The sequence below is a fragment of the Ochrobactrum sp. SSR genome, assembly GCF_030067775.1.
In the GTDB taxonomy this organism is placed as follows: domain Bacteria; phylum Pseudomonadota; class Alphaproteobacteria; order Rhizobiales; family Rhizobiaceae; genus Brucella; species Brucella teleogrylli.
In genome coordinates, this window is record NZ_CP125969.1 from 916472 (window position 1) to 973635 (window position 57164).

Below are 57164 nucleotides of genomic sequence, written 5' to 3' on the forward strand. Positions count from 1 at the left end.
TTTCCAGAAGCTCGCGCTGCGCTGCCGCCTCGCGTTCGAGTGCGCGCAACTCGACTTCCTGATCGCCTGCCTGCGCGGCTTGCGACTGCACGCGGTTCAGTTCGCGGGTCAGCTCGTCTTCACGCAGCTTTGCCGTCGTGACATCGTTTTCAAGACTGGCAAGCAGCTTGCGCCCTTCCGCCTTGGTCTGGCGATCAAGGTCGGCCAATTGCGAGCGCAGCGCCTTGATGCGCGGATGGCCATCAAGAAGCGTCGTCGACAAATCGGCAATCTGGGCGTTAAGTTCGATGCGGCGCTCGGCGAGCCGCTGCATCATGCCGGAAGCAACAACTTCGGGCAGCGTATCGACCGGTGTGCCTGCAGAAAGCGCCTTGCGAACACTTGCCGCCCTCGCTTCCGCCGTGGCGCGATCAGAGCGCACACGCGTCAGGTCCGTCGAAACTTCGGAAAGCTGCTGCGATGCAATCGTATTGTTGGTCTGCCCGGTCAATAATCCACGCGAGGCGCGGTAATCGGCGACTTTTTTCTCGGCATCGCGTACACGTGTGCGCAGGTCTTCGATTTCCGGCGCAAGCCAGTTAGTCGCATCGTCATTCGATTGCAGCTTCGCCGCGCTCTGTAGCGCGATATATTCTTCCGCGACTGTATTGGCGATTTGTGCAGCCAACTGAGGATTAGCAGAGGTGTACTGCACTGCGATAACGCGCGAGCCCGTGATATTATACACTTGCAGGTGCTTACGCAGTCGCTGCAGAACCCGCTCATCGGGAGAGAGTTTCTCCGGATCGGCTATCATGCCGAGAAGAATCAGAATCCGGCTGTAAGGCCTTACTTCAATTGAAGTAAATGCCTCATTGTTCGGCAAATCCAACTTGTCGGAAACACGTCTCATGAGATCGTTAGACGTCAGAATCTCGATCTGGCTCTTCACGCCTTCCGGGTCCAGCACCGGGCGCTCGGCAGGATTATCTCCATTGGGCCGCGTGAAGACGGACTCGCGGGTTTCGATAATGATGCGGGTTTCTGCGCGGTAATCCGGCGTCAAAAGCAGACAAATGATCCACGCCAGCGCCGCCATGAGAAGAGCGCCACCAACAATCAAAAGCCAGTTACGGCGCAAGCTTCCAAAAAGCGCGCCTATATCGATGTCTGCGTCTTTCAACGACGAATCGACTTCCGCCATTTCGTTACTCCGCGGGCGCCCGCCGATCATTGACAATCGTCATTCCATCCAGGCCGCATACCCATTTCCGGCCGGAAAAGTAAACGCTTAAGGTAACCATAGAGTTAAGCACTCGACTTTCTGCGTTCTTCATGGGGCATCGCTGACAAAACCACGCAGGATCGTTTTCTATATATTTCAAAGTGCTTAAATGCTCTCGTTACTCTGTCGCCCTCTTCTGGAAAGTTTTTTGACCATCGCCGCACATCTTTACCAGCCATTAACCCTAATCAATCGATAACGCAGTGACAGGAATTCATCTGATCGCGCTTCGGCACCGGTCAGTTTCCATAAATGCGGGTGATGCTTTTCGGGGATACCGAGGCGAGACATGATGGCGAAGACAATTCACAACAAGCGCACAGGCCGTGCTTTGCTCACGGCGCTCGGTCTTGCGGCGATGACGCTGTCATCCGCCTGCACGAGCTACCGCCCCGCACCGCCGGCTTTTCACGAAGCGCTGAACCAGCCCTATATGCTGGATGCGGGCGACCGCGTGCGCATCACCGTTTTCGAACAGGCAAGCCTGACCAACACCTATAGCGTGGATCAGGCAGGCTACGTGGCTTTCCCGCTTGTCGGCAGCATTCCAGCGCGCGGCAAGACCGCAAAGCAGCTTGAAGGCCTGATCGCATCGAAACTGCGCGGCGGTTATCTGCGCGACCCGGATGTCAGCGTGGAAATCGACCGCTATCGCCCGATCTTCGTCATGGGCGAAGTGGGCGCGGCCGGGCAATATTCCTATGTGCCGGGCATGACGGTGCAAAAAGCCATTGCAGCCGCAGGCGGTTTCAGCCCGCGCGCCAATCAGGAGAATGCCGATATCACCCGCCAGTTCAATGGCAAGGTGCTGACAGGCCGGGTTCTGATCTCCGATCCGATCCTGCCCGGCGATACGATTTATGTCCGCGAACGTCTGTTCTGATGGCGATTGATGGCTGATGACAACACCGTTTCCCCTCTGCGTATCGTCCACTGCTTTCGCGAGCCCACTGGCGGATTATTCCGCCATGTCCGCGATCTGGTCGGCGTACAGGCGGAAAAAGGTCACCTTGTCGGGCTCGTCTGCGACGCAACAACAGGCGGTCCTAGAGAGGACGCGCTTCTAGAAGAATTGCGGCCCAAGCTTGCGCTTGGCCTGCATCGAATTGCCATGCAACGCCATATTGGTATCGGCGACGCAGCGGCGGCGTTCAAAGCATACCGCGTTGTCAAGACATTGCGGCCGGACATTTTGCATGGGCATGGCGCCAAAGGCGGCGTCTATGCCCGGTTGTTCGGCTCTGTTCTACGGGTTTTTAGGTCTCGCGTAGCCCGTATCTATTCACCGCATGGCGGAAGCCTGCATTTCGACCAGAAGACACGCCGCGGCGGCGCTGTCTTTCTGGTCGAGCGACTTCTCGCCCCGATGACCGATGCGGTCATGTTCGTTTCCAACTTCGAGAAGCGAACCTATGAGGAAAAGGTCGGACGGCCTTATGGCCTCCATGCGGTGGTCTATAACGGCCTGGCCGATGACGAATTCATTCCCGTTCCCGACGCGCCCGATGCCAGCGACCTTCTGTTCGTCGGCACGATGCGCGATCTGAAAGGCCCGGATATCCTGATCCGCGCCATCGCAGAGCTGCGTGATCAACACGACCTGCCGCTCAGCGCCACCATGGTCGGCGATGGCGCTGAAAAGCCGACCTTTACGGCGCTTGCAAGCGAACTTGCCCTTGGCGCACAAATTCGGTTTCTGCCCGGCATGGCGGCGCGCGATGCATTTGCCCTTGGTCGCCTGATGGTGGTTCCTTCCCGTGCGGAGGCTTTTCCCTATATCGTGCTGGAAGCGCTCGCTGCCGGAAAAACCGTCATCGCCAGCCGCGTCGGCGGTATTCCAGAGATATTCGGCCCCGCATCTCCCGCCCTGTTCGAGCCGACCGTGGAAGCGCTGGTCGCCAAAATCCTTGAACTCAGAGCCGACAACGGCGATTTCGATGTGCAAATGCCCGAAAATTCACGACTTCGTGAACGTTTCAGCGTGCAGTCCATGGCTCATTCTATAGAATTGATTTACCGTGAAACACATTCTTGAGTATTCAGCAGGTCCGATACCTGCGTGTTTCAGAGATTTCTTAGGAATCTGACGGTACACATCCTCCTGTAAACTGATAAGCGAGACATTATCGTGCGGGACAATGATGCTTTTTCTCCATTCGGACGCAAGGCGATTGAAGCCAGCGCCAAGCAGGATTCGAAGCCGCAAGAACCGGTGGGACTCAGCCCTCTGGCGCGCAGCATAGCCGCGCAATATCAGCGGGACACGTTTTCGCCGCTCATGCTCAGCGGCGTCGTGCGTCTGGTTGAGTTCGGCCTCATCTTCCTGATGGGCATATTAAGCCTTGGCTATTATGTCGGGCTTCAAAGCGATTATCTGCTCTATTACCCGCTGATCGTCATCGCTGGCGGCGTGCTTTATGTCGCTCTGATGGAAATCAATGACGGCTATCAGGTCAACATCCTCAGAAGTCCCACCCACCATTTGCGGCGGCTGATCATCAGTTGGGCGGCAACGCTCGGCACGCTTGCACTGGTTGGCTTTCTCTTCAAGGTCTCGGCGCATTTCTCGCGCGGCTGGTTCCTCATCTGGGCCGTCAGCACCATCGCCGTCATTCTGATATCCCGCCTTTTCATTGCCTGGAAAATCCGCCGCTGGGCACGCAATGGCACTATGGAACGCCGCGCCGTGATCGTTGGCGGCGGCCCCAATGCCGAAGCGCTGATCCGCTCTCTTGAGCAGCAGCCCGATAACGATATCCGTATTTGCGGTATTTTCGACGACCGCGACGACAAGCGCTCGCCGCCCGTGGTCGCCGGTTATCCCAAGCTCGGCAATATCAACGAACTGATCGAATTTGCGCGCATCGCGCATATCGATCTGCTGATCGTGTCGCTGCCGATCAGCGCGGAAGCGCGTGTCCTCGCCCTTCTCAAGAAGCTCTGGGTGCTGCCCGTCGATATTCGTCTGTCCGCGCTTAACAATCACCTGCGCTTCCGTCCGCGCTCCTATTCCTATGTCGGCTCAGTGCCGATGCTGGATATTTTCGACAAGCCGATCAACGACTGGGATTCGGTCGCCAAGCGTATTTTCGACATCGCCTTCAGTCTCGTTGGCATTGTGGTGCTGTCGCCGATCATGATTGGCGCCGCCATCGCCATCAAGCTCGACAGCAAGGGGCCGGTTTTCTTCAAGCAGAAGCGCCATGGCTTCAACAATGAAGTCATCAACGTCTGGAAGTTCCGCTCGATGTATACCGAGCAGTGTGACCCGACGGCGCGCAATGCGGTGACGAAGAACGATCCGCGCGTTACCCGCGTCGGACGCTTCATCCGCAAGACATCAATCGACGAACTGCCGCAGTTCTTCAACGTCGTCGCCGGATCGCTATCGCTGGTCGGTCCGCGCCCCCATGCCGTGGCAGCGCATTCCAACAATCTTCTCTATAATGAAGTGGTCGATGGCTATTTCGCACGCCACCGCGTCAAGCCGGGCGTGACCGGCTGGGCCCAGATCAATGGCTGGCGCGGCGAGATCGACAATGAAGAGAAGATCATGATGCGCACTGAATACGACCTTTATTACATCGAAAACTGGTCGCTCTGGTTCGATCTCAAGATTCTTTTCCTGACACCCGTTCGCCTTCTCAACACGGAAAACGCTTATTGAGCCAGGCAGCGTCCATAGTTGCGCCGATGCGCAATTCAGCGCCCCCTGAGGGCGCGACGGCGCATCAACGCCGGGCGCTGAACCGCCTGATCGTCAACTTCGCAGTTGGGTTGGGCGTGTTTCTGCTGGGTTTCGTGCTGAGCGAACCTGCGCCTTATGAAGTTTATATGGCGGGGCTGATTGCTATTGCGCTGCTGTTCGGACTTCGCCTGAGCCGAACTAACCTCGTTCTGCTGGCTATCCTCGCGGCCTTCAACTTTGGCGGGGTCCTGTCGACCTTGCAGATGGCCGACCTCAAAAACGCGCCGCTTTATATCGCCGTTTCGCTGTTCCTCGCCTTCACTTCGGTTTTCTTTGCCGCAATGATCGAGATGGATTACCGGCGGCTGCAAACGATCTTCAAGGCCTATCTGTTTGTCGGCCTGATCGCCGCCTTTCTCGGTATTGCGGGCTATCTCAGTCTATTCCCCGGTGCCGATCTCTTCACGCGCTACGGGCGTGCCAAAGGCGCGTTTCAGGACCCGAATGTGTTCGGCCCGTTTCTCATTCTGCCGTTGAGTTGGACGGTCTACCGTATCCTCACCGGACGTGCGCGCGACATGCTGGTCTATCTGCCTGCTGCCGCCATCCTGACGCTCGGCGTGTTGTTCTCGTTTTCGCGCGCAGCCTGGGCGATGGTGCCCCTCGCCTGCATGGTGATTCTGCTTACGCTCTATCTGCAAGCAAACAATAACCGCTTTCGCCTGCGCCTCCTCGTGCTGTCCTTGCTGGCGGTTGCCGCTGTGGTGATCGGGCTGCTGATCCTCATCGAAATCCCCGGCATCGGCGATTTCTTTCTGCAGCGCGCCCAACTCGAACAAAGCTATGACGCCGATCGTATGGGGCGCTTTGCCCGCCACTGGTATGGCATGGTGCTTGCCACCCAGCATCCGCTCGGCATCGGCCCGCTGGAGTTCGGTCCGATGTTCGGCGAAGACACGCATAACAACTGGCTCAAAGCCGCGCTCGATTATGGCTGGGTCGGCTTTGTGGCCTTCGTCACGCTGACATTCATGACGCTTGGCATCGGCTTTCGCCAGCTTTTCCGCAACAGGCCGTGGCAGCCTTATCTGCTCTGCGCTTATGCGACCTATCTGGGGCATGTGCTGATCGGCAATGTTATCGACACCGATCATTGGCGGCATTTCTATCTGCTGTTCGGGATCATCTGGGGTTGCGCCGGGCTTGAATATAAATACCGGCGTCAAAATTCCCGGCCCGTCGTCCGCCAGCCAGCACAAGCATAGGAGCCCGCTTGCAGTTCATCATCTATGCCGCCGCCGCAATCTGCGAAATCGCCGGTTGTTTTGCTTTCTGGGCGTGGCTGAAACTCGATAAATCGCCGCTCTGGCTCATTCCCGGCATGGCATCGCTGGCGCTCTTCGCCTACTGCCTGACACTGATCGAGAGCGATACGGCGGGCCGCGCCTATGCGGCCTATGGCGGCATCTACATTGTCGCCTCCATTTTATGGATATGGATTGCCGAAGGCGCAAAGCCGGACCGTTGGGATATGACCGGCGCATGCGTGGCTCTGGCAGGCACCTGCATCATCCTGTTCGCCCCGCGAACATAAGCGATACTGGTAGTTTTCCAGATATCAATTGTGCGCATTTTGCCTTTTTGCCACTTTTAGGGCTTGCGGAAAATACCTTTGCATTCTAAGGCTTTCCCCGGCTCGGAGCGTAGCGCAGCCCGGTAGCGCACTTGACTGGGGGTCAAGGGGTCGTGGGTTCGAATCCCGCCGCTCCGACCATTTTCTTCCCCATATTGTTTTTTCTGAACAATCTCCGCTTTGCGGAGAGCGACAAACCGGTTTAACTCCACCATAAATCATGCGGAGGAGTTCGAGCTTGAAAAACGTCCTGATAACCGGCGGTAGCCGTGGCATTGGCAGAGCAACGGCATTGCGTTGCGCCGCGGACGGTTGGTCCATCGCCCTCAATTACGCCGGAAACACCTCGGCAGCAGCGGAAACTACCGACGGTCTGAAACGTGCAGGCGCCAAAGCCATTGCGCTGCAAGGCGATATTTCACACGAAGAAGACGTTATTTCCATTTACGACCGCGCGGAACAGGAATTGGGCAAGCTGCAAGGCGTTGTTTTGAATGCCGGTATCGTCGCGCAGACCATGCCGCTCGCGGAGATGAGCGCGGAACGTCTGCGCACCATGTTCGATGTCAATGTCTACGGCACCTATCTCTGCGCACGTGAAGCAGCGCGCCGCGTTCAACCGGGCGGTTCCATCGTCATCGTTTCCTCGATGGCGGCAAAGCTCGGCTCACCGTTCGAATATGTGGATTATGCAGGTGCCAAGGGCGCGCTCGACACGTTGACCATCGGCCTGTCGCGGGAGCTCGCGCCGAAAGGCATCCGGGTCAATGCGGTTCGCCCCGGTTTGATCGAAACGGAAATCCACGCGAGCGGCGGCAATCCCGACCGGGCCAAAACGCTCGGTGCCGGAACCCCGATGGGACGCGCAGGAAAAGCCGAGGAAGTCGCGGAAGCAATCTATTGGTTGCTCAACGACGCCCCCGGCTACACGACCGGCTCGTTCATCGAGGTCGCAGGTGGGCGCTAAAACCTACGCAGGCCTTTTTGATCGTGGCTCGTCAGTCATGTGGACCTGATTGAGTTATAATCGCGCCATGACACATGACCCTCTCAAACCAAGTGGGTTTGGCATCGCAGTCAACTGCATAACATTGATCTGGATCACTAGTCATCCAGCACGCAAAAGCGCTGGAACTACTGACGAGAAATGTGGCTATGGTGCCGGCTAAAATGAGTCTTTTCATGGCAATTTCCTTTAGCAAAACAGGCGTCATTAGACGCCTGTTCAGAGAATTGCGCATGTCCAAACCTGACTTCCCTTGAACTTGCTCACTTGTCGCCGGGGCGCTGACCGGAATTACATGTCCCGCAGTTGATACGACTCTGGAACATAGCGATAGCCCGCGCCGTCCTTCTCCAGATAAGCCACTGCCGGGAAAGGCATATGATATCCGATGAAAGGCAGGCGCTCGGTCGCCAGCATGTCGAAGACGCGCCTGCGCGTCGCGACGGCGGTCTCCTTGTCCACATCGAAAGCGACATGCCAATCGGGCCGTTGCAAGGTGATGACAAAATGATTGGCCGTGTCGGAGATCAGCATCAGCTGCTTACCACCGGATTCGACGCGAAATATCAGATGGCCGGGCGTGTGACCGAAAGCTGCCAAGGCGTGAATGCCCGGGACGACTTCGCTGTTGTCTTCCAGAAAGGTGATCTTCTCGGCCAGCGGTTTCACATTCTTGCTGACAAGCTCGGCACCACCCTTCATCGGACTATCCAGTCGTGCGGGGTCGGTCCAGAAATCGAACTCCTTTTGTCCGGCTGCATAACGGGCATTGGCGAAGGCAGGCTTACCGTCTTCCATAAGGCCGCCAATGTGGTCGCCATGAAAATGGCTGAGCACGACGAGCGAAACGTCAGAGGCCTTATAGCCTGATGCTTCCAGCGCACTGACAAGTTTGCCCTGCCCGTTTGCGCGCGCACCGGCACCCATGCCCGTGTCGAATAGGACGAGGTCCTTGCCAGTGTTGATCAGCACCGGCGTAAAGCTGTTCACAAATCGGTCAGCAGGCAGCATGTTCGTTTCAAGCAGCGCAGCGACTTCCTTCGGGTCCTGATTGATCGCGTAGGTTTTCTCTGGTGCCTCGCCTGCCCGACGTCCATCGGACAGTGTGGTGATTTCAAATTCACCGAGCTGGAAGCGATGGAAACCTGGATTTTCAACTTGCGACGGTTTTTGCACGTTTGAACTGCCCGTTTCGGCTGCTGCTTGGGCAAGGGCCACCGGCGAAAGCGCCATCCCCGCACCGGCAGCAGATGCTGCAACAATGAAATTACGTCTTGAGATGGTCATTGATCGATCTCCTGGCATAATTGTGAGTAAGAATGACAGGATAAACGAAAACAACAGCCGATCCACGACAGAAGCAATCAAGTTAATGTTGGCAGCAATTTCGTCATGCATCTTGCCACAGCACCAGCGAGACACTATCTATCTGGCGCGCGGGACGACCCGCGCCACTGTTTGCATAGGGGACGGCCCCATAGGAGCATCCTATGTTACGGCCAATCGAACCAAACAGCATCAAGCACATCGTCAGGTCTAGAAACACTGGCGGCCAATTGGCCAGCCTTGGCGGTTCGCACGTTTTTTTGCTTGGGACACCAACCACACCGGGACTTTGAGAAACTGATTCATCGAAACAGTTTAAGTCTTTGATTTTACCCATTTCCAAAAATGGAGCATACAAATGGCATGGGTCTATCTGGCTATCGCCGGCATTCTTGAGGTCGTCTGGGCATTCTTCATGAAAAAGTCGGAAGGCTTCTCTCTTCTGACACCCAGCATCATCACACTGGTCACGATGATCGGCAGCTTCCTGCTGCTTTCCATCGCCATGCGCAGCCTGCCGCTCGGCACGGCCTATGCGATCTGGACCGGCATCGGCGCAGTTGGCGCTTTCGTAGTCGGCATCTTCATTCTCGGGGAAACCGCAAGTTTCTTCCGCGTTGCAAGCGTTATGCTCATTCTCGCGGGCATCATCGGCCTGAAACTCTCGTCCAGCTGACGATATAAAAAAGGGAGGCCACGGCCTCCCTTTTGTCGATCCTAGCGAACCTGATCCAGCAATCGCTTGCACTCCAGAAGATCGAAAAGCGCTTCCTGCAAGAGCGAGCGGTTGTCCTTCGACGGTCGCTTACCGTCCGCGCCAATGGGGCCGTCATCCTCGCCTTTCAGCAAGCCGAACAACTTGCGTGACGGCTGCGGCGCCTTGATGCCACTCGGCAAGGCCATTTCATTGTCGGCAGCTTCTTCCGCTGCACGCTTGTCAGCCGCAGCCTGCTTCTGGCGCGAGATGACTTCAATGGCCTGCACATCGCCATTGCCCAGAGCAATGATAAACTGCGGATTGTTTTCGCGCAGCAGACGCTGCACGCCCTTGATCGTATAGCCTTGATCGTAGAGCAGATGGCGAATGCCCTTGAGCAGTTCGACATCGATTGGACGATAATAGCGGCGACCGCCGCCACGCTTCATCGGCTTGATCTGTGTAAAGCGCGTTTCCCAGAAACGCAGCACATGCTGGGGAAGATCAAGATCCTCCGCAACCTCACTGATCGTCCTGAATGCATCAGGGCTCTTGTCCATCCACCTGCCCTTTCCAGCAGCAACGGCCCGCTCACCGAGCGATCCGTATAGGCTTTGAAATCCACTTGCGGTCCGCACGATACACGGACAGTGACAATAAGGCGGAATGCCACCAGTTTTCAAAAACCGTGGCCTACTTATACTGTCCGAACGCCGATTGAAACCCGAGGCGTTTCACGCTGAAACTCTTTCCGAAAAGCCTGTGCGCTCCCGGATTCGAATATTAGCGAAATGATTCGTTCCACTATCTCCATTATATAATATCAGAGCTTTATGCGCATCCCTTCACATGGATGACGCTCAACAGCCAGCTTCTGACAGAGGAACAGCGGGGGCACATGGGGCGAGACGGCACCGCCTTCCGGCGAAGCAGGCCCTGTTCCGCGATGTGAGATGGATCAAGACGGCAGCGCAAAAGCAATCATCGTCTTGCCCCAGAACGCGCAAGCCGCCGCTTTTGCCACCTGATCTGGAAAAACAAATGCCGCCCGAAGGAACTGGGGCGGCATCGATCTGGATTATTTGCTCTTGGTTTCGCGCTTCTGATGTTCCTGCAGAATGCGCTGCTTGAGAACATTGGAAGCCTTGAAGGTCATCACGCGTCGCGGAAGAATTGGTACTTCTTCGCCGGTCTTCGGATTGCGACCGATACGTTCGTTCTTGTCGCGGACCTGAAAAGTGGCAAATGACGACAGCTTCACTGTTTCGCCATTGACGATTGCGTCACAGACCTCATCGAGAATCATCTCGACCAAAGCCGCCGACTCCGTTCTGGAAAGACCGACCTTACGGTAAACAGCCTCTGCCAGATCAGCCCGCGTGACCGTTTTACCTCCCATAACCGAACCCACCTGGTTAGCGTTTGAACAGATAATATCCTTACGTGACAGGACGTTACACAAATAAAAGCGGCTCGGTCAAGCCGCGAGTTCCCTCGCGGTGGATCAATTTTGTTGCTTTTCTTTTCCGATCCGATTCCGAACGTGACCCGACGCGCCTGTTTTGCGGCGATTGGCTTACCAGCGCAGCAAAACCGCACCCCAGGTAAATCCGCCGCCCATGGCTTCGAGAAGAACCAGATCGCCCTTCTTGATCCTGCCGTCGGCAACGGCTGTGGCCAGCGCCAGCGGCACCGATGCAGCCGAGGTGTTGCCGTGGCGGTCAACGGTGATGACGACCTTGCTCTCGGCGATATTCAGCTTCTTGGCCGAAGCATCGATGATGCGCTTATTGGCCTGATGCGGCACAAACCAGTCGATATCGTCTGCCGTAAGGCCCGTTTCCGCGAAGGAAGCTTCGATAACGTCGGTGATCATGCCGACAGCGTGCTTGAAGACCTCACGGCCTTCCATGCGCAGGTGGCCGACGGTCTGCGTCGTCGAAGGGCCGCCATCCACATAGAGCTTTTCCTTGTGGTTGCCGTCCGAGCGCAGATTTGCAGCCAGAACGCCACGGTCCGAGGTCAGGCCCTTGCCTTCGGCAGCTTCCAGCACAACAGCGCCAGCGCCATCACCAAACAGAACGCAGGTTGTGCGGTCGGTCCAGTCGAGAATGCGCGAGAAGGTTTCCGCACCAATGACCAAAACGCGCTCGGCCATGCCGCCGCGAATATAAAGGTCGGCGGTGGTGATCGCATAGATGAAGCCGCTGCAAACGGCCTGCATATCGAAAGCGAAACCGGAGGTAATGCCAAGCTCACGCTGGATTTCTACCGCACTCGCCGGGAACGTGTTGTTCGGCGTCGATGTGGCGACCAGCACAAGGTCGATATCGGATGGCTGCAGGCCTGCATTTTCGATGGCCGCGCGCGCGGCGGCTGCACCCAGCGAAACCGTGGTTTCGCCCTCACCCGCGATATGGCGTTGGCGAATGCCCGTGCGCTGCACGATCCATTCGTCCGAGGTCTCTATGACACCCTCAAAATCGGTGTTCTTCATGACCCGCTTCGGCAATGCCGAACCGATACCCCGCACGACAGATCGTATCATTTTTTATTCCTGTCCTCATAAGCGAACGGAACGGGGCTATTGCCCGCACCGTCGAAATCCGCGCCCGTTCAGGGCAAATAATTACCTGGCCGCTTCGCCGCCTTCACTGGACGAAACATGCGGGTGACTGTGGTGAAAATGCGCCAGATCGGCTTCAATTTTCTGCAAAAGACGATTGCGCACCATGTCGTAGCCCACTTCGACTGCCGAGCAGAAGCCTTCGGCGCTCGCGCCGCCATGGCTCTTGATGACAATGCCGCTCAAGCCGAGGAACACGCCGCCATTGACCTTGTTCGGGTCCATCTTTTCGCGAAGGCGATCAAAAGCGCCCTTGGCAAAGACATAGCCGATCTTGGCCAGCAAAGTGCGGCTCATGGCCTGACGGAGCAATGTCGCCATCTGACGCGCCGTGCCTTCAGCGGCCTTCAGAGCGATATTGCCGGTGAAGCCTTCGGTCACCACGACATCGACGCTACCTTTGCCAATGTCGTTGCCTTCCACGAAGCCGGAATATTGCAGACCATCCAGCGGCGTATCGCGCAGGATCTGCCCGGCTTCCTTGATTTCATCGAGGCCCTTGACCTCTTCCGTGCCCACATTCAGCAGGCCGACCGTCGGCTTGCGCACTTCAAACAGCGCCCGCGCCATGCCAGCGCCCATGACGGCGTAATCGACCAGCTGACGCGCATCGGCCCCAATCGTCGCGCCGACATCCAGCACGATGCTTTCACCGCGTAGCGTCGGCCAGATGCCTGCAAGCGCCGGACGTTCGACATCCGACATCATGCGCAGGCAGAATTTCGACATGGCCATGAGTGCACCGGTATTGCCCGCGGAAACGCAGGCATCGGCTTCACCCGTCTTCACCGCTTCAATGGCCTTCCACATCGTGGACTTGCCGCGCCCGTTGCGCAGCGCCTGGCTTGGCTTGTCGTCCATACCGATGGCGACTTCGCAGGCACGAAACTCGGATGCGGCCTGCAACTTCGGAAAGCGCGCCAGCACCGGTTCAACCTGTCCGGCCAGACCGAAAAAGATAAAACGCATGTCGGGGTGGCGCTCAAGCGCCTTTGCCGCGCCGGGGACGACCACTTCAGGACCGAAATCACCGCCCATCGCGTCAATCGATATTTTTACCACTCTTGATTATTCCTGTTCGATCCCTGCTCCCGGGCCGCGCTCGGGGCGCGACAGGGCTTTCGGCGAAAATAGTGGTTTTGCGTTACCGTACAACAATATTCTGTCAAACGCGGCGCAAATCACCGTCAATTACGACTTGTCGCGCCATTCCGACAGCTTTGCAAAGGGCGAAACAGGCTTGTCACCCTCATCACCGGCATCGCCAAAGACCTGAGGTTCTGCTTCGTCAGGCAAACCGGGTTTGCGCGGATAAGGATCGATAGCCAGTTCGAAGAACTCTTCGGCAACCGCGCCCACATCAATCCGGTCGCCGACAAAGGTTTCCGGGCTATCGGCACCGTCTGCATCCAGCATCATTTCACCGCTTTCGTCGAGTTGAACCCGGGCCAGACGCGAATTTTCCGGCACGAAGATCGTATCGACTTCTTCCGCGATCACATTGGTCAGCGGCTCCAGCGTGGTGACACAAGCCTGCACGATTTCCGCATCGATGCGACCGCGCACACGAATGCCGTCTTTTTTCCACGGCGTCAGCAGAAATTCAGCCGAGAACGCGTTCACCGCCTCAAGCGCATGGCTGGCGGCAAGCGCGGCGCGTTCTTTCTCATCGGTGCCGATTGTCACTGTCACGCCCTTCTGGGGAAGGTGCAGAACCGGAACGGGATAGGTCAGCGCCGGCTTGTCAGTCATTTTGTTTTGCCTCTTCAGTATTATCATGCGTCAGCGCGAGCGCTGGATCTTCGGCATCCATAAAGGAAATCTCGCCAGCCACCAGAGTGCTGTCGTCGATTGCGCGCAACCGGTCGCGACAACGCAGAACATATTCGCCTAAATGGCGAGCTTGTGGCCAAAATTCCAGATCAGGCCGAATATTTCGCGTCAGCGCGGCTGCTAGCGCTTCCGCATCGTCGGTGTCTAGCGCCGCGCCGTAGGTGGCGACCCGGCCATAAAACATGCGGGCAAGTTTTTTCATGCGTTTTGGAACACCCTGATCGCCGATTCCCAACTCGCGCAGCGAGTGGTCGACATCCTTGAAAAACTCGTCGGCCACCTCCTGGGCAAGCGCCATCAGAGCCGGATTGTCGCCGCGCATCCGGTGCAGTGTCAGGAAAATATGCACCGACAACATCTCATACCGGCCAAGTGGCGTATCCGGCACATGAAATTGTGCATAAAACCGTTTTTGCCGCGCCGCTGCCACGATCGCCTCGTAAACGCGAAGCACGATAGCCTCATTGGCCTTCGATTTGCGGCGGAAAAGTTGGAGAATCATCCCTGTACGACCGTTCCAGTTGCATATAGAAGCAAGGTGGTTTACCGAAGTTCTCCCGACGGCGAAAGTGCCGCGCTGATAATAGAATTATGGAGAGGTCTTTGTTGCAGCGGATTTTCTCAACTGTGCGTTCCGGCGCATCAACAGGCGCACGCAAGCAGCGTGCTCTTCTGGTTGGTACGGCAATTCTGTTTTCGGCCGCCCTCGCCGGATGCAACACCGCGTCCACGCTGAACCCGTCCGAGACGCTGACGGAAGGCTATGTGCTGGATCAGCAGGCGCTTGATTCGGTGCCGGTCGGCTCCAGCCGCGAGCAGGTGCTGCTGGCGCTTGGCACGCCGTCGACCACCGCGACCTTCGACAACGAAGTGTTCTATTACATTTCGCAGAAGCGCCATCGCATGGCTCAGTTCATGAAGCCGAAGCTGGTTGATCGCCAGATTCTTGCAATCTATTTCGACAAGGACGGCAAGGTTCAGAATATCGCCAATTACGGCATGCAGGACGGCAAGCTGTTCGATTTCGTATCGCGCACCACGCCAACCGGCGGCAAGGACCAGACCTTCTTGGGCCAGGTTATCCAGGGCGTTTCCAAAGCTCCGACCTCCGTGCCCGGAGCGGGAGCAGGCGGACCGGGCGGCAGCTGATCGCCGCAATATCTTATCCAAAGGAAAACCCGCCTCTCGGCGGGTTTTCTGTTTTCAGGATTTGAAAACGGATCAAGCCATATGCGCCAGCACTGCAAGCAGCAGAAGCGCCACGATATTGGTGATCTTGATCGCCGGATTGACCGCGGGACCGGCAGTATCCTTGTACGGATCGCCAACCGTATCGCCCGTCACCGACGCTTTATGCGCTTCCGAACCCTTGAGGTGCTTCACGCCATCGGCGTCGGTAAAGCCGTCTTCGAAGCTCTTCTTGGCATTGTCCCATGCACCCCCACCGGAGGTCATGGAAATGGCCACGAACAGCCCATTGACGATGACGCCGAGCAGCGACGCGCCAAGCGCTGCGAAGGCCGCCGCCTTGGAGCCCGAAATCATCAGCACGCCGAAATAGACGACGAGCGGCGCCAGCACCGGCAGAAGCGACGGAATGATCATTTCGCGGATTGCCGCTTTGGTCAGAAGATCGACCGCGCGGGCATAATCCGGGCGTTCCTTGCCGGTCATAATGCCCGGCTTTTCCTTGAACTGGCGACGAACCTCCTGCACCACGGCCCCGCCTGCGCGACCCACAGCCGTCATGGCCATACCGCCGAACAGATAAGGGATAAGGCCGCCGAAGATCAGACCTGCCACCACATAGGGGTTGGACAGATCGAACGAAACCGGCCCCATATCCGCAAAGTACGGATAGGTCTGGCCGTTGGCAGCGAAGTAAGCAAGGTCGTTGGAATAGGCTGCGAACAGCACCAGAGCGCCCAAGCCCGCCGAGCCGATGGCATAGCCCTTGGTCACAGCCTTGGTCGTGTTGCCGACCGCATCCAGCGCATCAGTGGACTTGCGCACTTCCGGGTCGAGACCGGCCATTTCCGCAATACCACCAGCGTTGTCAGTCACCGGTCCGAAGGCATCGAGCGCCACGATCATCCCGGCAATGCCCAGCATGGCCGTGACCGCAATAGCCGTGCCGAAGAGACCGGCAAGCTGATAGGTGCTGATGATGCCGCCAACGATCACGATGGCAGGCAAGGCGGTTGATTCCAGCGAAACGGCAAGGCCCTGTATGACATTGGTGCCATGCCCCGTCACCGAAGCCTGCGCGATCGAATTGACGGGACGCTTGTTGGTGCCTGTATAATATTCGGTAATCACCACGATCAGCCCCGTCACGATGAGACCGATCAGCCCGCAGATGAAGAGATTGGTGCCGGTGATGCTCTTTCCGGCCACAGTGCCGATTTCGCCCCAGCCAATCGTCAGCGTGTTGGCCACACCAAGCCCGATGATGGACAAGAGGCCCGTCACGATCAGGCCTTTATAGAGCGCGCCCATGATGGAGCCGTTGACGCCAAGCTTGACGAAGAACGTGCCTGCTATCGAGGTGATCACGCAGGCTCCGCAGATCATCAGCGGATAGAGCATGACGCTCGACAACACGTCCGAACCATTGAAGAAGATCGCGCCCAGAACCATGGTGGCGACCACGGTAACGGCGTAGGTCTCGAACAGATCGGCCGCCATACCGGCGCAATCGCCGACATTATCGCCGACATTATCGGCGATGGTTGCCGGATTGCGCGGATCATCTTCCGGAATACCGGCTTCCACCTTGCCGACGAGATCGCCGCCGACATCCGCACCCTTGGTGAAGATGCCGCCGCCGAGACGCGCGAAGATCGAAATCAGCGACGCGCCAAAGCCGAGCGCCACCAGTGCATCGATAACCGTGCGGTCGGCAGGTGCATAGCCCAGCCAGACAGTGAGAATGAAATAATAGACGGAGACACCAAGCAGCGCGAGACCGGCCACCAGAAGGCCGGTAACGGCACCGGACTTGAAAGCCATTTCAAGCCCGCCTGCTAGAACTCAAGGAAGCGGCCTGTGCTGTGCGCACATTGGCGCGCACTGAAACATGCATCCCGATAAAGCCTGTGACGCCTGACAGGATTGCGCCGATCAGAAAGCCGATAGCGGCGCTCAACGACAGCAAATACCATGCGGCGAGGAACACGACGACGCCGACAATCGCAATCGTGGAATATTGTCGTGTGAGATAGGCCGACGCACCCTCGCGGATGGCGCCAGCGATTTCCTGCATACGCGGTGTTCCCTGATCTGCCGCCAGGATCGAACGGATCGACCAGAAGGCGAAAAGAACGGAAACCACGCCGCAGGCAATAACGAGAAGTAAAACTGCCACTCCCATTTGCATAAAGGCCAACTCCTATTGAGTTTGCGCCGGCTACCGTCAGCTTGACCTCAGATAACATCCGATTACTCGGCAATTAACGGCAGGCATATGCGCATGAAGGCCCGAAAACCCCTCCCCGGGCCGATTAGAGCGGCATGGAAAGTGCTTGAAGCCACCACTTCGTACCGGGCTTCAACGGTATAGTTTCATCAGGAACTTAACGCCTTGAAATCAAATAATTACAAAGTTCCCTTGCAGTCGAGCATTCTCAATGCCGCATGACCAACATGCGAAACGGTTTAACAAACGTCAAGACGTTCTTTGCCAGCATACAATGAAAGAAGGGCTGTGATTTCTCACAGCCCTTCTTGCTTTTATCAATCTCTAAAACCGCTCTTAGTGGCGCGGCTTGGTCCCACGGCTTTCACCGCGAATAACGAAGGCAAGGCGGTCGAGCACGGCATTGACGAGCTTCGGCTCGTCTTCGGTGTAGAAAGCCTTGGCGATATCGACATATTCCGAGACAATCACGGCGGTCGGCACATCGTTGCGCGAGGTCAGCTCCCATGCACCGGCGCGAAGGATCGCGCGCAGCGTGGAATCGAGACGCGACAGCGGCCAGTCCTCGGTCAATGCCTGATGGATCATCGGATCAAGCTTGAGCTGGCTGTCGACAACACCGGCGACGATGGCGCGGAACCATTGCGGATCGGCATCGAGATATTGCGTACCATCCACTTCCTTGCCGAGGCGGAAGGCTTCGTATTCTGCGACCACTTCCATCACGCCCGTACCGGCAACGTCCATCTGGTAGAGCGCCTGCACGGCTGCAAGCCGGGCAACGCCACGCTTGTTCGCCGTACGCGGCAGGTTTGGTGTCGGGCGACCTTCTGCGGAAGAACTCATAATATTCACGCTCCGAACTTCTTGCGCAGATCAATCATGGTCAGTGCGGCGCGGGCAGCAAAACCGCCCTTGTCCTTGTCTTCACGACGCGCGCGCACCCATGCCTGTTCGTCATTCTCGACGGTCAGAATGCCGTTGCCGATGGCAAGGCTTTCTTCAACGGCCAAATCGGTCAGCGCACGGCAGGATCTCGTTTGCAACGATGTCGAAATGATAGGTCTCACCACGGATCACCGTGCCCAGCGCGACATAACCGTCATATTCGGTGCCGTCATTGTCGGCACCATCGAGGGCAAAGGAAATGGTGGCCGGAATTTCCAGCGCGCCCGGTACGGTCACGACGTCATAGGTGGCGCCCGCATCGTCCAGAGCCGCCTTTGCGCCATCAAGAAGGGCATCGGCAAGATCGTCGTAGAAACGTGCTTCAACAATAAGCAAATGCGGCGCGCGCGCCTCGTGATCGGACATGAGAAACTCCATGACAAATTTTGCGGACCGCAAGACCTGCGGTCAACGCTTAAATCGGGATATGCTTTTACAGCCTGGAATTTTAGGCTGTAAGCCTATTTCCGATATTGCGCAAGCCTTGCCGCATAGCGTGCGAGCTGGTCGATCTCGATATTCACCTTGTCACCCGCTTTTCGCTGACCCCAGGTTGTCACTTCCAGCGAATGGCGGATGAGCAAAACGTCAAATTCATTACCGTTCACACCGTTGACCGTCAGCGACGTGCCATCGAGCGCGACCGAACCCTTCTGGGCGATGAATGGCGCAAGTTCTTCCGGCGCACGCAGGGTGAAGCGCACCGCGTCGCCCTCATCCTTGCGTGCAACGATTTCCGCCTGTCCATCGACATGGCCGGAAACCAGATGCCCGCCCATTTCGTCGCCAAGCTTCAGCGAGCGTTCCAGATTGATATTGGTTCCATTTTCCCACGTGGAGATGGTGGTCAGGCGCAGGGCTTCTTCCCATGCTTCCACTTCAAACCAGCGGGCATTGGTGCCCTTTTCCGGCAGCGCAACGACGGTCAGGCAAACACCGGAACACGCAATCGATGCGCCAAGCTCGATGGTTTCGGGATCGTAGACGGTCTCGATACGCAGCAACACGCCTTCATTCAGCGGCTTGATCCGGTCAACCTTGCCGATATCGGTAATAATGCCTGTAAACATCAAGACTTCCTTACATATTCCGCATAAGCATCGTCACCGAAACGCGCCTGCCTGAGAATTTTGAATTCTTCTGCGATATGGGTTTCAAGACCGGGGACGGCAACCCCATCGGCAGCACCAATTTCAATCGGTGAGCGGAAGGTAATCAGGCGGTCAACCAGCTTTTCTTCCAGAAAGCTCTTGGCCACACCCGCGCCGCCTTCCACGAGAACGGAACCAATACCCTGCGCGGCAAGGTCGTCCATCAATTCCGGCAAGGCAATCCGGCAATCATGCGCCTCGGTCGCCAGAATGCGGCACCCCGCCGCCTTCAGTTCGTACCGCCGTTCCGGCGATGCATCGTCTGCACAGGCAATCCAAAGCGGCTGCGCATCCGCCGACTGAACCAGCTTCGAAGCCAATGGCAACCGCAAACCACCGTCGAGCACGACGCGGATGGGCGAGCGCTGTTCAAGCCCCGGCAGGCGGCAGTTCAAAACCGGATCGTCTGCAAGCGCCGTTTCGATACCAATAAGGATAACATCAGTTTGCGACCGTAAGATGTGGGATTGGGCGCGCGACACCTGGCCGGTAATCGGCACCTGCCCCTCGCCCTTTTTTCCGATCATGCCATCTGCGGAAAGTGCAAGTTTCAGAATCACTTCCGGGCGTTTCCTGGAAGAACGATTCAGGTAGCCAGCGAGATCGTCGGCTGCCTTTTCGGCGAGGATGCCCGGCTCCACTTCAATGCCCGCTTCGCGCAGGATGGCAAAACCCTTGCCGCTGACCCGATCATCCGGATCGGTGGCCGCGACGACAACGCGGGCCACACCGGCACGCACCAGCGCTTCAGCGCAAGGCGGCGTGCGACCATGATGGGCGCATGGTTCCAGCGTCACATAGGCCGTTGCGCCTCGCGCCGCCTCGCCTGCATCGGCAAGCGCCTGCGGCTCGGAATGCGGCCTGCCGCCCAGTGCGGTCACGCCGCGTCCGACGATGACGCCATCCTTGACGATCAGTGTGCCGACGGATGGATTGGTGCCCGTCAGCCCCTTGTGACGACGGGCATAACGGATTGTCGCTTCCATGAAGCGGATATCGTCCGAAGTTACGTCGGAATGCGGAAATTCCAGTGCAGTCATGCCTATCTATCCAGATCGTCCTCGGTATCGGGAGCTGCCAGTTCATCGATCACATTATGGAAATCGACGGCCTTGCTGAAATTGCGATAGACCGATGCAAACCGGATATAGGCAATATCATCCACACCCTTCAGCGCATCCATCGCCAGACGACCGATCTCGTCGGATGTCACCTCCGCCTCCCCCGAGCTTTCAAGCTGGCGAACAATTCCGGAAATCGCACGTTCGATACGCTCGCTGTCGACTTCGCGCTTGCGCAGCGCCACTTCGATGGAGCGGGTCAGCTTGTCACGATCGAAAGGCACACGGCGTCCGCTTTTCTTCACGACCATCAGGTCGCGAAGCTGGACACGTTCGAATGTGGTGAAGCGCCCGCCGCAAACCGAGCAGACACGACGCCGGCGAATGACCGCACCATCCTCCGCAGGACGGGAATCCTTCACTTGCGTATCTTCAGATTGGCAATAGGGACAACGCATGGAACTCTTTCACTCACTCTTCGAAGACTGATTCCTACAGATCATAGCTGATCTGCGCCAATCAACCTACCGAATGCGACACACCGGGTATGACGGGCAAAAAAGCCCCGCTCAACAGGGTTGAACGGGGCTTTTGAAATTCAGGCGATCAGGTTTACCCCTGATAGCCATACATCGGGAAACGGTCGGTCAAAGCAACGACCTTATCCTTCACAGCCTGTTCGACGGCGGCATTGCCTTCATCGGAATTAGCGACCTTCAAACCGTCGAGAACTTCGGCAATCAGCGAGCCGATTTCCTTGAATTCGGTTACGCCGAAACCGCGCGTGGTGCCGGCTGGCGTGCCGAGGCGAACGCCGGAGGTGACGAACGGCTTTTCAGGGTCAAACGGAATGCCGTTCTTGTTGCAGGTGATGTTGGCGCGACCGAGAGCGGCTTCCGCACGCTTGCCGGTTGCGTTCTTAGGACGCAGATCGACCAGCATCAGATGGTTATCGGTGCCGCCGGAAACGATATCGAGGCCATGCGACTTCAGTTCTTCCGAAAGTGCGCGCGCATTGTCGACGACGTTCTTGGCATAGAGCTTGAATTCTGGCTTCAGCGCTTCACCGAAGGCAACAGCCTTACCGGCGATAACATGCATAAGCGGACCGCCCTGAAGACCGGGGAACACAGCGGAGTTGATCTTCTTGGCAATGTCCGCATCGTTGGTCAGAATCATGCCGCCACGCGGGCCGCGCAGAGACTTGTGCGTCGTCGTCGTGCAGACATGGGCATGCGGGATCGGCGACGGATGCTGGCCACCGGCAACCAGACCGGCAATATGCGCCATATCGACCATGAGATAAGCGCCAACCTCATCGGCGATCTCGCGGAAACGCTTCCAGTCCCAGATGCGCGAATAAGCGGTGCCGCCAGCGAGAATCAACTTCGGCTTGTTTTCGCGGGCAAGGCGAGCCACTTCGTCCATGTCGAGCAGATGGTCGTCCTGACGGACGCCATAGGACACGACATTGAACCACTTGCCAGACATGTTGACCGGCGAACCATGCGTCAGGTGACCACCCGAATTGAGATCGAGACCCATGAAGGTGTCGCCCGGCTGCAGCAGAGCCAGGAACACGGCCTGATTCATCTGGCTACCGGAATTCGGCTGAACATTGGCGAATTCGCAGCCGAAGAGCTTCTTGGCGCGTTCGATTGCCAGTTCTTCCACCACGTCCACATACTGGCAACCACCATAATAGCGCTTGCCCGGATATCCTTCGGCATATTTGTTGGTGAGAATGGAGCCCTGCGCTTCGAGAACAGCCCGCGAAACGATGTTTTCCGAGGCGATCAGCTCGATTTCATGGCGCTGACGACCGAGTTCGTTGCGAATTGCACCGAAAATTTCGGAATCGATGTCCTCGAGGCTTGCATTGAAGAAAGCGTCGGAAAACGCATTCTTGGCGGCGGCGTTGGCTTGAGACATTTTCACACCCTCCGGGTCAGCCGGTAAAAGCTATTGGATGAGGCGCATTATCACACTTGAATGCCCAAGGCCAATGGCCGCAAAGCGAAAAGCATGTTCCAAAATGCGGCAAACCGATTTGATATCGGTTTAACAACTAAAAAAGCCGCCCCGAATATTCGAGGCGGCTCTTTTTTCAGTCGGAAATATCGAAAAATCAGGTGTCTGTACCAAGCGCCAGCGAGGCTGCGCCGTCCATCTTGTAAATGTCGTCGCGGAACTGCACGACACCATCACCCGTCGACCAGGCCGAAATGTACACGAAGTGCAGCGGCACGGGATCAGCAACCTGAATAGGCGTGTTGTTGCCCGTACGGATCGTTTCTTCGATGTTCTGGCGATCCCAGCCAGCGGTGTTCTTCAAGAGCCAGACGTCCAGATCGCGAACATTCTGCACGCGCACGCAGCCCGACGAGTCGAAACGCATGAGCTTGTTGAAATAGCTCTTCTGCGGCGTGTCGTGCATGTAGACGGCATACTGGTTGTGGAAGTTGATCTTGGTCGAGGACATGGCGTTGATCTTGCCCGGGTCCTGACGGAACATCAGCTTCACGGCGTCGTCCGTGTTCCAGTCGATGCTTTCCGGCGGAACTTCCTGACCGGCCTGATCGTAGAGCCGGATCTTGTTTTTCGCCAGATATTGCGGATCCTTCCGCATCAGCGGAATGATGTCCTTCTGGATGATCGACTTCGGCGCCGTCCAGTAAGGATTGAGAATGACTTCATGAATCTTCGAATTAAGGATTGGCGTCTGGCGGTCGATCTTGCCCACAACGGCGGTGTGGCGCTGCATGACGCTGCCATTTTCGACGGCTTCAATCCGCGCAGCCGGGATATTCACCATCACGAAACGCTGTTCCTGCATACCGGCGCTGACCAGCGGCGAAAGACGCTGCAAGTTGGTCTGGAGCTGGCCGAGGCGCGTATTCACGTCCACATTCATCGCGGCATAGGTGAACTGGCCCATCACGCCGTCTGCCGGCAGACCATGACGCGACTGGAAGCGCTTCACTGCGGCATCAACATAGGTGTCGAAGGCGTTGGAAAGACCAGCGCCCTGCGGCAGATCGCCAGAGACCATGAGGCGCTTGCGCAGATACTGGACCGACTGGTCATTCACGCCAAGCTGAAGCTTTGCATTGCCCGGAACGGTCGGCCAACCGCCGCGACCGGCAATATCGCTATATTGTGCAATGGCATTTTGAAGATTGCCGACAGTCTGCTGGCTCAGAACTGGCTGGTTGGTCGCAACCTTCTGGCCGCCTGTCGCGCGCGCATCGAACTGGTCATCCCAGTTACCGCGCCGCGGCGACGCGAGCACATCGTTAAAAGCCTGCTGTGCAAAGGACGAGGTCGCAAAAGCCGAGGCTGCCACGGAAAGGCCAGCTGTTGCAGCACCGCGCAGGAAGCGGCGGCGGTCCACTTTGAAAGCTTCGGCATTCTTGTCAGTTTTGGTCATTTGCTTGGTCCCAAAAAAGGCGCGCCGCTCATAGGTCAATGTCGGCGGCAGTCGTCCGAGAATATCAGCAACAGTGTTTCAAGGCGATAGCCGACCCGCAACCATATGCGCGCCCGCTTATATCTCCCGACCTGTTGGAAGATGGCACATTCTTGCCCGTACAGTCTTGAGGACTGCTTATGTCTGTTTTTATGGCTTAATCATGTCGCGCGGCCCAGTTTGCAAGCCACGCGCGTCAAGATCGAAGCATTATTGCCCATCCACCTCAGCAAATGCCGGTCTGTTGTGTCCGTTCTGCAACAAACGCGCCCAAAGGCCGGTCCATTTATCAGAGACGGTAAGCGATGCTGTCGTTCCAGAAGCGGTCGAGACGCTGCAAGGACTTGTTCATCGCCATGAATTCTTCAACCTGAATTCCGCCGACCTGTTCGATGGACAGGACGTGACGTTCGTAAAGTGCTGCAACCTGATTGGCGATCTCATTGCCCTTGTCGGTCAGGCTGACGCGCACCGAACGGCGGTCGACACGCGAACGCTGGTGATGAATGAAGCCCATTTCGACGAGCTTCTTGAGGTTGTAGGAAACATTCGAGCCGAGATAGTAACCGCGTGAGCGCAGTTCACCGGCGGTCAGTTCCGAATTACCAATGTTGAAAAGCAGCAGTGCCTGTGTTGCGTTGATGTCGAGCTGACCGTTGCGGTCGAATTCGTCCTTTACGACATCGAGCAGACGGCGGTGCAGACGCTCCACTAGTTGAAGGGCTTCCAGATACAGGCTGCGGAGTGCGGCTTCCGGAGCATAGAGCGGAGCGTCGATTTTGCGCTGAGCATTCATCATTGTCTTTGCCTCTCTGTCGGAGCCGCATTCGGGAAATCCACGATGCCGCTCTCTTCCTGTTTTATGCAGCGATGTTTCTCGCTGTTCTGAGAGGACTTTAGGCGAGATGCATAAAATTCGACTTAAAAGTCAGACTTAACAGTAGCTTACCAAGGGGTATGCAAATTCAGGCTTAATGTTTACTTACCTGCGCCCGCGATCAGACCGGAATGCTGGCCTTTGCCTGCCGCCGTTTTTCCAGCGCCAGCAGGACGCGGAACACGATATAAACGAGGATGCAGACGGCGTTGAACGTGACCGTCAACGGCCTGCTTTCAAAGTTCCGTTCAAAGACCGAATAGATGCTGATCTCGCCGATTGCGGCCACGAACCAAAGCACGGGCCCCCAGGTTGCCCGCATCCAGAGACCCGTTGCGGCAACCGGCATTAATACCGCCAGCGCGACCACGGCGGTCTGCCACATCCATGGCATCAGATCGAACCGCCAGAGCAATCCCGGATGAATGCCGATGAGCCGCACCCAATAGAAAACGCCGCTTGCAAGCGCAATCAGCGCCAGCAATCGAATGAACCATGTAAATGTCCATTCCAGGCCGCTCGGTTGCGTGTGCTGGCGCAACTCATCCATATGCATCAGCAATTCCTCATGAGAACGTCAGTTCCTTTTCGCCAAGATTGACGAAATAGGCGTTCACCTGTTCCGGTTTCACGTCCTCGATGGAAGCCGGTTGCCAGGATGGCGCGCCATCCTTGTCGATCAGAAGTGCCCGCACGCCTTCATAAAAGTCGTGCGCTTCCAGCATCCGGCTGGCAATGCGATATTCCATGCGCATGCAATCATCGAGATCGAGCGGGCGACCATCGGCGATCTGCCGGAAGGTCACTGCCACGCTGGTCGGCGAGCGCGTTGCGATCACGTTCAGAATATCCGTCGCCGGTTTGCTGCCCGATGCTGCGGCCTTGTCCAGCAGGTTCATGCAATCGGCAAGCGTCGGGCCGGAAAAGCATTCTTTGATCACATTCCGCGCTTCTGCCGGGGTTTCGAAATCGGGATACTGGCTGCGGGTCAATGCAGCGTCGATATCGGCCGTCGCGATGAGATCCTCGCGCACGTCGTTTAGATCGCTGGCTGCAACCGCATGGGTGGCAATTCCGCTCTGGAGGCAATCACCCCAGCGAATACGATTGCCCGTCAAGGCGAGATAATAGCCGAAATTGTCGTGGAGATGCGGCAGGAATGCGCTTCCTCCAACATCGGGAAAGAAACCGATTCCGGTTTCCGGCATGGCGAACATGGTGTTTTCGGTCACGATGCGATGCGAGCCGTGCACCGAAATGCCAGCGCCGCCGCCCATGATGATGCCGTTGATCAGCGAGATATAAGGCTTGGGGAAACGGCCAATGCGGGCATTGAGCCGATATTCATCGCGGAAAAATTCGTAAGCGGGCGTTCCCTCGCGGCCAGACTTGTAGGCAGCCACCACATCGCCGCCAGCGCAGAATGCCCGGCCCTCGCCTTCCAGAATCACGCAGGCGACTTCGGGATCGTTTTCCCAGGCCAGCAATGCCCGATCGAGCGCCAGAATCATCTTGTGCGTCAGCGCGTTGAGCGCTGCGGTCCGGGTCAGCCTTACCAGACCCGCTTTTCCCTTGCGTTCGAAGCCGATTTCGTCGCCACCGCCAAAGTCAATCTGCATATCTTGTCTCCCGTTCCCCCAAATGGGTAGAAAGTGAGACGCCCCGCGTCAATCCCACACAGGCGAGAGTGGGCCAATCTTCTTGGTTTCACCACTTTTCCCGTGATAAACGGTGCGCATCCGAAGTCAGCCCTTTGATTGCATTTGCATCGCGGCTTCCATTCTCGGGAATAATTCAATGAGCGACCGTCAATCCAAATATCTCCCCCCTCATATCGGCAGGCATGTCGATGACGTAACCGGCAGCCGCCGTTTGCGCCGTATGCGCAAGGCCGACTGGTCGCGCAGGCTGGTGCAGGAAACGCAGCTGACGGTGGACGATCTGATTCTGCCATTCTTCCTCACCTATGGAAACGGCGTTTCCGAACCTGTGGAAGCCATGCCGGGTGTGGAGCGCTATTCGGTTGATATGGCGGTGCGCATGGCAGAGAAAGCCGCTAAGCTTGGCATTCCAGCCATTGCCCCCTTCCCGCGCGAAAAGGCCGAAGTGAAGACGGATGACGGCGCCTTTGTCGCCAGCCCCGACAATCTGATCAATCGTGCAGTGCGGGCAATCAAGAAGGAAGTGCCGGAAATCGGCATCATTACCGATGCCGCGCTCGATCCGTTCACCACGCACGGCCATGACGGCATTTTGCGCGACGGCGAAATCGTCAATGACGAATCCGTTGCGATGGTTGTTCGCGGCGCGCTTTCGCAGGCCGAGGCCGGTGCCGACATCGTCGCGCCTTCCGACATGATGGATGGCCGTATCGGCGCGATCCGTCAGGCACTGGACGAGAACGGCTTTCATCATATTCCGATCATGTCCTATGCGACGAAATTCGCCTCGGCTTTCTACGGCCCTTATCGCGAGGCCATCGGCACGCAGGGCCTGCTGAAAGGCGACAAGAAGACCTATTATATCGACCCAGCCAATCCGGAAGAAGCCGTGCGCGAAGCCGAACAGGATGTTGCCGAAGGCGCGGACATGCTGATGGTCAAGCCTGGCCTGCCCTATCTCGACATCATCCATCGCCTGAAAAGCGAATTCCGCCTACCGACCTATGCCTATCAGGTGTCGGGCGAGTATGCGATGATCAAGGCCGCCGGTATCAATGGCTGGATCGACGAAGAAAAAGTGATGATGGAAAGCCTGCTCGCTTTCAAGCGCGCCGGTTGCGACGGCATCCTCACCTATTTCGCGATTGAGGTCGCCGAAAAGCTGAAACAGCAGGGCTAATCTGACAGCGTTCCTTGAAACGGCCCATTTCATTTACCATGTTGGTATCGTTCCGCCCGGAAGGCGGAGCGACGCCGGACATGGTTTTTACTCCATGAGTTTTATTCCGGTTGTCTTGTTTAACGACTGGAAGGAAAAATGTCCGACCATATCCTGCACGGCGAGATCATGGCTCCGCGTTACGACAGCCGAGCTTTCTTCGAAGGCGTGCGTACGCGCCGGATGATGGCTTTTCTCATCGACTATCTCATTGTCTTTCTGCTGTGTATCCCGGCAGCAATCGTGATCGCGCTTTTCGGCATATTGACGCTCGGTATCGGCTGGATGCTCTATGGCATCATGTTCCCCATCGTAGCGCTGATCTATGTGTCGCGCACCATGGGCGGCCCGCAGCAAGCCACCAAGGGCATGCAGATGATGAATCTCAAGCTGGTTCGGCTTGAAGGCGGCACGGTGGACCCGATGCTCGCCATCGTCCATTCGGTGCTGTTCTGGGGTCTCAATGTCGTGCTGACGCCGCTGATCCTGCTCGCAACGCTGGTTCTCGACCGCAAACGCACGGTGCACGATCTCCTGCTCGGCACAGCGGTCATCCGCTCGGATCGTTAAGATCGGGGCCTATCAGGCTTAAGTTCAAAAAAATTCAGAGCCGGCTGCGCAAAATGCCACTTGACGTTTTGCGCCGTCGGTTCGATCCTTGTCCAATATCGTGATGGTTTCGGTATTGCCATTTCGTGGATATTGAATGACCCATCAACCGCAACAGTCTCCGCAGTTTTTCTTGACGGCACCCTCGCCCTGTCCGTATCTCGACGGTCAGATGGAGCGCAAAGTGTTTACGCATCTCGTGGGCGACAAGGCCAACGAGATCAACGATCTCCTGACCCAAGGCGGGTTTCGCCGATCCCAGAACATCGCCTACCGCCCGGCCTGCGAGCTTTGTCGCGCCTGCGTTTCCGTGCGCATTCTGGCGGGAGAGTTCGAGATGACGCGCAATATGCGCCGCGTCTGGAGCCAGAACCGCGATCTGGTCGGTCGCGTCCACAAGGCACAGCCCAGCACCGAGCAATATGCGCTGTTTCGCGATTATCTCGACGCGCGCCACCGTTCAGGCGGCATGTCGGACATGACCGTGCTTGATTATGCGATGATGGTTGAAGATACCCATGTCAACACGCAGATCATCGAGTATCGCCGTCGCGGCCCCGACAGTTTTATCGACCCGAAAGGTGATGGCGAGCTGATCGCCGTGGCACTGACCGATGTGATGGCCGACGGCCTTTCCATGGTCTATTCGTTCTTCTCACCGCATATGCATGACCGCTCGCTCGGCACCTATATGATTCTCGATCATATAGAGCGGGCGCGGGCCGCAGGCCTGCCGCATGTCTATCTCGGCTATTGGGTCGAGGGATCGCGCAAGATGCAGTACAAAATCCGCTTCACACCGCAGGAACATCTCGGCCCTCGCGGTTGGCAGCGGTTTGAGGGGTAACGTCGCGTTTTCTGATCTTGCTCCCCCCCGAATGGAGGAGCCATTTTCCCTTATCCTGAGGAGCCGTTGAAAACGGCGCATCACCCTGAGCTTGTCGAAGGATCGAAGGGCTGAGGGAAAACCTACAGATTCTATCTATCCCTATCCCCTCACCCTTCGAGACGGTTCCCTTCGCTTCGCTCAGGGCACCTCCTCAGGATGAGGGGTGGTGCTATACCTGTCAGAACTTACCCGAACGTGGAAACCCCTTCGGAACAACGCGGCCGGCGGAAGCGCGTGCACCGATCCATTCGATGAGTTCTTCCTTGCTGCGCGTAAAGGTGCGTTCTGCCGAATCCTGCCATGACAGCCCTTCGGCAAATGCAAAAGTGCGGATATCGGACACGCCGCCATCCTTGTATTTTTGCAGGCGCACGCCCTTGCCGCGCGTCATTTCCGGGATTTCCGTCAGCGGGAACACGACCATCTTGCGGTTTTCGCCAACGACCGCAATGTAATCACCCGAAACACGCGTGCAAATTTTGGCCTCGTCCGGTGCCTTCACATTCATCACCTGCTTGCCCTTGCGGGTGTTGGCGACGGCTTCGTTTTCCGGAACGATGAAACCATTGCCCTCATGCGAAACGAGCAGCAGCTTTGCCGACGGATCGTGCACGAAGGCCGTCAGAATATCCTGATCGTTTTCCATATCGACCAGAATGCGGATCGGCTCGCCATGGCCGCGACCGCCCGGAAGCGTATTCGCACCGATGGTGAAGAACTTGCCGCCCGTCGTGAAGAATAGAAGCTTGTCGGTGGTTTCCGCATGGAAGGCGAGCTTAAGCTTGTCGCCTTCCTTAAACGAAAGCGTCGAGAAATCGGCCATATGGCCCTTCATCGCGCGCAGCCAGCCCTTTTCCGATACGACGATTGTGACAGGCTCGCGCTCGATCATGGCATTGTGGATGTCTTCAAGATCGTGGGTCGGGGCTTCCGCGAAATTCGTGCGGCGCTTGCCGAGCTTGGTAGCAGGGCCGAATTTCTCGCGCACCGCCTTGATTTCGGTGCTGATCTTCTTCCACTGGCGCGTGCCGGAAGCGAGCAGTCCTTCCAAATCGGTCTTCTCGACGGTCAGAGCGTCGAACTCTTTGCGGATCTCGAATTCCTCGAGCTTGCGCAACGAACGCAGGCGCATATTGAGGATCGACTCGGCCTGAACATCGGTCAGTTCGAAGGCCCGCATCAATTCCTGCTTCGGCTCGTCTTCCTCGCGGATGATGCGGATAACCTCATCCAGATTGAGATAGGCGATCAGAAAGCCGCCGAGGATTTCCAGACGCCGTTCAATCTCGGCCAGACGATATTGCGAGCGGCGAACCAGAACTTCCTTGCGGTGTTCCAACCATTCGCGCAGCACGCCGCCCAGCGACAGCACATTCGGCACCTTGCCGTGCGACAGCACATTCATGTTGAGCGAAACGCGATTTTCAAGCTCGGTCAGCTTGAACAGCGATTCCATCAGCAGTTCAGGATCGACCGTGCGGTTCTTCGGCTCCAGAACGATGCGGATATCTTCCGCAGATTCATCGCGAATATCGTCAAGCAGCGGCAGCTTCTTGGCCAGCAGCAATTCGGCAATCTTCTCGATCAGGCGCGACTTCTGTACCTGATAGGGAATTTCGGTGACAACGATCACCCAGGTGCCGCGATTGCCCTCTTCTTTTTCCCACCGCGCGCGAACGCGGAAAGCACCGCGACCGGTGCGATAGGCTTCGACAATATTGCCGTGTTCTTCAACCAGAACACCGCCCGTCGGGAAATCCGGGCCGCGCACCTTGGCTTTCAAAAGTGCAGACGGATCCGTTTTCGCTTCCTGCTCGATTTCCGCATATTGCTCCGGCGAGGTGATGAGTTCTTCCACGCCCGCATCGGGATGGTTGATCAGATAAAGCGCCGAGGAGCACAGCTCCGCCACATTATGCGGCGGAATATTCGTGGCCATGCCAACCGCGATACCCGCCGAGCCATTGGCCAGCAGGTTTGGGAATGCGCCCGGCAGAACGATGGGCTCCTCGTCTTCCTCATTATAGGTCGGACGGAAATCGATGGCGTCCTCGGTGATGCCTTCGAGCAGCAGCGTCGCCACTTCGGTCATGCGCGCTTCGGTGTAACGCATGGCGGCGGCATTATCGCCGTCGATATTGCCGAAATTGCCCTGCCCGTCGACCAGCGGATAACGCACCGCGAAATCCTGCGCCAGACGCACCAGCGCATCGTAAATCGACGCGTCGCCATGTGGATGGAACTTACCCATCACATCGCCCACGATACGCGCGCATTTCGCATAGGCCTGATCGGGATTGAGACGCAGCAGGCGCATGGCATGCATGATGCGGCGATGCACCGGCTTGAGACCGTCGCGCACGTCCGGCAGCGCACGATGCATGATCGTGGACAGCGCATAAGCGAGGTAACGTTCCTCGAGGGCCGATTTAAGATCGACCTTTTCGATGTGTTCTTCGCCGTCGCCCGGCGGAATCAGACTTTTTCCCATGCTTCTCAGTACCAAGTGCGCGATTCGTCAGCAAGCGTTCAGGAGAACTAAACCAGTACATTACAGTGCGGCTGCGCCAAATAGGACACGCAAAGCGCAAGGCTGCGCTTAAAATCCACTGCATAGTTGCACAAATCCAGATTGGAGTGTGCAACAGAGCGTCAGTCGCAAATCCGCCGCCATTTACACACTATAGAGCAACCGGAAACTAGTTTTCTCGTGCTGCAACCACAGGATTAGCAAATCTGGTTGTTAAATTAGAACATTTGCGCCTATGAATGCCGCACCCAAATCAAGAGATGAGCCAGGAGCTTCGAATGCAGGTTTTCGTCAACATCAAGCCAGCGGCGCGCATTTTTGCTGCAAGCACAGCGCTTTCGCTGATTTTCGGCAGCGCCGCCATGGCTGCGGATGCCAATGCCGTCGCCGAGCGCCTCAAGGCCCTCTACGAAAAGCAGGGCGGTGAACTGAGCTTTGCCAATGTAAAGGCCGACGGTTCGAATATCGTCCTCGAAGGCACCAAGGTCAAACTTGCCACGCTGTCTCCGAAAGACGTGGAAGTCGGCGATGTGACGCTTGAAGATGTTCAGGACGCACAGGATGGCGGCTTCACCATCGGACAGGTTGTCGTTCCCGACCTCACGCTCGACAGCACCGACGGCAAGAACGATCAGGCCTCCATCAAAGGCATGTCGATGCAGAACCTGCAGATTCCAGCCGAATCCGCCAAGGGTCCGCTCGACAGCATGGTTCTTTACGACAAGATGAAGATCGATGAACTCGCCTTCGGCAAGCCGGGCACGGATGGCGCCACGGTGAAGGGCATCGATGTCTCGCTCGACACGTCGAACAAGGCGGAAAAGATCGGCTACAGCGCCACTGTCGCCAGCATTGACGCCACCTTCGGCAAGGACGGCCAGAACCCGCTTGAGCCGCTGGGCATGAAGAGCCTTCAGGCCGCCGTCAACATGAAGGGCCAGTGGTCGCCGAAGTCGGGCGATGCCACGCTCGATCAGATGGAAGTTGATGCGCAGGACCTCGGCAAGATCAACATTACCGGCAGCCTTGGCGGTTACGATCTGGCCTTTGTCGAAGCCGTGCAGAAGACGCAGGAAGCGATGACCAAGTCGGACGCCGACAAGGACGCCGCCGGTCTTGCCATTCTCGGCCTCGCAGAACAGCTGAACCTCAAAAACCTGACCATCCGCTTTGACGATGCATCTTTGACCGAAAAGCTGCTGACCTATTATGCCAAGCAGCAGGGTTCGGACGCCAAGGCGCTTGGCGAACAGCTGAAGATGATGGTTCCGCTGATGGCCACGCAGCTGAAAAACCCGGATTTCGCCCAGCAGCTGAAAGCGGCATCGGACAAGTATTTCTCCGATCCGAAGTCTCTGACGCTGAGCGCCTCGCCTGACCAGCCGGTCACCTTCGCATCGATCGTTGCAACCGCCTCGCTCGATCCAACGAAGATCATCCAGCTGTTGAAGGTCGGCATCGACGCCAACAACTAAAATCGAAGAAGCCCGGTGAATGCACCGGGCTTTTTTCCGAGATTTGATCCAAAATAAAAAACCCGGCTCAAAGGCCGGGTTTTTTGTTCTCTGAAAAAGAGCTTAGCTCTTCTGAGCCTGGGGAGCCAAACGGATATGAAGATCGCGCAGCTGGGCTGGCGTCACTTCCGAAGGCGCGTTCATCAGAAGATCGAGCGCCTGCTGGTTCATCGGGAACAGCGAGATTTCACGCAGGTTCTTTGCACCGACCAGCAGCATGATGACGCGGTCGATACCGGCAGCCATGCCTCCATGCGGAGGCGCCCCGTACTGGAACGCACGGTAGAGACCGCCGAAGCGCTCTTCCACGTCCTGCTGGCTGAGGCCGACCTTTTCGAAGGCCTTGACCATGACGTCCTGCAGCTGGTTACGGATCGAGCCCGAGGCGATTTCAAAGCCGTTGCAGACGAGATCGTACTGATAGGCCTTGATGGCGAGCGGGTCCTGATTTTCCAGCGCATCCAGACCGCCCTGCGGCATGGAGAACGGGTTGTGCGCGAAGTCGAGCTTCTTGTTGTCTTCGTCCCATTCGTAGAACGGGAAGTCGATGATCCAGGCCAGTTCGAAACGGTCGCGGTCAACGAGGTTCAGTTCTTCGCCTGCACGGGTGCGCGCATCGCCAGCGAACTTGTAGAACTTCGACGGTTGGCCAGCCACGAAGAAGCAGGCGTCGCCATCGTCGAGGCCCATCTGCACACGGATTGCTTCGGTGCGTTCCTCGCCAATGTTCTTGGCAATCGGGCCAGCGCCTTCAAGCTTGTCGCCTTCCTTGCGCCAGAAGATATAGCCAAGACCCGGCTGGCCTTCGCTCTGCGCCCAGGAATTCATGCGGTCGCAGAATGCTCTGGAGCCGCCGGTTTTGGCCGGAATGGCCCAGACTTCGACCTTGGGATCATTGGCGATCATGTTCGCGAAGACCTTGAAACCGGAACCCGCGAAATGATCGGTCACAGCCTGCATTTCGATCGGATTGCGCAGATCCGGCTTGTCGGAACCATAGGTGCGGATCGCGTCGTCATAGGCGATACGGCGGAACTTCTGCGTCACCGGCTTGCCTTCGGCAAATTCTTCGAAAATGCCGCGCATGACCGGTTCCATCGTTTCCCAGATTTCTTCCTGGGTCACGAAGCTCATTTCAAGGTCGAGCTGGTAGAATTCGCCCGGCAAGCGGTCAGCGCGCGGGTCTTCGTCGCGGAAGCAAGGCGCAATCTGGAAGTAGCGGTCGAAACCGGCAACCATCAGAAGCTGCTTGTACTGCTGCGGCGCCTGCGGCAGCGCGTAGAACTTGCCTTCGTGAATACGGCTCGGCACGAGGAAGTCGCGCGCGCCTTCCGGCGACGAGGCCGTCAGGATTGGCGTGGTGAACTCGTTGAAGCCGATTTCGGTCATGCGGCGACGCATCGCGGCAATGATCTTGGTGCGGCTCATGATGTTCTTGTGCAGCGTTTCGCGGCGCAGATCGAGGAAGCGATACTTCAGGCGGATATCTTCCGGATAATCCGGCTCGCCGAAGACAGGCAGCGGCAGTTCCTTGGCTGCGGCCAGAACTTCGATCTCGGTCGCGAAGATTTCAACTTCGCCGGTCGGCAGGTTCGCATTGACCGCATCACCTGCGCGGGCCTTCACTTCACCATCGACGCGGATGACCCACTCGCCGCGAACCGTTTCGGCAACCTTGAAAGCGGGCGAATCGGGATCGGCCACAATCTGGGTAATGCCGTAGTGATCGCGAAGATCGATGAAGAGAATGCCGCCATGGTCACGGACGCGGTGAACCCAGCCGGACAGACGAACGTTCGAACCGACGTCCGTCTTACGGAGGGCTGCGCAGGTATGGCTGCGGTAACGGTGCATGATTTCTGCCTTTTGGTAAGATAAGTCAGTGCAGGCAAAGCGCTGCAAATTCTGGCGGAAAAGCGCATTTTGACCGGGTTTTGTCAAGTCTGCACTCTCTACAAGTGGCGCGGTTCGGACCGCATGACGTAACGTATCGACAAAAAACACGATTTGCACTTGTTATGCTATCGCTTTTGCGCATTCTTTCGGGACAATCAATGTCGCTTTGTCTAAAAGAAACTTATGCAACTCATCACGACCACCGAGGCCCTTGAAGAGGCCGTATCCGCCCTGTCCAAGTCAGATTTCGTCACTGTCGATACGGAGTTCATCCGCGAAACGACGTTCTGGCCGGAATTGTGCCTTATCCAGATGGCTTCGCCGGATCACACCGCGCTGGTGGATGCGCTTGCGCCCGGTCTCGACCTTGCACCCTTCTTCCGCCTGATGGCGGACGAGAAAATCGTCAAGGTTTTCCATGCTGCGCGGCAGGATATCGAAATCGTGTTTCATCTTGGCGATCTCATCCCGTCTCCTGTCTTCGACAGTCAGGTCGCGGCGATGGTCTGCGGTTTCGGCGATGCGATTTCCTACGACCAGTTGGTCCAGAAAGTCACCGGCAAGCATCTCGACAAGTCGTCCCGCTTTACCGACTGGCGCAGACGTCCGCTTTCGGACAAGCAGCTCGACTATGCGCTGGCCGATGTCACCTATCTGCGCGATATCTATCTCTATCTGAAGGAAGAGCTTCAGAAAGAAGGCCGCAGCGAATGGGTGAACGAGGAAATGGCGGTTCTGACCGCCCGCGAGACCTATGATCTGCATCCGGACGACGCATGGCGGCGCGTGAAGGCCCGCGTGCGCAAGCCGATCGAACTTGCCATCATGCAATCCGTTGCTGCATGGCGCGAGCGGGAAGCGCGCGAACGCAATGTGCCGCGTGGCCGTATCATCAAGGACGATACAATTGCCGAAATCGCGCAGCAGCAGCCGCGTGACGCCGAGGCGCTTGGTCGTCTGCGTTCGATCCCGAAGGGGTGGGAACGCTCGGCGCAGGCTGCCGGTCTGGTCGCCGCAATTCAGTCAGCGCTCGCTATCCCTAAGGAAGACCTGCCGAAGCTGCCGAAGCCGTCGCATTCGCCGGAAGGCAGCGCCGCTGCAGCCGATCTTCTGAAGGTTCTGCTGAAGCTGGTGACAGAAGAACACGGCGTTGCCGCCAAGATCGTCGCCAGCTCGGATGATATCGACAAGATTGCAGCCGAAGGCGATGAAGCGAAAGTGCAGGCCTTGCAAGGCTGGCGTCGCGAAGTGTTCGGTCAAAAGGCACTGGACCTGATCGACGGCAAGATCGGCATCAAGTTCGAGAACCGCCGTATTCGGGCGGTGGAATTAGGGGAGTAAGGGAATAAGGCAGTAGGGGAATAGGTGAAAAGGGCTGTATAAACATACTCCCCTATTCCCTTACTCCCTTATTCCCTCCCTTGTCGCTGATCGCAAAATACAGGTTCTTGCCCGTCAATTTGGCAAGCTGCTGCAGGCGACCTTCCGGGCGGTCCGAAACAAGATCGGCAAGATCGCCCGGCACGACCAGCGCAATGCCGTTTTCTTCCTCACGCCAATAGAGGCGTGGAATGACACCCGGCATCGATGCCGACAAAAGATAGACGACGCGCAGCAACGCGCCGAGCAGTTTGGCCCTTTCGCGCAGGCGCGGTGTGGCAAGCTGCACGATTTCCGGCGCGATCTCGTCTTCAATCAGACCTTCATGGCGATAATAATTGGCAAGCGCCATATAGGACCGGCCCGGATGGTCGATGCCGCCGAACGAGCCGTGAGCGATGATGTTCAGCGCCTGCGAACCGCGATAATCGGGATGCGCGCGCCAGCTTATATCCGCCACAAGACATGCGGCTTCGCGATAACGCGCCTCATCCTCGGTTTCATCAAAGCCCAGTTGCGGCAATGAAAGCGTCGTCCAGACGGCAAGTTCACGCGCATGACGCGGCGAACGCGACCGCAGGATCGCCAGTTCTTCCGCAGAAGCCAGCAATGGGTCGAGTTTCTGTTCGTTCTTCGGCAAGAGTGAGTAGAGATAACCTTCGCGCACGCCCAGTGCCGAGAAGACGATCTTCGACGGCTTCATGCGGCGGATGGTTTCCAGCATCACAGTCGCGCCATAAGACAGAAGCTGGCGACGGTTCTTCGATACCGCCTCAATACCGCGCATCGTGTCGATATTGCCCTTGGCGACGCGCTTGAGAAAACTCTGCGCCTCAACCGGGTCCATCTCGTAGCCATGCATGACCAGCAGGGGATAATGCTTCGCGGTCATATGCAGCTTGGCAAGGTTACGCCACGTGCCACCAACAGCATAGAAAACCTGCCCCTGATGCATTTCAAGCAGCGTTGCCTTTGCAAGCTCCGTGCGTGTGATCTTCGCAGCTTCCGTCAGCTTTTCGTCCGACATGTCCTGAAGGCGCAAGCCGCCGAGCGGCAGGGTGATGCCCTCGCCGATATCGTGATCGTTGACGGCCACCAGCTCAAGGCTGCCGCCACCGAGATCACCCGCCACGCCATGGGGCTTGTGGAAGCCGGAAATGATCCCCAGCGCCGAATAATAGGCTTCTTCCTTGCCGGACAGTACTTCAATGTGCCGCCCGAGAATGGCCTCGGCCTGCGCGATGAAATCAGGCCCGTTCTTCGCTTCGCGCGCGGCAGCTGTCGCCAGCGCGTGCACAGAAACCGCGCCCGCCTGTTCGGCCAGCGCACGGAAGCGCCGCAGGGCGCGCAGTGCGATATCGACGGACTTGTCGTTTAGCCGGCCTGTCTTGGCCAGCCCCTTGCCGAGACCGCAAAGGAGTTTTTCGTTGAAAAGCACCGTCGGTGAACGGACGATACCTTCGTAAATGACGAGACGGATCGAATTCGAGCCGATGTCAATGACCCCGATGGGCTTGAGACCCTTCAGACGGCCTTGTGCTATAGCTGGGCTCATGCAGTCGTTTTTCTTTCCGCCTGCGCACGCTTGCGATGCGCGATGAGGCGGGGGGCCGAAGACTTCAGCGACTTTCCGCGACCCGAAAGGCTAGGATTGGTCATGAAATATTCCTGCGCGTTGAAAGCTTCCTCTCCTTCTTCTTTTTCTATCCGGCGAGAGGTGCCATCCGCAAGTAGCTGATAGCTCTGTTGGTTATCAATTATGTTGGCAAACATGATTTGTGATAAAATTTGTTGATGAACTGTTGCGTTGGTGATGGGTACTAAAGTCTCCACACGGCGGTCGAGATTGCGCGGCATCATATCGGCGGAACCAATATAGACAATCGCCTTGTCGGACGGCAGATCATGCCCGTTTCCAAAGCAGAAAACGCGGCTATGCTCGAGAAAACGCCCCACAATCGACTTGGCGCGAATATTGTCCGATAAGCCCGGAACACCCGGCCGCAGGCAGCAAATGCCGCGGACCACCAGATCGATATGAACGCCCGCCTGGCTTGCCTTATAGAGCGCATCAATAATCTGTGGATCCACCAGCGAATTCATCTTCATCCAGATCGCCGCCGGTCGCCCGCCCTTCGCATGCGCCACCTCATCCTCAATGTGCTTGATGATGCGCGCGCGCAAGGTGAAGGGCGAAATGGCGATTTTCATTTCCTCGGCGGGCTGGGCATAGCCGGTGATGAAATTGAAGATATGCGCCACATCGCGGGCAATATCCGCATCCGAGGTGAAGAAGGATAGATCCGTATAAATGCGCGCGGTGATCGGGTGATAATTGCCGGTGCCCAGATGCACATAGGAGCGCAATTTCTGATCTTCGCGCCGCACGACAAGCGACATTTTTGCGTGCGTCTTCAATTCGATAAAGCCGAACACCACCTGCACGCCCGCGCGTTCGAGATCGCGCGCCCAGCGAATATTGGCTTCTTCATCGAAGCGCGCCTTCAGCTCGACCAGCGCCGTCACCGACTTTCCCGCTTCTGCCGCATCGACCAGCGCACGCACAATCGGGCTGTCGTTGGAGGTGCGATAAAGCGTCTGCTTGATGGCCAGCACATCCGGGTCAGCCGCCGCCTGACGCAGGAACTGCACCACAACGTCGAAGGATTCATAAGGGTGGTGAACCACGATATCCTTTTCGCGAATCGCGGCGAAGCAATCGCCGCCATGCTCGCGGATGCGTTCCGGGAAACGCGGATTATAGGACACGAATTTCAGGTCATCGCGCGGGATCGAAACGATTTCCGAGATCATGTTGAGCGCCAGAAGCCCTTCATGCACACTGACGCGATTCTCCGACACGCCAAGTTCCGTCGCCACGAAGACGCGCAAGGCTTCCGGCATTTCGCCATCGAATTCGATACGGATCACCTGACCGCGACGGCGGCGCTTCAGCGCCGTTTCGAAGAGACGCACGAGGTCTTCGGCTTCTTCTTCAACTTCAATATCGCTGTCACGAATGATGCGGAATGTGCCTGCGCCGCGCACCTCATAACCAGGGAACAGCCGACCGATAAACAGGCTCACCGCATCTTCAATGGTGATGACACGATAGACGTTTTGCTGGTCTGTCGGCAGCTGGATGAAACGCTTCAGAGCCACCGGAATGCGCAGCAACGCAGTCATCGGGTGATTGTCGGCGCGGCGCGCCAGTTGCAAGGCAATTGAGAAGCCCAGATTCGGAATGAACGGGAAAGGATGCGCCGGATCGATGGAGAGCGGCGTCAAAACCGGGAAGATCGTTTCAAGAAAATGACTTTCCAGCCATTCCTTTTCCGAATCCGACAAGCCCGACGGGCGAACGATGTCGATATTTTCCTGCACCAGTTCATCACGCAAAATGCGGAAACGTCCCTGTTGCTCGGCCTGCAAGCGGCTCACTTCATCCAGAACGAAATCGAGCTGTTCCTGTGGCGTACGACCATCGGCACTGCGCAGCGCCACACCGGCCCGCACCTGCGCCGCAAGACCGGCGATGCGCACCATGAAGAATTCGTCGAGATTGGTGGCCGAAATAGATAGAAAACGCAGGCGCTCCAGCAAGGGCTGGCGCATATTGGCGGCTTCATCCAGAACGCGGCGGTTGAACTGGAGCCATGAAAACTCACGATTAACGAAGCGATCCGCGCTGTTCATCAGCTCCGCGATTTTATCTTCATTCAAAGCTTTGTGAGCATCGGGAGCGTTTTGCATGTCCGAACCGATATCGGAGGTGCGGGCTGGTTCAGCTGTCATCTCATGAGCCCCGTTCTGGGTTTCGCTTGCCAACACACTGTTTTCGTTCATTTTTCCTAATCCGGCATCTGCCGGAACGAACCGGCGCATCGCAAAGCCTATGGCTGTCACATGACAGTTTGATAGCAAATCACTTAAATATCCCTAGAATTGATGAAAACGCTTCCGGAAACAAGCGTTTCAGGGTAAACGCAAGCAGAGTTTTGAGCGCGCTGGTCTGAGGCGTGCTATATACCGCGAACGACAGCCCGGAGCGTATTATGTCCGATCACATCATTCCTCATTTCCAGAACGACGCCGGCCATAATGCCATTGAAATCGGCGTAAAGGAATTCATGTGCGTCGGCGCAAACCCGCCTTTCGACCATCCGCATGTCTTCCTCGACATGGGCGACGAAAGCGAAGTGGTCTGCCCGTATTGCTCGACCCTTTATCGCTACAATGCCAAGCTGCATGCCGACGAAACCGTCCCGGCAGGCTGCACCTACGACGCCCCAGCCGACAAAGCGGCCTGATCGGCGTCTGTTAAAGCCCATCTCGGCACAGCATTGGGCAAGAAGACCGATATGGGCAAAGGCCACATATTGATAGCAGGAGCTGGTGTCGCGGGATTGAGCGCGACGCTGGAACTTGCAGCACGGGGCTGGACCATCCGGCTCATCGAGAAAGCTTCCGCTCTTTCTGAAGTCGGAGCGGGCCTGCAGCTGGCCCCCAACGCCATGCGTCACATCGAACGCCTCGGTATCGCCGACAGCTTGGCTTCCCACACCGTAACACCTGAAAAGCTCTACCTCGTTGACGGTCGCAAGGCGCGTCCCCTGCTTGCCATGGAGCTGGGTGACAAGGCTTTTAAGCGCTGGCATCATGCCTATGTGGTCTGCCATCGTGCCGATTTGCAATCGGCCCTGTTGCAAGCCTGCGCGGAAAACCCGGCGATCCAGATCAGTCTCAGCAGCGAAATCCTCGATCATAGCGCTCGCGACAAGGGCATCGTGGCGACCGTCAAAAGCGAAAGCGGAACGGAGACCATCGAGGCCGATTATCTGATCGCCTGCGATGGGGTCTGGTCGGTCGAGCGCGCGATTGCCGGTTATGACATGGCGCGGTTCAGCGGCCATGTTGCGTGGCGCGCAACATTGGCAACCAATGCCCTGCCCGCCTCTTTCCTGAGCGCCCTTCCCGAACGCAAGGCCGTATCGGCCTGGCTCGGCCCGAGGATTCATTTCATCGCCTATCCCGTCAAAGCCGGGACATTCTTCAATTTCGTTGCCATAACGGCAGGTGAAAATGCGGGCGAAAACTGGTCCGGAACAGGCGACCGCGCAAAGCTGCAAGCCGCCTATCGGGATTGGGCCAAGCCGGTTCGCGATGTTCTGGCAACTGCCGAAGATTGGACCTATTGGCCGCTTTTCGAAATGTCGGAACCGCAGTTTCTGGGGCCGAACCGCACCATATTTCTGGGCGATGCGTCTCACGCCGTCACGCCATTTGCCGCGCAAGGTGCGGCGATGGCGATTGAGGATGCTGCGGCACTTGCCGAAGCGCTTGATGCCGCCGATCAATCGGCGGGACTGCGCCGCTTCGAAACCGTCCGCAAGGAACGGATCGCGGCGGTCGCCAAACGCGGCCAGCTTAACCGCTTTGCCTATCACGCCACCGGACCAATGGCGCTTGGCCGCAACATGCTGTTTGCCTTGCGCCGCCCGGATACTTTCCTGAAGGATCTGGACTGGCTCTATGGCTATGATGCGGTTGCGGCCATTCGCGGATAGTCGGTTGAAACTCAGCCTGCGTCGCGCGCGGCTTCCAGTGTCGCAACATCGATCTTGACCATTTTCATCATGGCGTCCGCTACGCGCTGACGGACATCGGGCGCACCGTTTTCGAGAATATCGAGCAACATGTCGGGCACGATTTGCCATGCGAAACCGTATTTGTCGGTCAGCCAACTGCATTCCATCGGCGAACCGCCTTCCAGAAGTTTTTCCCAGAAGGCATCCACCTCTGCCTGATCCTTGCAGCGAACGATCAACGAAGCCGCTGGCGTAAACTTGAACGACGGACCGCCGTTGAGGCCGCATATTTTTTGTCCGTCGAGCGTGAAGTTTGCGGTGACCGCCTGTTCTTCATTCTGCTGATGGCCATGCTTGAAGCGGATGAAGCCATCAATCGAAGCCGGTCGCCCGCAGGCGCGAAAAATCGAGACGTAATGATTGGCGGCTTCCTCCGCCTGCCCATCGAACCACAGGCAAATGGTGAGACCAGACATGGTCAATTCCTCCCTGTCTATCCGGTTTGATGTCAGCCCATGACCTTGGCTGCTTCTTCCATATCCATCCACATCAGCTCCCAGATATGGCCGTCCGGGTCCTCGAAGCTGCGCCCATACATGAAACCGTAATCCTGTTTGGCCGCTGGATCGGCACGACCGCCAGCCTTCGCGGCCTTTTCGACCGTATCATCCACCTCGGCCTTGCTGTCGGCGGAAAGGCAGACCAGTACTTCGCTGACCGCGGTGGCATCGGCAATTTTCTTCGGCGTGAACTGGCTGAACTTGTCATGATCAAGGATCATGGCGTGGATCGTATCGGAGAAAACCATGCAGGACGCGGTTTCGTCCGAGAACATCGGGTTCTTCTGCGCGCCAATGGCTTCATAAAAGCTGGTCGAGCGCGCAACGTCTTTCACAGGCAGATTCACGAAAATCATTTTCGGCATGTCATTTCCTCCATTGGCAGGGTGCGGCCCTGTCTCCATTGCGAACATTAATCGCCGCTGGGCCAGACATTTTCTGCCTCTAACGGACATGTCTGGATTAAGTTTGCTTGAACATAATGACAGATAAGTTATATTAAGCAACTATGAAGTTAGGAAAAATAACTAAAAGCGAAAAACAAGCCGCCAAGCGCAGCTATGACGATGCGTGCGCCGCAGCGCATGGCCTTGATTTAATTGGAGAGCGCTGGGCGCTGCTGGTCATGCGAGAGCTGATGCTGGGCCCAAAGCGCTTCAGCGATTTGCGCGCCGATCTGCCGGGCGTCAGCGCCAATGTGCTGACCCAGAGGCTGGAAGGGCTGGAACTGGCGGGCATTCTCCACAAGACCAAATTGCCTCCCCCGCCTCGGTGCAGGTCTATGAACTCACCGAATGGGGCTATGAAAGCGAGCCTATCCTGCAAGCACTCGGTCGTTGGGCCGCGCGTTCGCCAATGCACGATCCGAACCTGCCGATATCAACGGTGTCGTTCTTGCTATCCCTGCGCACTATGTTGGATAGCGAAAGCGCGCATGGGATGAATGCGACCATCCACCTGCAGCTGGATGGAGAAGATTTCACCGCCCACCTGCATGATGAGGCGCTGGATATCGCCCGTGGTAAGCCAGAACGATGCGATCTTTCGCTGCAAGGCGCACCGCGCATGGTCGCCGCAACGATCTATGGCGGGCAGCCATTATCAGCGCTTGAGGAGGCCGGTCTGCTGATCGTCGAAGGAGATCGCGCCTTGGCAGAAAAGCTTCGCACGCTGTTCCCCTTGCCCGACAAAGCACCCTCCCCGGAATAAATATGCAACTTTTTGGTTGCTTATTTTTACTGCACCTGTAAATTAGCAACCATTGAGTTGCCAATTACGGAGGATTTACACCATGACCCTTGCAAGCACGACAGATCGTATTGAGAAAACCGTTGATATTCGCGCAGGCATTGACCGCGTTTGGCGCGCCCTGACCGACCATGACGAGTTTGGAAGCTGGTTTCGCGTCAAGATCGATGGCCCGTTCGTCGTCGGCACCGCTTCGACCGGCCACATCACCTATCCGGGCTTTGAGCATGTGCGCTGGGAATCCTTCGTCAAGGATATGAATGCGCCGAACTATTTTGCCTTCACCTGGCATCCTTATGCAGTCGAGCCCGATGTCGATTATTCCAAGGAGCCGCCGACGCTGGTGGAATTCAAGCTTGAACCGATCGAGAACGGCACCCGCCTGACGGTTGTTGAAAGCGGTTTCGATGCCCTGCCCGCCGAGCGCCAGCCATTGGCGCTGCGCATGAACGATGGCGGCTGGCAGGAGCAGGTCGGCAACATCAAGGCCCATGTCGAAAAATGAATGAAAGCCCAGCCCGTCACGCCATGGAAATATCCGCTATTTTCGGGGCGCTTGCCGACCCGACCCGACTTGCGCTCATCGAAACATTGAGTGACGGTGAGAGCCGCTCCATCGTGGTGCTGTCGCAGAATGGCAGCATCACACGGCAAGCCGTGACCAAGCACCTGTCCGTTCTCGAACAGGTTGGCCTTGTGCAGCGGGAAAAGATCGGGCGGGAAAGTCACTTCCGCCTGCATCCTGCTCCACTTGTCGATGCCCGCGCCTATCTGGCGGCCGTTTCGACGCAGTGGGACGATGCCTTGCAGCGCCTTCGCCATTTCGTGGAGGATTGAATCACGACTGGTTGAAAAGTAGCGCCGATGTACCTCTGACGAAGCCGAGTTTTTCATAGAACGGCACCAGCCGGTCCGGGCAATAAAGTTCGAAACTCTTCACGCGTTGCAGCTTTTCGTGGCCCAACACACGGTTGACGATGGCTTGTCCGAGCCCTCGTCCCCGGTGATGATCGGAAACGATCACATCGAAAATCATCGCCTTGAAGGTGAAATCGCTCAACACCCGCGCAAAGCCAGCAATCTTGTCTGCATCGTCGAAGCAGAACACAAGCACATCGCAATGATTGAGCATTTGGACGACATCTTCGAAGCTTCGCTCGCGTGTCCACCATTCCTTGCTGTAAAACGCATGAAATTCGCGATATTGCTCAGGCGTGAGCATCTCTTCCCACCGGAAATCCATCACGAAATACCTCCCCGCTTCAATGGGCTATCAGTCGCAAAGGCTTTGCAAAATGACAATCCACTTTGAACAAACCTGCCCCGTCTTTCGGATTTTCGACATTGAAAAAGCCAAGGAGTTCTATATCGGCTTTCTGGGCTTCACCCTCGACTGGGAGCACCGATTTGCAGAGAATATGCCGCTTTACATGCAGGTGTCACGCGAAGGCCTGACCCTGCATCTGAGCGAGCATCACGGCGATGGCAGCCCCGGCGCCAATATTTTTGTGCGCATGCAGGGCGTCGACGCCTTGCATAAGGAAATCACTGCACGCGGCTATCGCTTCATGCGTCCGGGAATTGAGACGGAATCCTGGGGGCGCGTGATGGGCGTGATCGACCCCTTTGGCAACCGCATCCAGTTCTGCGAAGGGCCGCACGCCGAATAAACGGCAGCCTGTCTGCAATATGGTTTCCAACGAAAACACCCGCCAGCGACACTGGCGGGTGTTTTTCAATGCAAGGCAATCGGCCTGATCAGTGCAGGATCTGACTGAGGAACAGCTTGGTGCGTTCGTGCTGCGGATTGTCGAAGAACTCGTTCGGCGAGTTCTGTTCGACAATCTGGCCCTGATCCATGAAGATCACGCGATTGGCGACCTGACGGGCAAAGCCCATTTCGTGCGTCACGCAGATCATGGTCATGCCTTCGGCAGCAAGGCTCACCATCGTATCAAGCACTTCCTTGACCATTTCCGGATCGAGCGCAGAAGTCGGTTCGTCGAACAGCATGACTTTCGGATTCATGCACAGCGCACGGGCAATTGCCACGCGCTGCTGCTGGCCGCCGGAGAGCTGGCCCGGATATTTATTAGCCTGCTCCGGAATTTTCACGCGCGCCAGATAATGCATGGCGATTTCTTCCGCCTTTTTCTTCGGCATCTTGCGCACCCAGATCGGGGCCAGCGTGCAGTTTTCCAGAATGGTCAGATGCGGAAAAAGGTTGAAGTGCTGGAACACCATGCCGACTTCGCGGCGCACTTCATCGATCTTCTTCAGATCGTTGGTGAGTTCGATACCGTCAACGACGATCTTGCCCTTCTGATGCTCCTCCAGACGGTTGATGCAGCGGATCATCGTCGATTTGCCGGAACCGGACGGACCAGCCACGACGATACGCTCACCGCGCATGACCTTCAGGTTGATGTCGCGCAGAACGTGAAACTCACCATACCACTTATGCATATTGGTGATTTCGATGGCGACATCGGTTTTGGAAACCTGCATCTTGGAGCGGTCGACATCGACACCGAGCTCGGATTGCGGGAGGGCGCTTTGTGCACTCATTCCATTATTCCCTTTTGTTCTTTTTATCGTTTGTGACCCGTGTCGAGCCGTCGTTCCATGAATATAGAGTATCGCGACATAGCGAAACAGAAAATCCAGAAAACGAAGCCCGCAAAAATAAGGCCGGTAGCAGGCGTCTGTGGAGAAGCCCAATTGGCATCGGAGAAATTCTGGCGAACAATGCCCAGAAGATCAAACATGCCGATGATGTAGACGAGGCTCGTATCCTTGAAGAGACCGATGAAGGTGTTCACGATGCCGGGAATCACCAGTTTCAGCGCCTGCGGCAGGATGATGAGACCCGTCTTCTGCCAGTAGCTGAGGCCGAGCGCATCCGCGCCTTCATATTGCCCGCGCGAAATGGCCTGTAGTCCGCCGCGCACCACTTCCGCCATATAGGCCGAGGCAAACAACGCCACGCCGATCAACGCACGCAGCAGTTTGTCGAAGGTGACTCCCGGCGGCAGGAACAGTGGCAGCATGACGCTCGCCATGAACAACACTGTGACCAGCGGAACACCGCGCACCATCTCGATGAAAATGATGCTGAATGTCTTGATGACAGGCAGATGCGACCGGCGACCGAGCGCCAGCAAAATGCCGAGCGGCAGTGAGACGGCAATGCCCACGAAGGAAAGAACCAGCGTCACCAGAAGGCCGCCCCAAAGCGGCGTTTCCACGAAGGACAGGCCAAACCAGCCACCAACCAGCAGGAAGAAAGCGACGAACGGAAACACGAAGAAGAACAGAATGGCGTTGAGCGCCTTCTGCGGCACCTTCGGGATCAGAAGCGGCACCAAAAGCACGACGAAGATCAGCGCCGTGAGATTGACCCGCCACCGCTCATCGATCGGATAGCGCCCATAGAGGAACTGCTCATACTTGGCCTGAACGAAAGCCCAGCACGCCCCGGACCAGCCATCCGGCTGTGCGCCGCCCTGCGCAACGGTCAGACAGGCGGTGCGGTCGGTTCCGCTCCACACCGCATTGATGAAGAGCCACTGAATCGCCGAAGGCAGAAACCAGACCAGCAGAAACAGAGCGAAGATCGTCAGGGCCGCATCGGTTGGAGAAGCGAAGAGATTGACGCGCAGCCAGTGCGAAAAGCCCTGTACGGAACGCGGCGGCTTTTCGCTATCGACCATTTGCGTACGGATATATTGGAGATCGGCATTTTCCATGGTCATCTCTCCACCAGCGCCATTTTGGCATTGAACCAGTTCATGAGGGCGGATGTAACCAGACTGATGCCCAGATAGATCACCATCCAGATCGCCACGACTTCAACCGACTGGCCCGTCTGGTTGAGGATCGTGCCGCCAACGGCGACCAGATCCGGATAGCCGATGGCGATTGCCAGCGAGGAGTTCTTGATAAGGTTCAGATACTGGCTCGACAGCGGCGGGATGATAATGCGCAGCGCCTGCGGCACGATGATCAGCCGCATCGTCGGGCCGGGCCGCATGCCCACGGCATAAGCGGCTTCCGTCTGCCCTTTGTTAACGCCAAGAATGCCTGCGCGCACCGTTTCGGCAATGAACGACGCCGTATAGAAAGACAGAGCCAGAAACAGCGCCAGAAATTCCGGTTTGACCTGCGCGCCGCCGGTCAGATTGAAAGTACCGAGTTTCGGGACATCGAAGGATACCGGGAAACCGGCCGCGATGAAGGCAAGCAGCGGCAGACCAATGATCAAAGCGATCGCGACACGGATTGTATGGAAGGGCTGCCCCGTCGCCATCTGCCGGCGCTTGGCCCAGCGCGCCACCACGAAAGAGCCGACAATGCCCAATGCGAGCGCCGCCAGTATCAGCCACGCCCCCTCACCCCAGACCGGCGCGGGCATGAAGAAACCGCGTGTATTGATATAGGTGTGCAGCGGTCCGCTGATGCTCTCGCGCACATTCGGCAAGGTGGCCAAAATGCCGAAATACCAGAAGAAAATGACCAGCAGCGGTGGGATGTTGCGAAACACCTCGACATAGACCGTGCAGATCTTGCGGATCAGCCAGTTGCGCGACAGACGACCGATACCGACAAGAAAGCCGATGATCGAGGCCGTGATAACGCCCAAGCCCGCCACATAGAGCGTGTTGACCAGACCGACCAGAATGGCCCGGCCATAGGTGGAATCGCTGTTATAGGAAATCAGTGTCTGGCTGACATCGAAACCCGCGCGACCGTTCAGAAAGCCGAAGCCGGAGGCGATATTCGCGCGCTGAAGATTGGTGATCGTGTTTCCGACGATCCAGTAGATCGAGCCTACGACCGCGACGAACACAATCACCTGATAGAAGATGCCGCGAACGCGCGGATCGTAGAGAAGTGAGGTTCCACCGCCATCATGGCGTTCGGTTGCAGAATAGGAAGCCATATGTTTCCCGTATCTTGGGGCTCTGGCGCAAATTTTTCGGAACGGAAACGGCGCTCCCAAACGGAAGCGTAATTCTCGAAACGTCAATGCAGCCGAACCATACTTTTTTGCGACGGGCCGGTTCAAATGTCTGGCCAGCGAAATGCTATGCGCTCTTGTGGGCAAACGCCCATTTCAAATGCCTGCTACGAAACAGGTCCGATCCCGAGGGAAACCTGTTCTCAGGGAAATAAAGAGCTGACAAATCCGGCATGAGGCGGGTGCAAATGCCCCCACCCCACGTCAGATGCAAAAGCCGTCGTCCTTAGCGGATCGGCATGCCGTATTGCAGGCCACCCTTCGTCCACTGGGCATTGAGGCCGCGCGCGATCTTGAGCGGGCTGCCGCTGCCGAGATTGCGTTCGAACAATTCGCCGTAATTGCCGACGCCCTTGACGATCTTGACGACCCAGTCATTGTCGAGGCCGAGATCGGTGCCGATTTTGGTATCGGCTTCGGTGCCAAGCAAGCGCTTGATTTCGGGGTTGTCGGAGTTCTTCATCTCGTCGACATTGGCCTTCGTGATCCCGAATTCTTCGGCGTTCAACAGGGCATAATGGGTCCAGCGGATAACGTCTGCCCACTTGGAATCGCCCTGACGGACAGCTGGTCCAAGCGGCTCCTTGGAAATGATTTCCGGCAGGATGACGTGATCGTCCGGATTGGCGAGCGTCAGGCGGATCGCATAAAGGCCGGACTGGTCGGTGGTATAAGCGTCGCAACGACCGGAATCGTAAGCCGCATTGGCTTCATCGACCTTTTCGAAGACGACCGGGTTATATTCCATTTTGTTGGAGCGGAAATAATCGGCCATGTTCAGTTCGGTCGTGGTGCCAGCCTGAACGCAGATCGAAGCGCCGGAAAGCTGAAGCGCCGAATTGATGCCGGAAAGCTTCTTCGAATTGATCATGAAGCCCTGGCCGTCGAAATAATTCACGCCCGCGAAATCGAGGCCGAGCGACGTATCTCGGCTGATGGTCCAAGTGGTGTTGCGGATCAGAACATCCACTTCACCAGACTGCAATGCCGTGAAGCGTTCCTTGGCATTGAGCGGCGTAAACTTCACCTTGGTCGGATCGCCAAAGATCGCGGACGCGACCGCGCGGCAATAATCCACGTCGAAGCCCGACCATTCGCCCTTGTCGTCCGGCGAAGCAAAACCGAGAAGACCGGTGTTGACGCCACATTGCAGGAAGCCCTTTGCCTTGACATCCGAAAGCGTGTCGGCAGATGCCCCTGAAGCCGCGCCGAACAGCGCTGCCGCACCCAATAACCCCATTACGATTGTATTTTTCATCTGGCCTGCAACCTTTTTGTTCCCTGGAAACGTCGGGCAAACTGCCCGTGCGTCTCTCTCGTTGTTGTTGCATAGGTTTTTCCGGAAAAAGCGTTGCGCTCCTCCTCAACCCCACGCTGCATAGCAGACCGCCTCTCGCCCTGACCGGTTTATCCGGCCTCTTGATTAATTTTCGAGCACAGCGGCGCCTGTCGCCTTCACCGCCTTATCGAAGGCGATATTTGGGCATTGGTCAAGTTAATAACGGCGGCAAAATCCGCGTTTCGTGGAAAAGCCCGAAACAGCGGTTCAATTTTTTACACGGTTTCCCAATTTCTGGGTAGCGCGGCTAACAAAGTGTGAGGTTCGACACTTGCTGGAATCTCGAAAGTGAAAATAGAGTAATAACAGTTATTTAAATGAACATAGCCCAAGCGCGGCCGTCGAAAACAGCCGCGGTCAGGGCCAGAATCACACAGTGGGGAGCGTGTGCTTATCATCCAGTGAAAAAATAATATTTCGCGTCGCCATGTAGCGCGCCACCCACCAGGTTGCGAGCAATCCAATCGTACAACCTGCCACAATGTCGGTCGGGAAATGCGCTCCGGCAGCAAGCCTGCTGATGCAGAACAATAGACCGATAACGATAATCGGAAAGCGCCAGCGCGGCAGAAAAATGCTCAGCGACATCATCATGATACCCGCCATCATCGAATGGCCCGACGGGAAACTCTCATAGAGAAACTCGCCCTTGAACGGCGAGAAATAGGCTGCACCATATTGATCGAGCAGAAACGGGCGCGCGCGACCGATGGCAAGCTTGCCGATTTCCGTTGGAATACTGCCCGCAACGATGGACGCCAGCACCAGCGTAGCCCAACCGTGCCAGCGCATGAGAATGGGGCGCATCTGTCCCCGATAACCGGGCGACAAGATGAAAGCCGTCACGAGCCAGACGATCAGCGCCACCGCCAGCCACACCAGCGTGCGGATCGCGTCGGTCACGGTTCGCAGGATTTCCATGACGATATTGGTGCTTCCAGCCGCCGCACGAACGATATCGGCGTCCCAAAGGTGGAGGATCAGGATGATGAAGGGCAGCAGCACGACGATTGCGGTCATCTGCATGGTCCAGGAATAGGGAGCTCCCTTATAAGCAGGACGCAGAAAGGAGCGGATAAGTTCAATGGCCGCATATACCGGATTGAGAAGCGTGTTTTTCATATCCGGTGATGACATTCCATTATTCCCTTTTCGCATCGCATCTTGCACTTCGAGCACTGACCACAGGGTTGCATCCAGCCCAGACGCGGCTTATCGAATGAACTTCAAAACATTCCGTTATCGGCGGAATCATTGATCTTTCTGCCAACCGCATCTGGCCGCATCCGGTAGACGGTACGACCATGCAGAGCTCTCTAAAAGAGAACCGGCGGAACGCATGCAACACGGTCTGGAGGCAATTTCGTGGCTAAGCAGCAAGTCAACACGGCGAAACTGGGGATAAACACTCGACTGGCGCATGATGGCTATCAGCCACGCGACTATCACGGCTTCGTCAATCCGCCGGTTGTCCGCGCCTCGACCGTGCTTTTCCCGGATGCCGAGACCATGGCGACCGGCAACCAGAAATATACCTATGGCACGCGCGGAACGCCCACCAGCGATGCGCTTTGCGATGCGATCAATGCACTGGAAGGCTCTGCCGGAACCGTCTGCGTTCCGTCCGGTCTGGCGGCTGTGACCGTGCCACTGCTGGCCTTCCTGTCTTCCGGCGATCATGCTTTGCTGGTGGATTCGATTTACAATCCGACCCGTCATTTTGCCGATACGATCCTCAAGCGCATGGGCGTGGATGTCGAATATTACGACCCGGAAATCGGCGCGGGCATCGCGGCTCTGATGAAGCCCAATACCAAGGTGGTCTTTACGGAATCGCCCGGCTCCAACACTTTCGAGATGCAGGACATTCCGGCCATCGTTGAAGCTGCCCACAAAGGCGACGCCATCGTGATGATGGACAACACCTGGGCAACCGCAGTCTATTTCAAGGCGCTCGACTTCGGTGTGGATGTTACGATTCACGCCTCGACCAAATATCCATCCGGCCATTCCGACATTCTGTTCGGCACCATTTCCGCCAACGAGAAATGCTGGCCGCAGCTTCTCGAAACCCACGGCACGCTTGGGCTTTGCGCCAACCCCGACGATACCTATCAAGTCCTGCGCGGCATGCGCACCATGGGCATCCGGCTGGAGCATCACCGCAAGAGCGCACTGGAAGTTGCCCATTGGCTCGAAAGCCATCCCGCAGTCGCACAGGTTCTGCACCCTGCCCTTGAAAGCCATCCCGGCCACGAAATCTGGAAGCGCGATTTCACCGGCTCGTCGGGCATCTTCTCGTTCGTTCTGAAAGAAGGCGGACAGGCGGAAGCCCATGCTTTCCTCAACGCGCTGGAAATCTTCGGCCTTGGCTATTCCTGGGGCGGTTATGAAAGCCTCGCGCTGCAGGTGCGCGTTGCCGACCGCCTGATTGCCAAGGGCAATTATCCAGGACCGGTCATCCGGCTGCAGATTGGTCTGGAAGATGTTGCCGATATCATCGCAGATCTTGAAAAAGGCTTTGCCGCGATCTGACGGGCATAATCGAGTGCGAGCGCAGGCCCGGCACCTTGCAGCAGCCGGAATGCGCTCTATACTTTTCGCAAAGTGCTTTCAGTGGCACCATATGCGCGATGGTTTGACGGAAAACCATCAGCGCTAAAGGACGATATCATGATGAATGCGGTTTTCATTATTCAGGGTTTCATCGCCATAGGTCTGGCCGTCCTGGCGATTGCGGTCATTCTGCGCTATCGCCGCTAACCACTGTTTTCGCTGCAAATTCTCCTTTATTTTCGAGCAACCGATTTCAAGGCGAATCGTTCTTATTGCATCACTGCACTTACGGAGGACACAGAAATGCGGAAAGTAGCACTTGGACTGGTGGCGCTGATGGCAATTTCAGGCTGCACCACCACTGAAAAAGATATTTCCATCGGTACGGGTGCAGGCGCCATTATCGGCGGCATCGCCGGCGGCGGGCGTGGTGCTCTGATCGGTGCAGGCGCAGGCGCGCTTGGTGGTTTGCTCGTGCGCGAACTGCGCAATGGAAATTGCGAATACCGCAACCGTCATGGCAAAATCTACGTGGCGCGCTGTAAGCGTTAAGCCCGGCCCCACCAAGCAAACGTATACAAAAGCGCCGGACATCCCGGCGCTTTTTCTTTGTCCCGTATATTGCTCTTCTCACCGATTGCCCTGACGTCCGACTGTTTACCAAGTTCCAAAGAGGAACTTTCGCCCGACAGCCTCGTTTCATAAAAGATTGTCGTCATTCATCGTGTTCATTCAGGGAGATGTTCGATGAAACTCGCTTTGAAAGCTGCCATTGTGGCGTTGGGAGTCTTGTCGGCTGGCGCGGCGCAGGCCGCAAACGCCATCTCCACCGCCAATCTCAATATCCGCACCGGCCCCAGCACCAGCTATCCTTCTATGGGCGCCATCCCGGGCGGCGCGCCGGTGACAGTACACGGCTGCACCTCGGGTTATGGCTGGTGTCAGGTGAGCTATGGCGGAACCCATGGCTGGTCGTCGTCACGCTATATCGCGTTTCAGGAAGGAACGGTCGGCAGCGGCTATTCCAATGATTTCGGTCGTAACGCAGCCCTCATCGGCATTCCGCTGATCGCCGGAGTGGCCATCGGCTCCGCGCTCAATGATCGCGATGACTACTATTATCGTCGCGGTTATTGGGGACGCCCTGACTATCGCTATCGTAACCGGAACTGGGATCGTCCCGGCTGGCACGGCGGACGCCCGGGCGGTCATGGCCCACGTGCCTATATCCGCCCACGCGGCAACGAACCGCGCTAAGCCGGCCACGAGATCATAAAAATGGCGGGGTATTGCCCCGCCATTTTTCAATCATTCGGACACCGTCTGCGGATTGAGGTTCAGCATCGGGATCGAGCTGTTCGGCAACATGGTCGATGGCAACTGGCCGTTCCATCTTTCCGCCTGCGTCAGCGATACGAGACCCGGATTATCCCGCAGCGCGTCACCACGCGCCTTGATGGCGGTTGCTTCCGCATCGCCCCTCAGACGAATAGCTTCCGATTCCGCTTCGGCTTGAAGACGCACGGCATCGGCCTGCGCTTCGGCTTCCGCACGGCGCGCATCAGCTTGCGCCTTGGCCTGCGTGACGGTGATTTCCGCCTGCACCTTTTCGCGCTCGGCATTCTGGCGCAAACGCTGCACTTCGACTTCCGCCAGCATGCGCTGCTCGATGGATTGTTCATAGGCGTCGGAGAAGTCGATATTCTCAATCTGGACGCTATCGACAACCACCGGCCCACGCACGCTACTCTGGATGGCTTCGGCGATCTCCTGATTGAGACGGCTACGCTCCTGAATGGCAGTCACGGCATTGAACTTGCCGAACACCGTCTTGCTTTCCTCGAAAACGCGACGCTCGACCAGACGCGACAGCAGGCCGTCCTCGCCGCCGTAATTGGCGTAGACTTCCTCGACGCGATCCGGCGGGATGCGATAATTGACCGACAGATTCATGGTCGCCGGTTGCTGGTCGCGGCTATAGGCTTCCATCTGGTTATAGATCGCCGCCTTCGACTGTACCGAAACGCGAACGATGGAATCAATCAAGGGAATCTTGAAACCCAGTCCCGGCTGCGCGACCCCGGCGACCGCGCCATATCGCAGGACGACACCGCGTTCGCCTTCGTCGATCGTGTACCATGAGCCCAGAATAACGCTGAGCAAAACCAGACCGATGAACCCGGCCACCGCCGTTGGAATATAACGCATGCCCTCTCCTCTTCACTTATTAAAGCTTTGCTGAAATACACGCGAAAGCTGTAAACAAGAAAGACAATCGGGCTCTATCCACCGGATATCGACAGTTTTACTGACAATGACAGGGATCAAACCGGCTTATGATCTGCCGGTATAGGGGAAGCAGATCATAGAATTGGGTTTGTCCTTGTTGGGGCAGCATTTCTGCGGGGGTGCGACGATACAACCATCCGCTTGTCCGTCTGGCGCCGCATAGGCAATCGGAGTGAGAAAAACAATAGCAAACGATACTGCGAGAAACACGAGCTTCATAACAACCTTTCCGACGAGAAGACCGGCGCCTTTAAGCGCGATTCTCACCGTCGCGGTATTCCAAGTCCTCAGGACCAAGAACCGGCGTGCAAATCCATGCGCGCAACATTTCCCACGGGATGAACGCATGGAGGCAGAACGGAACGGAAATTTGGGAAAGGTGGCGATCCCGGCAGGATTCGAACCTGCGACCTACGGCTTAGAAGGCCGGTGCTCTATCCAGCTGAGCTACGGGACCACGTCTTTGAAAAGTCGAAGACATTTTGAGCGCTTCGGGCTTCAGTAAAAGCCCGAGCGATCATATTCCGGCCCTAGCGCGATGACCAAGACCGGGCAAGCTGTCAATGCGTCCAGGGCATCGTGCGATCGAAGCGGAAATTGTCCGAATAGGACACTTTGCGGCGCTTCGGTTCGTTCGGCTCGGCAACGCGATAGGCAATGCCATAGCGCTTTGCATAAGCGATGGCGTCTTCCTGGTTATCGAAAGCGAGACGGATCTGGCTTCTCATATCGCCTGACGACGTGTAGCCCATCAGTGGCTCGACCGTGCGCGGGCTTTCCGGCTCGTATTCGAGGATCCATTGATCTGTCTTGGCCTGACCGGACTGCATGGCAGTCTTAGCTGGACGGAAAATGCGTGCAACCATTTGAAGAACCTTGGACTATGCTCTTGCCGCCCCCAAAAAGGGCTCTGAATTTCAACAAGGCAATAGTAGACCCACCAACCCATGTCAACGCGATAAAGACACGCGCCGCAAGCCAAGCACTGGATAGCTTGCTTTTTCAGGTCAATCATGGTGGGGAAAACATGGTCGGAGCGGCAGGATTCGAACCTGCGACCCCCTGATCCCAAATCAGGTGCGCTACCAGACTGCGCTACGCTCCGTGGCCCTCTCGGACGTTGAGTTCCCTAGAGAATTCGCTTTCCTAAGGCAAGAGCTATTTTCAAACTTTCATAAAAAAATCGAACAGTTGACGCAAGAGTTGGACCTGTCTCCGCCAAAAGCTCGCTTGAATGCACCGGCCCGCGCATCGCAAGCCGGTGCAAATTCGCGGATAGAATCAGTCTTCCGAGCCGTAAGCGTCGAAATCGAAATATTTGTCGTTGATTTCCTTGTATTTTCCGTTCGCACGGATGGCCTTGATGGCGGCATTGAACTTTTCCACCAATTCGGGACGTCCCCTCTTCAAGGCGACGCCCACGCCAACACCGTGAATTTCCGGGTCGGGCGGATAGGTGCCAACCATCTTGCAGCAGGCGCCATCCGGCGTCTTCAGCCATTCGGCCAGCGTGACGCTGTCATCATTGGCGGCATCGAGGCGGCCATTGGCCAGATCGAGGCGATATTCGTCAGCGGTCGGATAAGCCTTGATCGTGCTGTCGGTGAAGGCGTGTTCGGCATAATTGGCATGGGTGGTGGAAACCTGCACGCCGACCGTCTTACCTGCAAGGTCCGCCTTGGTCACGCCCTTGATGTCGCTATCCTTGGGAACCGCGACGCCGGGAGGCGTGTTATAATATTTATTGGAGAAATCGACCTGCTTCTTGCGCTCTTCCGTGATCGACATGGACGATACATAGGCGTCGAACTTATCAGCCTGCAGCGCCGGGATCGTGCCGTCCCATTCCTGCGTGATGAACGTGCACTC

53 protein-coding genes, 3 tRNA genes and 3 pseudogenes (2 of these 59 running past the window's edge) are annotated in these 57164 nt (G+C 56.9%); 23 read left to right on the plus strand and 36 right to left on the minus strand.

Features of this window, described 5'->3' with window-relative positions; translation table 11 throughout:
- On the minus strand, positions 1-1183 hold the 5' portion of the coding sequence (locus QLQ11_RS04375) for an exopolysaccharide transport family protein (protein ID WP_283735810.1). Its footprint begins 1004 nt before the window's first position; the window shows 1183 of its 2187 coding nt (coding positions 1-1183); it begins with the start codon at positions 1181-1183; the stop codon falls past the left edge of the window.
- A gap of 373 nt (positions 1184-1556) precedes the next feature.
- Here QLQ11_RS04375 and QLQ11_RS04380 point away from each other — a divergent pair, with 373 nt between their 5' ends.
- The 7 genes from QLQ11_RS04380 (at position 1557) to QLQ11_RS04410 (ending at position 7552) form a co-directional block, all read left to right on the plus strand.
- The gene (locus tag QLQ11_RS04380) at positions 1557-2147 is read left to right on the plus strand and encodes a polysaccharide biosynthesis/export family protein (RefSeq protein ID WP_371830778.1); all 591 of its coding nucleotides are present in this window, start codon (positions 1557-1559) and stop codon (positions 2145-2147) included.
- Between the two features lie 9 nt (positions 2148-2156).
- Positions 2157-3299 carry a glycosyltransferase gene (locus QLQ11_RS04385; protein WP_283735809.1) on the plus strand — a complete coding sequence of 381 codons (1143 nt, stop codon included), beginning with the start codon at positions 2157-2159 and terminating at the stop codon, positions 3297-3299.
- Between the two features lie 93 nt (positions 3300-3392).
- On the plus strand, positions 3393-4931 hold the full coding sequence (locus QLQ11_RS04390; protein WP_283735808.1) for an undecaprenyl-phosphate glucose phosphotransferase: 1539 nt from the start codon (positions 3393-3395) through the stop codon (positions 4929-4931).
- Between the two features lie 26 nt (positions 4932-4957).
- Positions 4958-6217 carry an O-antigen ligase gene (locus QLQ11_RS04395; RefSeq protein WP_283736117.1) on the plus strand — a complete coding sequence of 420 codons (1260 nt, stop codon included), beginning with the start codon at positions 4958-4960 and terminating at the stop codon, positions 6215-6217.
- A gap of 8 nt (positions 6218-6225) precedes the next feature.
- Positions 6226-6546 carry a YnfA family protein gene (locus tag QLQ11_RS04400; RefSeq protein WP_121535745.1) on the plus strand — a complete coding sequence of 107 codons (321 nt, stop codon included), beginning with the start codon at positions 6226-6228 and terminating at the stop codon, positions 6544-6546.
- 103 nt (positions 6547-6649) lie between these two features.
- Positions 6650-6726, plus strand: a tRNA-Pro gene (locus QLQ11_RS04405).
- 97 nt (positions 6727-6823) lie between these two features.
- Positions 6824-7552 carry an SDR family oxidoreductase gene (locus QLQ11_RS04410; RefSeq protein WP_140024793.1) on the plus strand — a complete coding sequence of 243 codons (729 nt, stop codon included), beginning with the start codon at positions 6824-6826 and terminating at the stop codon, positions 7550-7552.
- 330 nt (positions 7553-7882) lie between these two features.
- Here QLQ11_RS04410 and QLQ11_RS04415 read toward each other — a convergent pair whose 3' ends face one another.
- Positions 7883-8878, minus strand: a complete 996-nt coding sequence (locus QLQ11_RS04415; protein WP_283735807.1) for an MBL fold metallo-hydrolase — start codon at positions 8876-8878, stop codon at positions 7883-7885.
- Between the two features lie 397 nt (positions 8879-9275).
- On the opposite strand from QLQ11_RS04415, the gene sugE reads away from it, so the two are divergent.
- On the plus strand, positions 9276-9593 hold the full coding sequence (gene sugE, locus QLQ11_RS04420) for a quaternary ammonium compound efflux SMR transporter SugE (protein WP_109368740.1): 318 nt from the start codon (positions 9276-9278) through the stop codon (positions 9591-9593).
- Positions 9594-9634: 41 nt separating this feature from the next.
- Here sugE and QLQ11_RS04425 read toward each other — a convergent pair whose 3' ends face one another.
- From QLQ11_RS04425 to QLQ11_RS04450, 6 genes are all read right to left on the minus strand, one after another.
- A complete protein-coding gene (locus QLQ11_RS04425; RefSeq protein ID WP_109368739.1) occupies positions 9635-10174 on the minus strand; it encodes a MerR family transcriptional regulator in 540 nt (179 codons plus the stop codon).
- A gap of 518 nt (positions 10175-10692) precedes the next feature.
- Positions 10693-11013 carry an integration host factor subunit alpha gene (locus tag QLQ11_RS04430; protein ID WP_078340512.1) on the minus strand — a complete coding sequence of 107 codons (321 nt, stop codon included), beginning with the start codon at positions 11011-11013 and terminating at the stop codon, positions 10693-10695.
- Positions 11014-11190: 177 nt separating this feature from the next.
- On the minus strand, positions 11191-12162 hold the full coding sequence (locus QLQ11_RS04435) for a beta-ketoacyl-ACP synthase III (protein WP_109368738.1): 972 nt from the start codon (positions 12160-12162) through the stop codon (positions 11191-11193).
- Positions 12163-12243: 81 nt separating this feature from the next.
- The gene (plsX, locus tag QLQ11_RS04440) at positions 12244-13302 is read right to left on the minus strand and encodes a phosphate acyltransferase PlsX (RefSeq protein WP_109368737.1); all 1059 of its coding nucleotides are present in this window, start codon (positions 13300-13302) and stop codon (positions 12244-12246) included.
- A gap of 129 nt (positions 13303-13431) precedes the next feature.
- A complete protein-coding gene (locus QLQ11_RS04445) occupies positions 13432-13992 on the minus strand; it encodes a DUF177 domain-containing protein (RefSeq protein ID WP_121535733.1) in 561 nt (186 codons plus the stop codon).
- The gene (locus QLQ11_RS04450; RefSeq protein WP_109368735.1) at positions 13985-14575 is read right to left on the minus strand and encodes a ubiquinol-cytochrome C chaperone family protein; all 591 of its coding nucleotides are present in this window, start codon (positions 14573-14575) and stop codon (positions 13985-13987) included. The genes QLQ11_RS04445 and QLQ11_RS04450 overlap by 8 nt, the downstream gene beginning before the upstream one ends.
- An 89-nt stretch (positions 14576-14664) precedes the next feature.
- Here QLQ11_RS04450 and QLQ11_RS04455 point away from each other — a divergent pair, with 89 nt between their 5' ends.
- Entirely contained in the window at positions 14665-15222 is a 558-nt protein-coding gene (locus QLQ11_RS04455) for an outer membrane protein assembly factor BamE (RefSeq protein WP_283735806.1), read from the plus strand.
- Between the two features lie 72 nt (positions 15223-15294).
- Here the strand turns inward: QLQ11_RS04455 and QLQ11_RS04460 are convergent.
- The 11 genes and pseudogenes from QLQ11_RS04460 to QLQ11_RS04510 all read right to left on the minus strand — a co-directional run bounded on the left by QLQ11_RS04460 (position 15295) and on the right by QLQ11_RS04510 (position 26616).
- Positions 15295-17452: pseudogene (locus tag QLQ11_RS04460) on the minus strand (sodium-translocating pyrophosphatase).
- A gap of 375 nt (positions 17453-17827) precedes the next feature.
- The gene (nusB, locus tag QLQ11_RS04465; protein ID WP_109368732.1) at positions 17828-18337 is read right to left on the minus strand and encodes a transcription antitermination factor NusB; all 510 of its coding nucleotides are present in this window, start codon (positions 18335-18337) and stop codon (positions 17828-17830) included.
- Between the two features lie 5 nt (positions 18338-18342).
- A pseudogene (locus QLQ11_RS04470) lies at positions 18343-18805 on the minus strand (6,7-dimethyl-8-ribityllumazine synthase).
- A 95-nt stretch (positions 18806-18900) separates the two neighbouring features.
- On the minus strand, positions 18901-19509 hold the full coding sequence (locus QLQ11_RS04475) for a riboflavin synthase (protein WP_109368731.1): 609 nt from the start codon (positions 19507-19509) through the stop codon (positions 18901-18903).
- A complete protein-coding gene (gene ribD, locus QLQ11_RS04480; protein ID WP_124915614.1) occupies positions 19509-20630 on the minus strand; it encodes a bifunctional diaminohydroxyphosphoribosylaminopyrimidine deaminase/5-amino-6-(5-phosphoribosylamino)uracil reductase RibD in 1122 nt (373 codons plus the stop codon). The genes QLQ11_RS04475 and ribD overlap by 1 nt, the downstream gene beginning before the upstream one ends.
- Before the next feature lie 2 nt (positions 20631-20632).
- Entirely contained in the window at positions 20633-21109 is a 477-nt protein-coding gene (nrdR, locus tag QLQ11_RS04485) for a transcriptional regulator NrdR (RefSeq protein WP_109368729.1), read from the minus strand.
- Positions 21110-21263: 154 nt separating this feature from the next.
- Positions 21264-22583 (minus strand): serine hydroxymethyltransferase, encoded by a 1320-nt coding sequence (glyA, locus tag QLQ11_RS04490; RefSeq protein WP_109368728.1) that lies wholly within the window; start codon positions 22581-22583, stop codon positions 21264-21266.
- 196 nt (positions 22584-22779) lie between these two features.
- Positions 22780-24081 carry a murein L,D-transpeptidase gene (locus QLQ11_RS04495; protein ID WP_124915613.1) on the minus strand — a complete coding sequence of 434 codons (1302 nt, stop codon included), beginning with the start codon at positions 24079-24081 and terminating at the stop codon, positions 22780-22782.
- Between the two features lie 328 nt (positions 24082-24409).
- Positions 24410-24919, minus strand: a complete 510-nt coding sequence (gene ldtR / locus QLQ11_RS04500; RefSeq protein WP_078340499.1) for a transcriptional regulator LdtR — start codon at positions 24917-24919, stop codon at positions 24410-24412.
- Positions 24920-25118: 199 nt separating this feature from the next.
- Positions 25119-25553 carry a DUF6163 family protein gene (locus QLQ11_RS04505; RefSeq protein ID WP_283735803.1) on the minus strand — a complete coding sequence of 145 codons (435 nt, stop codon included), beginning with the start codon at positions 25551-25553 and terminating at the stop codon, positions 25119-25121.
- A 10-nt stretch (positions 25554-25563) separates the two neighbouring features.
- Positions 25564-26616, minus strand: coding sequence for an enoyl-CoA hydratase/isomerase family protein (locus QLQ11_RS04510; protein WP_283735802.1), 1053 nt, complete (start codon positions 26614-26616; stop codon positions 25564-25566).
- A 178-nt stretch (positions 26617-26794) separates the two neighbouring features.
- On the opposite strand from QLQ11_RS04510, the gene hemB reads away from it, so the two are divergent.
- From hemB to QLQ11_RS04525, 3 genes are all read left to right on the plus strand, one after another.
- A complete protein-coding gene (hemB, locus tag QLQ11_RS04515; RefSeq protein ID WP_124915612.1) occupies positions 26795-27838 on the plus strand; it encodes a porphobilinogen synthase in 1044 nt (347 codons plus the stop codon).
- A gap of 138 nt (positions 27839-27976) precedes the next feature.
- A complete protein-coding gene (locus QLQ11_RS04520; protein WP_124915611.1) occupies positions 27977-28447 on the plus strand; it encodes an RDD family protein in 471 nt (156 codons plus the stop codon).
- A 136-nt stretch (positions 28448-28583) separates the two neighbouring features.
- A complete protein-coding gene (locus tag QLQ11_RS04525; protein WP_109368722.1) occupies positions 28584-29333 on the plus strand; it encodes an arginyltransferase in 750 nt (249 codons plus the stop codon).
- A gap of 220 nt (positions 29334-29553) precedes the next feature.
- Here the strand turns inward: QLQ11_RS04525 and parC are convergent, their stop codons facing one another.
- The gene (gene parC, locus QLQ11_RS04530; RefSeq protein ID WP_124915610.1) at positions 29554-31866 is read right to left on the minus strand and encodes a DNA topoisomerase IV subunit A; all 2313 of its coding nucleotides are present in this window, start codon (positions 31864-31866) and stop codon (positions 29554-29556) included.
- 317 nt (positions 31867-32183) lie between these two features.
- On the opposite strand from parC, the gene QLQ11_RS04535 reads away from it, so the two are divergent.
- The gene (locus QLQ11_RS04535; RefSeq protein ID WP_121535715.1) at positions 32184-33380 is read left to right on the plus strand and encodes a hypothetical protein; all 1197 of its coding nucleotides are present in this window, start codon (positions 32184-32186) and stop codon (positions 33378-33380) included.
- Positions 33381-33482: 102 nt separating this feature from the next.
- Here QLQ11_RS04535 and aspS read toward each other — a convergent pair whose 3' ends face one another.
- Entirely contained in the window at positions 33483-35273 is a 1791-nt protein-coding gene (aspS, locus tag QLQ11_RS04540; RefSeq protein ID WP_283735800.1) for an aspartate--tRNA ligase, read from the minus strand.
- Positions 35274-35498: 225 nt separating this feature from the next.
- Here aspS and rnd point away from each other — a divergent pair, with 225 nt between their 5' ends.
- Positions 35499-36656 carry a ribonuclease D gene (gene rnd / locus QLQ11_RS04545; protein ID WP_109368718.1) on the plus strand — a complete coding sequence of 386 codons (1158 nt, stop codon included), beginning with the start codon at positions 35499-35501 and terminating at the stop codon, positions 36654-36656.
- A 52-nt stretch (positions 36657-36708) separates the two neighbouring features.
- On the opposite strand, the gene ppx is transcribed toward rnd, so the two are convergent.
- Both ppx and QLQ11_RS04555 read right to left on the minus strand, forming a co-directional pair.
- Positions 36709-38250: an exopolyphosphatase gene (gene ppx / locus QLQ11_RS04550; RefSeq protein ID WP_371835921.1), complete on the minus strand. Its 1542-nt coding sequence runs from the start codon at positions 38248-38250 to the stop codon at positions 36709-36711.
- Positions 38247-40490 (minus strand): RNA degradosome polyphosphate kinase, encoded by a 2244-nt coding sequence (locus QLQ11_RS04555; protein ID WP_371830777.1) that lies wholly within the window; start codon positions 40488-40490, stop codon positions 38247-38249. Before QLQ11_RS04555 ends, ppx begins: the two co-directional genes overlap by 4 nt.
- A 260-nt stretch (positions 40491-40750) precedes the next feature.
- Between QLQ11_RS04555 and QLQ11_RS04560 the strand changes: the two genes are divergently transcribed.
- Entirely contained in the window at positions 40751-41005 is a 255-nt protein-coding gene (locus tag QLQ11_RS04560; RefSeq protein WP_119041191.1) for a zinc-finger domain-containing protein, read from the plus strand.
- A gap of 51 nt (positions 41006-41056) precedes the next feature.
- Positions 41057-42262, plus strand: a complete 1206-nt coding sequence (locus QLQ11_RS04565) for an FAD-binding protein (protein WP_121535703.1) — start codon at positions 41057-41059, stop codon at positions 42260-42262.
- Positions 42263-42273: 11 nt separating this feature from the next.
- On the opposite strand, the gene QLQ11_RS04570 is transcribed toward QLQ11_RS04565, so the two are convergent.
- Together QLQ11_RS04570 and QLQ11_RS04575 are read right to left on the minus strand one after the other, a co-directional pair.
- On the minus strand, positions 42274-42759 hold the full coding sequence (locus QLQ11_RS04570; RefSeq protein WP_121535701.1) for a VOC family protein: 486 nt from the start codon (positions 42757-42759) through the stop codon (positions 42274-42276).
- Between the two features lie 32 nt (positions 42760-42791).
- Positions 42792-43208 (minus strand): VOC family protein, encoded by a 417-nt coding sequence (locus tag QLQ11_RS04575; RefSeq protein ID WP_109368712.1) that lies wholly within the window; start codon positions 43206-43208, stop codon positions 42792-42794.
- Between the two features lie 143 nt (positions 43209-43351).
- On the opposite strand from QLQ11_RS04575, the pseudogene QLQ11_RS04580 reads away from it, so the two are divergent.
- The 3 genes and pseudogenes from QLQ11_RS04580 (at position 43352) to QLQ11_RS04590 (ending at position 44928) form a co-directional block, all read left to right on the plus strand.
- Positions 43352-44052 (plus strand): annotated as a pseudogene (locus QLQ11_RS04580) (winged helix-turn-helix transcriptional regulator).
- An 82-nt stretch (positions 44053-44134) separates the two neighbouring features.
- Positions 44135-44596, plus strand: coding sequence for an SRPBCC family protein (locus tag QLQ11_RS04585; protein ID WP_121535695.1), 462 nt, complete (start codon positions 44135-44137; stop codon positions 44594-44596).
- The gene (locus tag QLQ11_RS04590) at positions 44593-44928 is read left to right on the plus strand and encodes a helix-turn-helix transcriptional regulator (protein ID WP_235858866.1); all 336 of its coding nucleotides are present in this window, start codon (positions 44593-44595) and stop codon (positions 44926-44928) included. The genes QLQ11_RS04585 and QLQ11_RS04590 overlap by 4 nt, the downstream gene beginning before the upstream one ends.
- 1 nt (position 44929) lies before the next feature.
- On the opposite strand, the gene QLQ11_RS04595 is transcribed toward QLQ11_RS04590, so the two are convergent.
- The gene (locus tag QLQ11_RS04595; protein ID WP_210261446.1) at positions 44930-45334 is read right to left on the minus strand and encodes a GNAT family N-acetyltransferase; all 405 of its coding nucleotides are present in this window, start codon (positions 45332-45334) and stop codon (positions 44930-44932) included.
- Between the two features lie 52 nt (positions 45335-45386).
- On the opposite strand from QLQ11_RS04595, the gene QLQ11_RS04600 reads away from it, so the two are divergent.
- Positions 45387-45761: a glyoxalase superfamily protein gene (locus QLQ11_RS04600; protein ID WP_121536288.1), complete on the plus strand. Its 375-nt coding sequence runs from the start codon at positions 45387-45389 to the stop codon at positions 45759-45761.
- A gap of 88 nt (positions 45762-45849) precedes the next feature.
- Here QLQ11_RS04600 and QLQ11_RS04605 read toward each other — a convergent pair whose 3' ends face one another.
- The 5 genes from QLQ11_RS04605 to lpxE all read right to left on the minus strand — a co-directional run bounded on the left by QLQ11_RS04605 (position 45850) and on the right by lpxE (position 51587).
- Positions 45850-46659, minus strand: coding sequence for an amino acid ABC transporter ATP-binding protein (locus QLQ11_RS04605; RefSeq protein ID WP_121535689.1), 810 nt, complete (start codon positions 46657-46659; stop codon positions 45850-45852).
- A gap of 23 nt (positions 46660-46682) precedes the next feature.
- Complete coding sequence (locus tag QLQ11_RS04610; RefSeq protein ID WP_283735797.1) at positions 46683-47840, minus strand: amino acid ABC transporter permease; 1158 nt, start codon at positions 47838-47840, stop codon at positions 46683-46685.
- A gap of 2 nt (positions 47841-47842) precedes the next feature.
- Entirely contained in the window at positions 47843-49033 is a 1191-nt protein-coding gene (locus tag QLQ11_RS04615) for an amino acid ABC transporter permease (protein WP_121535686.1), read from the minus strand.
- A 304-nt stretch (positions 49034-49337) separates the two neighbouring features.
- Positions 49338-50369 carry an amino acid ABC transporter substrate-binding protein gene (locus QLQ11_RS04620; RefSeq protein WP_121535683.1) on the minus strand — a complete coding sequence of 344 codons (1032 nt, stop codon included), beginning with the start codon at positions 50367-50369 and terminating at the stop codon, positions 49338-49340.
- A gap of 450 nt (positions 50370-50819) precedes the next feature.
- Positions 50820-51587 (minus strand): lipid A 1-phosphatase LpxE, encoded by a 768-nt coding sequence (gene lpxE / locus QLQ11_RS04625; RefSeq protein ID WP_109368705.1) that lies wholly within the window; start codon positions 51585-51587, stop codon positions 50820-50822.
- Between the two features lie 228 nt (positions 51588-51815).
- Between lpxE and QLQ11_RS04630 the strand changes: the two genes are divergently transcribed.
- The 3 genes from QLQ11_RS04630 to QLQ11_RS04640 all read left to right on the plus strand — a co-directional run bounded on the left by QLQ11_RS04630 (position 51816) and on the right by QLQ11_RS04640 (position 54263).
- Positions 51816-52985, plus strand: coding sequence for a cystathionine beta-lyase (locus QLQ11_RS04630; RefSeq protein WP_109368704.1), 1170 nt, complete (start codon positions 51816-51818; stop codon positions 52983-52985).
- A gap of 324 nt (positions 52986-53309) precedes the next feature.
- Positions 53310-53558, plus strand: coding sequence for a YMGG-like glycine zipper-containing protein (locus QLQ11_RS04635; protein WP_109368703.1), 249 nt, complete (start codon positions 53310-53312; stop codon positions 53556-53558).
- A 195-nt stretch (positions 53559-53753) separates the two neighbouring features.
- Positions 53754-54263, plus strand: coding sequence for an SH3 domain-containing protein (locus tag QLQ11_RS04640; RefSeq protein WP_121535680.1), 510 nt, complete (start codon positions 53754-53756; stop codon positions 54261-54263).
- Positions 54264-54314: 51 nt separating this feature from the next.
- On the opposite strand, the gene QLQ11_RS04645 is transcribed toward QLQ11_RS04640, so the two are convergent.
- From QLQ11_RS04645 to QLQ11_RS04665, 5 genes are all read right to left on the minus strand, one after another.
- Entirely contained in the window at positions 54315-55214 is a 900-nt protein-coding gene (locus QLQ11_RS04645; RefSeq protein ID WP_121535677.1) for a prohibitin family protein, read from the minus strand.
- Between the two features lie 461 nt (positions 55215-55675).
- Positions 55676-55752, minus strand: a tRNA-Arg gene (locus tag QLQ11_RS04650).
- A gap of 103 nt (positions 55753-55855) precedes the next feature.
- On the minus strand, positions 55856-56161 hold the full coding sequence (locus QLQ11_RS04655; protein WP_121535671.1) for an ETC complex I subunit: 306 nt from the start codon (positions 56159-56161) through the stop codon (positions 55856-55858).
- Between the two features lie 162 nt (positions 56162-56323).
- Positions 56324-56400 (minus strand) — tRNA-Pro (locus QLQ11_RS04660).
- Positions 56401-56576: 176 nt separating this feature from the next.
- Positions 56577-57164: the 3' portion of an ABC transporter substrate-binding protein gene (locus QLQ11_RS04665; protein ID WP_121535665.1), read on the minus strand. 219 nt of this gene lie beyond the right edge of the window; the window shows 588 of its 807 coding nt (coding positions 220-807); its start codon lies beyond the right edge, outside the window; the stop codon is at positions 56577-56579.

Bases quoted from the DNA above. Each gene is read 5' to 3' on its own strand.
- QLQ11_RS04380 (WP_371830778.1), top strand. From the start codon at position 1,557: ATGGCGAAGACAATTCACAACAAGCGCACAGGCCGTGCTTTGCTCACG.
- QLQ11_RS04385 (WP_283735809.1), top strand. From the start codon at position 2,157: ATGGCTGATGACAACACCGTTTCCCCTCTGCGTATCGTCCACTGCTTT.
- QLQ11_RS04395 (WP_283736117.1), top strand. From the start codon at position 4,958: ATGCGCAATTCAGCGCCCCCTGAGGGCGCGACGGCGCATCAACGCCGG.
- QLQ11_RS04415 (WP_283735807.1), bottom strand. From the start codon at position 8,878: ATGACCATCTCAAGACGTAATTTCATTGTTGCAGCATCTGCTGCCGGT.
- sugE (WP_109368740.1), top strand. From the start codon at position 9,276: ATGGCATGGGTCTATCTGGCTATCGCCGGCATTCTTGAGGTCGTCTGG.
- QLQ11_RS04425 (WP_109368739.1), bottom strand. From the start codon at position 10,174: ATGGACAAGAGCCCTGATGCATTCAGGACGATCAGTGAGGTTGCGGAG.
- QLQ11_RS04430 (WP_078340512.1), bottom strand. From the start codon at position 11,013: ATGGGAGGTAAAACGGTCACGCGGGCTGATCTGGCAGAGGCTGTTTAC.
- QLQ11_RS04435 (WP_109368738.1), bottom strand. From the start codon at position 12,162: ATGATACGATCTGTCGTGCGGGGTATCGGTTCGGCATTGCCGAAGCGG.
- QLQ11_RS04445 (WP_121535733.1), bottom strand. From the start codon at position 13,992: ATGACTGACAAGCCGGCGCTGACCTATCCCGTTCCGGTTCTGCACCTT.
- QLQ11_RS04450 (WP_109368735.1), bottom strand. From the start codon at position 14,575: ATGATTCTCCAACTTTTCCGCCGCAAATCGAAGGCCAATGAGGCTATC.
- QLQ11_RS04455 (WP_283735806.1), top strand. From the start codon at position 14,665: ATGGAGAGGTCTTTGTTGCAGCGGATTTTCTCAACTGTGCGTTCCGGC.
- nusB (WP_109368732.1), bottom strand. From the start codon at position 18,337: ATGAGTTCTTCCGCAGAAGGTCGCCCGACACCAAACCTGCCGCGTACG.
- QLQ11_RS04475 (WP_109368731.1), bottom strand. From the start codon at position 19,509: ATGTTTACAGGCATTATTACCGATATCGGCAAGGTTGACCGGATCAAG.
- ribD (WP_124915614.1), bottom strand. From the start codon at position 20,630: ATGACTGCACTGGAATTTCCGCATTCCGACGTAACTTCGGACGATATC.
- nrdR (WP_109368729.1), bottom strand. From the start codon at position 21,109: ATGCGTTGTCCCTATTGCCAATCTGAAGATACGCAAGTGAAGGATTCC.
- glyA (WP_109368728.1), bottom strand. From the start codon at position 22,583: ATGTCTCAAGCCAACGCCGCCGCCAAGAATGCGTTTTCCGACGCTTTC.
- QLQ11_RS04495 (WP_124915613.1), bottom strand. From the start codon at position 24,081: ATGACCAAAACTGACAAGAATGCCGAAGCTTTCAAAGTGGACCGCCGC.
- ldtR (WP_078340499.1), bottom strand. From the start codon at position 24,919: ATGATGAATGCTCAGCGCAAAATCGACGCTCCGCTCTATGCTCCGGAA.
- QLQ11_RS04505 (WP_283735803.1), bottom strand. From the start codon at position 25,553: ATGCATATGGATGAGTTGCGCCAGCACACGCAACCGAGCGGCCTGGAA.
- QLQ11_RS04510 (WP_283735802.1), bottom strand. From the start codon at position 26,616: ATGCAGATTGACTTTGGCGGTGGCGACGAAATCGGCTTCGAACGCAAG.
- hemB (WP_124915612.1), top strand. From the start codon at position 26,795: ATGAGCGACCGTCAATCCAAATATCTCCCCCCTCATATCGGCAGGCAT.
- QLQ11_RS04520 (WP_124915611.1), top strand. From the start codon at position 27,977: ATGTCCGACCATATCCTGCACGGCGAGATCATGGCTCCGCGTTACGAC.
- QLQ11_RS04525 (WP_109368722.1), top strand. From the start codon at position 28,584: ATGACCCATCAACCGCAACAGTCTCCGCAGTTTTTCTTGACGGCACCC.
- parC (WP_124915610.1), bottom strand. From the start codon at position 31,866: ATGGGAAAAAGTCTGATTCCGCCGGGCGACGGCGAAGAACACATCGAA.
- QLQ11_RS04535 (WP_121535715.1), top strand. From the start codon at position 32,184: ATGCAGGTTTTCGTCAACATCAAGCCAGCGGCGCGCATTTTTGCTGCA.
- aspS (WP_283735800.1), bottom strand. From the start codon at position 35,273: ATGCACCGTTACCGCAGCCATACCTGCGCAGCCCTCCGTAAGACGGAC.
- rnd (WP_109368718.1), top strand. From the start codon at position 35,499: ATGCAACTCATCACGACCACCGAGGCCCTTGAAGAGGCCGTATCCGCC.
- ppx (WP_371835921.1), bottom strand. From the start codon at position 38,250: ATGAGCCCAGCTATAGCACAAGGCCGTCTGAAGGGTCTCAAGCCCATC.
- QLQ11_RS04555 (WP_371830777.1), bottom strand. From the start codon at position 40,490: ATGACAGCTGAACCAGCCCGCACCTCCGATATCGGTTCGGACATGCAA.
- QLQ11_RS04560 (WP_119041191.1), top strand. From the start codon at position 40,751: ATGTCCGATCACATCATTCCTCATTTCCAGAACGACGCCGGCCATAAT.
- QLQ11_RS04565 (WP_121535703.1), top strand. From the start codon at position 41,057: ATGGGCAAAGGCCACATATTGATAGCAGGAGCTGGTGTCGCGGGATTG.
- QLQ11_RS04570 (WP_121535701.1), bottom strand. From the start codon at position 42,759: ATGTCTGGTCTCACCATTTGCCTGTGGTTCGATGGGCAGGCGGAGGAA.
- QLQ11_RS04575 (WP_109368712.1), bottom strand. From the start codon at position 43,208: ATGCCGAAAATGATTTTCGTGAATCTGCCTGTGAAAGACGTTGCGCGC.
- QLQ11_RS04585 (WP_121535695.1), top strand. From the start codon at position 44,135: ATGACCCTTGCAAGCACGACAGATCGTATTGAGAAAACCGTTGATATT.
- QLQ11_RS04590 (WP_235858866.1), top strand. From the start codon at position 44,593: ATGAATGAAAGCCCAGCCCGTCACGCCATGGAAATATCCGCTATTTTC.
- QLQ11_RS04595 (WP_210261446.1), bottom strand. From the start codon at position 45,334: ATGGATTTCCGGTGGGAAGAGATGCTCACGCCTGAGCAATATCGCGAA.
- QLQ11_RS04600 (WP_121536288.1), top strand. From the start codon at position 45,387: ATGACAATCCACTTTGAACAAACCTGCCCCGTCTTTCGGATTTTCGAC.
- QLQ11_RS04605 (WP_121535689.1), bottom strand. From the start codon at position 46,659: ATGAGTGCACAAAGCGCCCTCCCGCAATCCGAGCTCGGTGTCGATGTC.
- QLQ11_RS04610 (WP_283735797.1), bottom strand. From the start codon at position 47,840: ATGGAAAATGCCGATCTCCAATATATCCGTACGCAAATGGTCGATAGC.
- QLQ11_RS04615 (WP_121535686.1), bottom strand. From the start codon at position 49,033: ATGGCTTCCTATTCTGCAACCGAACGCCATGATGGCGGTGGAACCTCA.
- QLQ11_RS04620 (WP_121535683.1), bottom strand. From the start codon at position 50,369: ATGAAAAATACAATCGTAATGGGGTTATTGGGTGCGGCAGCGCTGTTC.
- lpxE (WP_109368705.1), bottom strand. From the start codon at position 51,587: ATGTCATCACCGGATATGAAAAACACGCTTCTCAATCCGGTATATGCG.
- QLQ11_RS04635 (WP_109368703.1), top strand. From the start codon at position 53,310: ATGCGGAAAGTAGCACTTGGACTGGTGGCGCTGATGGCAATTTCAGGC.
- QLQ11_RS04640 (WP_121535680.1), top strand. From the start codon at position 53,754: ATGAAACTCGCTTTGAAAGCTGCCATTGTGGCGTTGGGAGTCTTGTCG.
- QLQ11_RS04645 (WP_121535677.1), bottom strand. From the start codon at position 55,214: ATGCGTTATATTCCAACGGCGGTGGCCGGGTTCATCGGTCTGGTTTTG.
- QLQ11_RS04655 (WP_121535671.1), bottom strand. From the start codon at position 56,161: ATGGTTGCACGCATTTTCCGTCCAGCTAAGACTGCCATGCAGTCCGGT.